This window comes from Pseudomonas sp. NPDC087814, from assembly GCF_044742865.1.
Taxonomy (GTDB): domain Bacteria; phylum Pseudomonadota; class Gammaproteobacteria; order Pseudomonadales; family Pseudomonadaceae; genus Aquipseudomonas.
This window is the reverse complement of record NZ_JBIUVK010000019.1, coordinates 57672-105700: the sequence shown is the minus strand read 5'-3', so window position 1 is coordinate 105700 and position 48029 is coordinate 57672. Positions and strand designations below refer to the sequence as shown.

Sequence of the window (48029 nt, the reverse complement as noted above, 5' to 3'; positions counted from 1 at the left end):
TTAGAGTATTTTCTCTTGAAACTGATCCTTCTGGAAAAAGTCGCCAACCTGGGCTACCTGGGCGACAAAGTGAACGTTTAGGCCGGCTACGGTCGTAACTACCTGCTGCCATACGGCAAAGCCACCGCTGCAACCGCTGCCAACCTGGCTGCGTTTGAAGAGCGTCGTGCCGAGCTGGAAAAAGCAGCAGCAGACAAAAAAGCTTCGGCCGAAACTCGCGCTGCCCAACTGGCAGAGCTGGAAGACACTATCCCTGCCACCGCCGGTGACGAAGGCAAGCTGTTCGGTTCGATCGGCACCCACGACATCGCTGATGCACTGACCGCCTCCGGCGTTGAAGTGCAGAAGAGCGAAGTTCGTCTGCCGAACGGCACCATCCGCAACGTTGGCGAATTCGATGTAGCCGTGCACCTGCACGCTGAAGTCGAAGCAACCGTACGCGTTGTTGTGGTAGCAGCTTAAGCAACACCTAACTGACTGGCACCTCGCGTGCCAGGCAGTTAACATCGGGCACGATCCTGTTCACAGGTCGTGCCTTTTGTTTTTCTGTAGCCCCAGATTCTCCAACTATTCCAAGTGGCCATGAACGATATCTCCGCTCCTGAGCAATATGACCTGCAAACCGCTGCCCTGAAGGTGCCGCCGCATTCCATCGAGGCCGAACAGGCCGTGCTCGGTGGCTTGATGCTGGACAACAACGCCTGGGAACGCGTGCTGGATCAAGTCTCGGACGGCGATTTCTACCGTCATGACCACCGCCTGATCTTCCGTGCCATTGCCAAGCTGGCCGACCAGAACTCACCGATCGACGTGGTGACCCTGGCCGAGCAGTTGGACAAGGAAGGCCAGACGTCCCAAGTGGGCGGCCTGGGTTACCTGGGCGAGCTGGCGAAAAACACGCCATCGGTCGCCAACATCAAGGCCTATGCGCAGATCGTCCGTGCGCGGGCCACGTTGCGCCAGTTGATCGGCATCGCCACCGAGATCGCCGACAGCGCGTTCAACCCGGAAGGCCGCACTGCCGAAGAGATTCTCGACGAAGCCGAACGGCAGATCTTCCAGATCGCCGAGGCCCGGCCTAAAACCGGCGGCCCGGTCAGCGTCAACGACTTGCTGACCAAGGCCATCGACCGTATCGACACCTTGTTCAACACCGACAACGCCATCACCGGCCTGTCCACCGGCTACACCGACCTCGACGGCATGACCAGCGGCCTGCAGCCAGCCGACTTGATCATCGTCGCCGGCCGTCCGTCCATGGGTAAAACCACCTTCGCCATGAACCTGGTGGAAAACGCCGTGTTGCGCAGCGACAAGGCCGTACTGGTTTACTCCCTGGAGATGCCAGGCGAATCGCTGATCATGCGTATGTTGTCGTCCCTGGGCCGCATCGACCAGACCAAGGTGCGTGCCGGCCGCCTGGAAGACGACGACTGGCCGCGGCTGACCTCGGCGGTCAACCTGCTCAACGATCGCAAGCTGTTTATCGATGACACCGCGGGCATCAGTCCGTCGGAAATGCGCGCGCGTACCCGACGCCTGGTGCGTGAGCACGGCGATATTGCCCTGATCATGATCGACTACCTGCAGTTGATGCAGATCCCGGGTTCCAGCGGCGACAGCCGGACCAACGAGATTTCCGAGATTTCCCGCTCGTTGAAAGCCCTGGCCAAGGAATTCAACTGCCCGGTGGTTGCCCTGTCGCAGCTCAACCGGTCCCTGGAGCAACGCCCGAACAAACGCCCGATCAACTCCGACTTGCGGGAATCCGGAGCGATCGAGCAGGATGCTGACGTGATCATGTTCGTATACCGGGACGAGGTGTATCACCCGGAGACCGAGCATAAAGGCATCGCTGAAATCATTATCGGTAAACAGCGTAACGGGCCAATCGGCACCACGCGCCTGGCCTTCATCGGTAAATACACCCGCTTCGAGAACCTGGCGCCGGGCAGCTATAACTTCGAAGACGAGTAAAAGCGCTGCCCGCCAATTCCGACTGCAAAGGTCGGAATTGGTCAAATTTTGTGCTATATTCCGCGCCCGCGATTTTTCATCTCAACACCGGTCACCGTCATGCAAACAGCCAAGCCGTTATTTGACTATCCCAAGTACTGGGCCGAATGTTTCGGTCCTGCGCCATTCCTGCCGATGAGCAGGGAGGAGATGGATCAGCTTGGCTGGGATTCATGCGACATCATCATCGTCACCGGTGACGCGTACGTGGACCATCCGTCGTTCGGCATGGCAATCATCGGCCGGCTGCTGGAGTCCCAGGGCTTTCGCGTCGGGATCATTGCCCAGCCCAACTGGCAGTCCAAAGACGACTTCATGAAGCTCGGCGAGCCGAACCTGTTCTTCGGCGTCGCGGCCGGCAACATGGACTCGATGATCAACCGCTACACCGCCGACAAGAAAATCCGCTCCGATGACGCCTACACCCCAGGCGGCATGGCCGGCAAACGTCCGGACCGCGCGAGCCTGGTCTACAGCCAGCGCTGCAAGGAAGCCTACAAGCACGTGCCGATCGTGCTCGGCGGCATCGAAGCCTCCCTGCGCCGCATCGCCCACTACGACTACTGGCAGGACCGTGTACGCAACTCGATCCTGATCGACGCCTGTGCCGATATCCTGCTGTACGGCAACGCCGAGCGGGCCATCGTCGAAGTCGCCCAGCGCCTGTCGTGGGGCCACAAGATCGAAGACATCACCGACGTGCGCGGCACTGCGTTCATTCGCCGTGACACGCCTGAAGGCTGGTACGAGGTGGACTCCACCCGTATCGACCGTCCGGGCAAGATCGACAAGATCATCAACCCGTACGTGAATACCCAGGACACCCAGGCCTGCGCCATCGAGCAGGAAAAGGGCCCGGTGGAAGACCCGGAAGAGGCCAAGGTGGTACAGATCCTGGCCAGCCCACGCATGACCCGTGACAAGACCGTGATCCGTCTGCCGTCCGTGGAAAAAGTCCGTGGCGACTCGGTGCTGTATGCCCACGCCAACCGCGTGCTCCACCTGGAAACCAACCCGGGCAACGCCCGCGCGCTGGTACAGAAGCACGGCGAAGTGGATGTGTGGTTCAACCCGCCGCCCATTCCCATGACTACCGAAGAAATGGACTACGTGTTCGGCATGCCTTACGCCCGTGTTCCACACCCGGCGTACGGCAAGGAAAAGATCCCGGCCTACGACATGATCCGCTTCTCGGTGAACATCATGCGTGGCTGCTTCGGCGGCTGCACCTTCTGCTCGATCACCGAGCACGAAGGCCGGATCATCCAGAACCGTTCCGAAGAGTCGATCATTCGCGAAATCGAAGAGATCCGCGACAAGGTGCCAGGCTTCACCGGCGTCATTTCCGACCTCGGCGGCCCGACCGCGAACATGTACCGCATTGCCTGCAAGAGCCCGGAAATCGAATCCGCGTGCCGCAAGCCATCCTGCGTGTTCCCGGGCATCTGCCCGAACCTGAACACCGACCACTCGTCGTTGATCCAGCTGTACCGCAGCGCCCGTGCGTTGCCGGGTGTGAAGAAGATCCTGATCGCTTCCGGCCTGCGCTACGACCTCGCGGTCGAGTCGCCGGAGTATGTGAAGGAGCTGGTGACCCACCACGTCGGTGGTTACCTGAAGATCGCCCCGGAACACACCGAGGAAGGTCCGCTCAACCAGATGATGAAACCGGGCATCGGCAGCTATGACAAGTTCAAGCGCATGTTCGAGAAGTACACCAAGGAAGCGGGCAAGGAGCAGTACCTGATTCCTTACTTCATCGCCGCCCACCCGGGCACCACCGATGAAGACATGATGAACCTGGCCCTGTGGCTCAAGGGCAACGGCTTCCGCGCCGACCAGGTGCAGGCGTTCTACCCGTCGCCAATGGCCACCGCCACGGCGATGTACCACTCGGGCAAGAACCCGCTGCGCAAGGTCACCTACAAGAGCGACGCGGTGACCATCGTCAAGAGCGAAGAACAGCGCCGCCTGCACAAGGCCTTCCTGCGCTACCACGACCCGAAGGGCTGGCCGATGCTGCGTGAAGCATTGACTCGCATGGGCCGTGCAGACCTGATCGGGCCGGGCAAGGAGCAACTGATCCCGTTGCACCAACCGTCCACCGACAGCTACCAGAGCGCTCGTCGCAAAAACTCGACGCCGGCTGGCAGCCACAAGGTTGCGAAGGAAACCACCACCAGGATCCTCACCCAGCACACTGGCTTGCCGCCGCGAGGCAGTGATGGCAGCAACCCGTGGGACAAGCGCGAGCAAGCCAAGGCCGCGGCCATGGCGCGTAACAAGCAGGCCGCCAAGGAACGCACCGACGCCGCCAAGGGCAAAGGCAAGAAGCCAGCCCGCAAGCCGGTCGTGCCGCGTTGATCGCAGCCTGAAACGCAAAAACGCCAGCCTCGTGCTGGCGTTTTGCTTTCTAGCGGGTGGGTAGCCTGTTTGTTAAGGTGGCGCCCATTCGAGCGCCATCGCAGGCAAGCCAGCTCCCACATGTGACCGGGTTTCAGCATGAGAATGCGGTCGAATGTGGGAGCGGGCTTGCTCGCGAAAGCGCCAGTTCAGACACCACCCATTTCAAGGAAGAACACCCCCATGAGCAGCCCCCTGCTTGGCATCGGCATGGACTCCAACCGCTCCCAGTTCATGGCCCGCCAGCGCATCGAAAGCCAGATCAACCTGCCACGCCTGTTTGCCGCCATCGACGCCGACCCCGGCATTGTGGGGGCGGGTGTGGTGTATATCGATGCTGACTTCAACGTCGTCACCCTGCGCGAATTCCAACCCATCTGCAGCATTGCGCCCAAACGCGTGATCCTGCGGGAAGCGCAGCGGTACATAGCGCCGGCGCAGTTCGCCCAGCAGGTGCAAGACAATCCCCGTGAATCGCGGCTGGTGGGTGAAGCGATCAACACCACGCTGTCGTGTGCCGGTGCAGTCATCGGCTGGGTAGTGGTGCTCAGCGGCTCTGTCGCGATACCGTTTTCGGCGGGTGCCAGTACGGTGGTCGCAGCCCTCGGCTACACCGCTGCGGCAGCCAGTACCGTTCAGTGTTTTGCCGGTGGCTACCGGACCGTCAACGAAATAAGAAATCCGTCGCGCAACGACGAGCTCGACGGCGAGGAATGGTATCAATACACGATGATCGCGTTGGACGCCGCATCGTTGGTCGGAGTCGGTGCATCGTCACTCACCACCCTCAAGCTGGTCCGGCTGAATAGGGCGACCACCGGCAAAAGTGTTCGGGAGGTACTGAAAGGCTTGAATCGACAAGAGCGCGCCAAACTGACCAAGGAGTTGCTGAGCATTAACGACCCTCGCTTGAGCTCGAAGATGCTCAAGTTGCGACAGTTGTCAGGTGAGCTGCCCAAGCGCTTCACGCCCACACAGGTCAAGCACGCAACGGTCACGCAAATACAGGATGCGTTGGGCGCCTCGATTGGCTTCACGGGCAGTGCGCTCTCCGGGAATGTCCGAACCATTGCCGTAGGTCTATACGAGGAGATTGAGCAATGAACCAAGCACCGAGCATTCGTGCCTTTCTATCCCGGTACTTTCCGGTTTTCATGGGGGCGATATTTGCAGCGGTATTTTCCCTGGTCTTCGCGGTGCCTTTGTTTTTTGACAGCTATTTCCGGGACCTTCCCCTGGCGGATAACGCCAAGTACTCCTTTCTCGGCGGAATCGCTCTGACGTTGGTCATCGTGCACTGCAACTTCATGATCGCCCGCGGACGCCCGCAATGGGTGTGGCCGCTGGTGGTGTTGCTGGGGCTTTGTCTTGTGTGTGTGCTGCCCACGATCGAGTACCGACCGCATCCATTTATTTATGGCATGAGCGTGCTGTTGCCGTTGCTGGCGCTGCTGGTGCTTAACAGCAAGCGCCACCGCGAAATGCGCCAGAAACTGGTCGAAGTTCGCCACCTGCGTGAAGCCGTGATCGCCAGGCACAAAGCCCGTTGACTGGGTAGATTCACCACCCACCCTCACACTCCCGCCACAAATATGTGCAACCCTCGCACCACGACGGCAGCCATCGCGCCGTTTTGGTGCTGTACTGCACCGGGTCCCACGATAAAGCGCAATGACCACTGCTCTGGCATAAGTCTTGCGCGCTTTGTTTCCATGCCCTGGCTCGCAGGAGGCCGCCGTGTCGATTCATGTCGCGTTGCACCACGTTACGCATTACCGCTACGACCGCGCGGTCGAACTCGGCCCACAGATTGTTCGTCTGCGTCCGGCGGCCCATAGCCGCACGCGGATTCTTTCCTACGCGCTGAAGGTGCTGCCGGAACAGCACTTCATCAATTGGCAACAAGATCCCCAGGGCAATTACCTGGCGCGTCTGGTGTTCCCGGAAAAAACTGACGAGCTGCGCATCGAAGTCGACCTGGTCGCGGAGATGGCGGTATTCAATCCGTTCGATTTCTTTCTGGAACCCTACGCCGAAAAAATCCCTTTCAGCTACGCCGCCGATGAGCAGCGCGAGCTGGCGCCGTACCTCGAAACATTGCCGCTGACCCCGAGATTCGCCGCGTATCTGGCGGGTATCGACCGCACGCCGTTGCCGGCGGTGGATTTCCTGGTGGGCCTGAATCAGCGCCTGGCTGCCGATATCGGCTACCTGATCCGCATGGAACCGGGGGTACAAACTCCGGAATTCACCCTGGAAAACGCCTCCGGTTCCTGCCGGGATTCGGCGTGGTTGCTGGTGCAACTGCTGCGTAATCTCGGTTTGGCGGCGCGATTTGTGTCGGGCTACCTGATCCAGCTGACCGCCGACGTCAAAGCCCTCGATGGCCCGTCCGGCACCGAGGTGGATTTCACCGACCTGCACGCCTGGTGCGAAGTGTATTTGCCCGGCGCCGGCTGGATCGGCCTCGATGCCACCTCCGGTTTGTTCGCCGGTGAAGGTCATATCCCGTTGGCCTGTAGTCCTGATCCTTCTTCCGCAGCGCCCATCAGTGGCCTGGTGGAACCCTGCGAGTGCGAATTTACCCACGAGATGTCCGTGGAGCGGATTTGGGAAGCCCCCAGGGTTACCAAGCCCTACACCGAAGAGCAGTGGCTGGCGATCCAGGCCCTGGGCCGGCAGATCGACGGTGACCTGCACAAGGACGACGTACGCCTGACCATGGGCGGCGAACCCACCTTCGTCTCCATCGACGACCCCGACGGCGCCGAATGGAACACCGCCGCCCTGGGCCCGGACAAACGCTGGCTGTCCGCCGAGCTGTTCCAGCGCATGCGCAAGCACTACGCGCCCAAGGGCCTGGTGCACTTTGGCCAGGGCAAGTGGTACCCCGGCGAGCAACTGCCGCGCTGGTCCCTCAACTGCTACTGGCGCCGTGACGGCGTGCCGATCTGGCACAACAGCGCGCTGATCGCCGATGAGCAGCAAAGCTACGGCGCCGATGGCATGATGGCCGGGCGTTTTCTGGCCAGCGTTGCCGAGCGCCTGAAACTGCCCGCGCAGTTTGTATTCCCGGCCTACGAAGACAATTTCTATTACCTGTGGCGCGAAGGCGCCTTGCCGCAAAACGTCAGCGCCGAAGATCCGCGCCTGGAGGACAAGCTTGAGCGCGAGCGCCTGCGCAAGGTCTTCAGCCAGGGCCTGGATAAAGTCATCGGCCAGGTGCTGCCGCTGGCGCGCACGGCGGCCAATGACCGCTGGCAGAGCGGGCGCTGGTACCTGCGGGACAACCATTGCCGCCTGGTGCCGGGCGATTCACCGTTGGGTTATCGCCTGCCACTGGCCTCGCAACCGTGGGTAACGGCGGCGGACTATCCGTTCGTGCACCCCACCGATCCCAATCAGGACCTGGCAGACCTGCCGACCACCTCACAACTGCAAAGCCATGGCGAGGCAGCTGCCAGCCAAGACCGTATCCCGAAGATCGACGAGTCTGCCGACTGGCTGACCCGCACCGCCCTGTGCGCCGAGGCACGGGACGGCCGCCTGTACCTGTTCATGCCGCCGCTGGAACGGGTCGAGGATTACCTGGAACTGGTGGCCGCCATCGAAGCCACCGCCGAAGAACTGCATTGCCCGGTGTTGCTGGAAGGTTATGAGCCGCCGAGCGACCCACGCCTGAGCAACTTCCGGGTGACGCCGGATCCGGGTGTGATCGAGGTCAACGTGCAGCCGTCCGCCACCTGGGACGAGTTGGTGGAACGCACCGAGTTTCTCTACGAAGAAGCCCGGCAAACCCGCCTCACCACAGAAAAATTCATGATCGACGGGCGCCACACCGGCACCGGCGGCGGTAACCACTTTGTGCTCGGTGGCGCTACGCCCAAGGATTCGCCGTTCCTGCGGCGTCCCGATCTGCTGCGCAGCCTGATCAGCTATTGGCATAACCATCCGTCATTGTCCTACCTGTTTTCCGGCCTGTTCATCGGCCCGACTTCCCAGGCACCACGGGTCGACGAAGCGCGCAACGATGCGCTGTATGAGCTGGAAATCGCCTTCGCGCAGATGCCCGAAGCGGGCGAAGAATGCCCGCCATGGTTGGTGGACCGCCTGCTGCGCAACCTGCTGATCGACGTCACTGGCAATACCCACCGCGCCGAGTTCTGCATCGACAAGCTCTACTCGCCGGACGGTGCCACCGGCCGCCTGGGCCTGCTGGAATTGCGTGCCTTTGAAATGCCGCCCCACGCCCGCATGAGCCTGACCCAGCAGTTGCTGCTGCGGGCACTGGTCGCGCGGTTCTGGCGTGAACCCTATGCGCCGCCGAAGCTGGCGCGCTGGGGCACAGAGCTGCATGACCGCTTCCTGCTGCCGCACTTTATCGAGCAGGATTTTGCCGACGTGATCGTCGAGCTGAACGCTGCCGGTTATCCGCTGCGGGCCGAATGGTTTGCCGCGCACCTGGAGTTCCGTTTTCCCAAGGTCGGTGACTACGCCGTCAGCGGCATCGAACTGGAATTGCGCCAGGCCCTTGAGCCCTGGCATGTGCTGGGCGAAGAGGGTGCGGTGGGCGGTACGGTGCGTTACGTGGATTCGTCCCTGGAGCGCCTGCAGGTCAAGTTGAGTGGCCTGCCGCCCCAGCGTTACCTGCTGACCTGCAATGGCATCCCGGTGCCGCTGCAACCCACCGGGCGTGTCGGCGAGTTTGTGGCTGGCGTGCGTTATCGCGCCTGGCAACCGGCCAACTGCCTGCAGCCAACGATCCCGGTGCATGCGCCACTGGTGTTCGATCTTTTGGACACATGGATGCAGCGCTCGCTGGGCGGTTGCCAGTACCATGTCGCCCACCCGGGCGGGCGCAATTACGACAGCCTGCCGGTGAATGCCAATGAAGCTGAAAGCCGGCGGATGGCGCGGTTTTTCCGCTTGGGACACAGCCCCGGGAAACTGCCGGTGCCGAGTGTGGTGATCAATGATGAATTGCCGATGACCCTGGATTTGCGGCGCTTCCCCAATAAGAATGACTAAATGCGATTCAAAATGTGGGAGCGGGCTTGCTCGCGAATACGGTGTATCAGAAACACATTAAGTGACTGACACTCCGCTTTCGCGAGCAAGCCCGCTCCCACACAAGCCCGCTCCCACAGTTGGATCGCGTGGTTTGTGAGTTAATTCGACTTCCCTTGCCTCTGCCGAGCGTTCCATGCCCGACTTGCTCGACCGTTACCCGCTGACCGCGGGCACTTATCACGAACTGCTGGACGACAGCGGCGCGGTTCGCGCCCATTGGCAGCGGCTGCTCGATCACTTGCAACGCAGCACCCCGGCGCAACTGGCCCAGCGCCAAGCCTTGCTGACTCGGCAGATCCAGGAAAACGGCGTGACCTACAACGTCTACGCCGACCCCAAGGGCGCCGATCGTCCCTGGGAGCTGGACCTGCTGCCCCACGTGCTGGCCGCCGATGAATGGAAGCAACTTGCCGCCGGCATCGCCCAGCGTGCGCGCCTGCTGAATGCAGTACTGGCCGACCTCTACGGCCCGCAACGCCTGATCGCCGAAGGCTTGCTGCCGGCAGAACTGGTGTTCGGCCATAACAATTTCCTGTGGCCGTGCCAGGGCATCCAGCCGCCCGACGGCGCGTTCCTGCACCTGTACGCCGTGGACCTGGCGCGTACGCCGGATGGCCGCTGGTGGGTCACCGCCGACCGGACCCAGGCCCCGTCCGGCGCCGGTTATGCTTTGGAAAACCGCACCATCGTGTCCCGCGCCTTCCCGGACCTGTACCGCGACTTGCAGGTGCAGCACCTCACCGGGTTCTTCCGCACCCTGCAGGAAACCCTGGCCCGCCAGGCGCCGAGCGACGACCAGCCACCGCTGATCGTGCTGCTGACCCCGGGCCGTTTCAACGAAAGCTATTTCGAGCATCTGTACCTCGCCCGCCAGCTTGGCTACCCGCTGGTGGAAGGCGGCGACCTGACCGTGCGCGACGCCACGGTGTACCTCAAGACCCTCAGCGGCCTGCGCCGGGTGCACGCGATCATGCGCCGCCTGGACGACGACTTCTGCGACCCGCTGGAACTGCGCACCGACTCGGCCCTCGGCGTGCCCGGCCTGCTGGATGCCGTGCGCCAGGGCAATGTGCTGGTGGCCAACGCCCTGGGCAGTGGCGTGCTGGAATCCCCTGGCCTGTTGGGATTTCTGCCGAAGATCAATCAATTCCTGTTTGGCGAAGAGCTGATCCTGCCGTCCATCGCCACCTGGTGGTGCGGTGAGCCGCCGGTGCTGGCCGAAGCCCTGGAGAAACTGCCGGAGCTGCTGATCAAGCCGGCGTTTCCGTCGCAAAGCTTTACCCCGGTATTTGGCCGCGACTTGAACGACGAACAACGCGAGGCCCTGGCTGAGCGCATGCGCGCGCGGCCTTACGCCTATGTCGCCCAGGAACTTGCGCAGTTGTCCCAGGCGCCGGTCTGGCACACCGTTGACGATCACCTTCAGCACCGCGCCATCGGCATGCGTGTGTACGCCGTAGCCAGCGCCGACGGTTATCGGGTACTGCCCGGTGGCCTGACCCGTGTGGCCGCCGATGCCGATGCCGAAGTGGTGTCGATGCAGCGCGGCGGTGCGAGCAAGGACACCTGGGTGCTCGGCGAACGCGCCCACGGCACCGAGCAATGGCGCGCCCAGCGGGCCATCGGCGCCCATGACCTGGTGCGACGTGATCCGTACCTGCCGTCGCGGGTGGTGGAAAACCTGTTCTGGTTTGGCCGTTATTGCGAGCGCTGTGATGACAGTGCGCGCTGGTTGCGGATCGTCCTTGCCCGCTATGTCGACGGAGACGACCCGCTGGCGCTGCAGGCGGCGGTTGAACTGGGTGAGAACCTGCGACTGTTGCCGGAGGAGGGCGAGTTGCCTGAGCGGCTTCAGGCGGCGTTGCTCGGTGATGACTGGCCCTCGAGCCTGCGGGCCAACTTGCAGCGCTTGCAGTGGGCGGCGTCCCAGGTGCGCGGCAAGTTGTCCCGGGAAAACTGGCAGGCGCTGGTGGAGTTGCAGCGCGAAGCCCTGGAGCTGGAAAGCGAAGAGCCGGACTTCGGCGAACTGCTGGATTTCCTCAACCGCCTGGTGATGTCCCTGGCCGCGCTGTCGGGCTTTGCCCTTGACGACATGACCCGCGACGAAGGCTGGCGCTTCCTGATGATGGGCCGACGCATCGAGCGCCTGCAGTTTCTCAGCAGCAGCCTGGCCGCCTTCCTGCGCGGCGTGGCGGTGTTCGATCAGGCCGGGCTGGAGTGGTTGCTGGAACTGGGCAACAGCAGCATCACCTATCGTTCGCGCTACCTTGCGGTGCCGCAGCTGATTCCGGTTCTGGACCTGTTGCTGCTGGATGAGCAAAACCCCCACGCAGTGCTGTTCCAGCTGAAACTGGTGAGCCGCACCTTGCGTCGCTTGAATGACGATTTCAGCGTGCCCCGGGAAACCGGGTTGGCGCCGTTGGTGGAGCGCCTGGCGCGCTTTGACCTGGGCTGCCTGGAGAATCCGCTGTTCGGCGAGTCCAGTGTGCGTGCCGCGCTGGATGGCCTGGCCGACCTGCTGCAAGCGGTGGCCGATGAAAGTGGGCAAGTCTCCGACCGCCTGGCCTTGCGCCATTTTGCCCATGTGGACGATGTCAGCCAGCAAACGGTGTCTGTGTGATGAGTGCCCGCTACCAGATTTTCCACGATACCCATTATCACTACGACAGCCCGGTGTCCCTGGCCCAGCAACTGGCGCACCTGTGGCCGCGGCCTTGCGCCTGGCAGCGCTGCAGCTCGCAGCAACTGGAGATCAGCCCCGAGCCGACCTCGCGCCGGGATGAACTGGATGTGTTCGGCAACCCGATCACCCGGCTGGCATTCGAGCGGCCCCATGATGAACTGCTGGTGAACGCCGGGCTGACAGTGGAGGTGTTGGCGCGGCCGCTGCTGGATTTCAGCCTGTCGCCGGCCTGGGACCAGACCCGCAACGGCCTGACCTACAGCAGCCAGCCGCTGTCGGCCGAAGTGATCGAGGCGTGCCGCTATCGGTTCGAATCGCCCTATGTGCATTTGAAGAAAAGCTTCGTCGAGTTCTCCGAAGACTGTTTCCCGGCCGGTCGTCCGTTGCTGTTGGGTGTGCAGGCGCTGATGCAGAAGATCTTCAGCGAATTTACTTTCGATGCCGAAGCCACCCAGGTCGCCACGCCGTTGGTGGAAGTGCTGGAGCGCCGGCGCGGCGTGTGCCAGGACTTCGCCCACCTGATGCTCGCGTGCCTGCGTTCCCGGGGCCTGGCGGCGCGGTATATCAGTGGTTACCTGCTGACCCAGCCACCGCCCGGCCAACCACGGTTGATCGGCGCGGATGCGTCCCACGCGTGGGTGTCGGTGTTTTGCCCGGTGTCGGGTTGGGTGGATTTTGACCCGACCAACAATGTGCAGCCGGCACTGGAACACATCACCCTGGCCTGGGGCCGGGACTTTTCCGATGTTTCGCCGTTGCGGGGGGTGATTCTGGGGGGAGGGAGCCATGACCCGGAAGTGCGGGTGACGGTGATGCCGCTGGAGTAATGCACATATCTCAAATCGGGACGCGGAGCGCCCCAGGATGCATTCCCACGCGGAGCGTGGGAACGATCACCTATTCAGCGTCTTTCGGTGCTTCGGTTTCGTCTGTAGCCACTGTACCTTCAGCATCCGGGTTCAGTGCACCGGCTTCTTCGTCGGCTGCAATTTTCTTGCGCTGCAGCTTTTCCTCTTTCTTCTGCTCTTTGGCCAAGTCTCTCTGACGTTTGGCGAAGGAGTAATTAGGTTTTGCCATGGGCGATCCTCTGGGGTCGAAGGTGAGGTTGAGCGGCGCGTATTCTGCCTTTAATCGCGTCCCAAGGGTTAATCGGGTTTTTGGTCCACCCATTTGGGCAGGACCAGCGGTTGCCAGGCATCCAGTACGTCAAGCAGCTCAGCCGGCGATTCGCTCATTTGCAGCATGGCACGATGCGGTGCCCGGACGAAGCCTTCGCCGACGATATGATCAAGAAAATCGGTCAACTTGCGGTAAAAGCCGTTCACTTCGAGCAACCCCAGCGGTTTGCCGTGGTAGCCGAGCTGGCCCCAGGTCCAGACTTCGAACAGTTCTTCCAGGGTGCCCAGGCCGCCCGGCAGCGCAATAAAGGCGTCGCTCAGTTCGGCCATGCGTGCCTTGCGGGCGTGCATGCCGTCGACCACTTCCAGGCGGGTCAGGCCTTTGTGGCCGATTTCGAGGTTTTTCAGGCTTTCGGGAATAATTCCGATCACCTCGCCGCCGGCTTCCAGCGCCGCATCGGCGACGATACCCATCAGGCCCACGGCGCCGCCGCCGTACACCAGGGTCAGCTTGCGCTCGGCCAGCGCGCGCCCGAGGGCCACGGCTGCTTCACGGTAGGCCGGGTTGGTGCCGCTGCTGGCACCGCAAAACACACAGACAGACTTCAAGGACATACCTGACTCCACTCAGTTGTGGCTAAAGAGTAAAGGCTGGCTTGCGTCTCTCAAAGGATTAAACCTCGCGTTGAGGTGTTTCGCAGGTGCCGCTGGCACCACAGGCATAGGCGGCAAGCAGGCTGCGGAACAGGCTATTGAGGTGCATGGCTGGGACTCCGGAAGGGTGATGGACCGATCATAGGCCGGCACCCGCACTTTGGCCGGTAGATTGTGTCGATGAGTCTGATAGCCTAAAGTTGTATACAATCTGTTGATACAGATCATATGAAGTCCTGCCTGACTCAGGCACCCTTGTCGCAATATGCGTTTTTTAAACCCTGCCCTGGAGATTCACATGTTTGCCAAACTCGTTGCTGTTTCCCTGCTGACTCTGGCTAGCGGCCAGTTGCTTGCTGCAGAGTGCAAGGTCACTGTCGACTCCACTGACCAGATGTCCTTCAACACCAAGGCCATCGAAATCGACAAGAGCTGCAAGACGTTCACCGTTGAGTTGACCCACTCCGGCAGCTTGCCGAAAAACGTCATGGGCCATAACTGGGTGCTGAGTTCCGCCGCCGACATGCCTGGCATCGCCAGCGACGGCATGGCTGCCGGCATCGACAAGAACTACCTGAAAGACGGTGACACCCGCATCATCGCCCACACCAAGATCATCGGTGCCGGCGAGAAAGACTCCGTGACCTTCGATGTGTCGAAGCTGGCGGCAGGCACTGACTACGCGTTCTTCTGCTCGTTCCCAGGCCACATCTCGATGATGAAAGGCACTGTGACCCTGAAGTAAGCAATCTTCAGGCAAAAAAAAGCGCCCTTCGGGGCGCTTTTTTTGCCTGTAGGCAGGCTGCTCTTGTGGCGAGGGAGCTTGCTCCCGCTGGGCTGCGGAGCAGCCCCAATAAGCTCACCGCGTAGCATCAGAAAAAGCAGTAAGCAGGTTTCAGGGGCCGCTTCGCGCCCCAGCGGGAGCAAGCTCCCTCGCCACAGCAAGCTCTTTCACCACAGCAAGCTCTGTTTCACCACAGCAAGCTCCTTCACCACAACAAGCCCTTTTGCCAGAATGAGCTGCTACGTCAGATCAGGGTGCAAACGGCATCACTCGCTTGTGCTCGGTCTTGCGATAGGTGTCGCAGATGATCTTGAAGGCTTCCTCGCGCACCGGCTCGCCGTGCAGGAACGCGTCGATCTCGGCATAGGTCACGCCATGGGACGCTTCGTCCGGCTTGCCCGGCGACAGGTCTTCCAGGTCGGCCGTCGGGATCTTCTCTACCAGCGATTCCGGAGCACCAAAGTGCCGGGCAATCGCGCGCACCTGGTTCTTCACCAGCCCGCTCAGCGGCGCCAGGTCGCAGGCGCCATCACCGAACTTGGTGAAAAAGCCCATCACCGCTTCCGCCGCATGGTCGGTACCGATCACCAAACCACCGGCCGCGCCGGCGATGGTGTACTGCGCCACCATGCGCATGCGCGCCTTGGTGTTGCCCAGCACGAAGTCCCGGGAGACTGCGGCCTTGCCTTCAAACGCCGCCACTTCATTGGCCAGGGATTTCACCGCCGGGCCGATGTTCACTGTGTGGCGTTCGTCGGGTTCGATAAAGTCCACGGACGCCTGGGCGTCGTGTTCGTCGAACTGGGTTTCGTAGGGCAGGCGCACCGCGATAAAGCGGTACGCATCGTCACCCTTGGCAGCCCGCAACTCTTGCATTGCACGCTGGGCCAGCAGGCCGGCGGTCAGGGAGTCGACGCCGCCGCTGATGCCCAGCACCAACGTCTTGAGGCCTGAATTGAGCAGGCAATCCTGGATAAAGGTAACGCGCCGGGCGACCTCCGCCTCAAGGGCGGCCTGGTCCTTGAACGGTGGTTGGACCTTGAGCTGTTCAGCAATCTCGCGCTGTACGGCTTGCATGATTCACTCCTTGCTGGGTAGGGCAGGTACTTTGAAAACGTGGCGCAAATAGGCGACAAAGTTCGGATCGGTGCAGTGGGTCTTGCCCGCTTCATCGGAAATCTTCGCGACGGGCTGGCCATTACAGGCAGTCATTTTAAGCACGATGCTCATCGGTTCCACACCTGGAATATCACAGGTCAGGTTGGTGCCGATGCCGAAGCTCACATTGATCCGACCACGCAGCGCGCGGAAAATCTCCAGCGCCTTGGGCAGCGACAGGCTGTCGGAGAACACCAGGGTCTTGCTCATGGGCTCGATCCCCAGCTTGTGGTAGTGGGCGATCGCCTTTTCGGCCCATTGCACCGGGTCACCGGAGTCGTGGCGCAGGCCGTCGAAGAGCTTGGCGAAGTACAGGTCGAAATCGCTGAGAAACGCATCGGTGGTGATGCAATCGGTCAGGGCGATGCCCAGCAGGCCACGGTACTCGCGCACCCAGCAGTCGAGGGCGGCGATCTGGCTGTCGATCAGGCGCGGGCCGAGTTGCTGGTGGGCCATGATCCATTCGTGGGCCATGGTGCCCAGCGGCTTCATGTTCAGCTCGCGGGCCAGGTGCACGTTGCTGGTGCCGACAAAACGCCCGGGGAAGTCGTGCTTGAGCACGTTCACCACTTCTTCCTGCACGCGGTAGGAGAAGCGTCGACGCGTGCCAAAATCCGCGACCTGCAGTTCGGACAGTTCTTCGACGCTGGCGTTGGCCGTCAGCCAGTCGAACTTGCGATACAGCTGCTCGCGGGCCTGTTCGAGGATCACGCTCTGGTAGCGATAGCGGTTACGCACTTCGCTGACGATGGCCAGCATCGGCACTTCAAACAGGATCACGTGCAGCCATGGCCCGCGCAGGCGGATAAACAGCTCGCCGTTTTCGATACCGGTGTGCACGTAGCGCAGGTTGAAGCGAAACAGCCCGAGGAAACGCAGGAAATCCGGCTTCATGAAGCTGATGCGTTCCAGGAAGCCCAGTTGGTCGGGGCTCAGGCTCAGCTCGGCGAGGCGCTCGATCTGGTAGCGGATCTCCGCCAGGTACGGGCGCAGGTCTTCACTGTTGCGGCAACGAAACTCCCATTCAACTTCCACGTTCGGGTAGTTGTGCAGCACCGCCTGCATCATGGTCAGCTTGTAGAAGTCGGTGTCGAGCAGGTTCTGCACGATGCGATCGGCAAACACACTCTCGCTCATAACGGGAATCTCCAGACGGGTCGGCGATGGGCGCCGACCTTTACGCACAATTAAGGAATGGCGCTAGTGGCGCATAGACCCGTGCTGTTTTGCCAGTGATTTTTTTGGGGATGACTACTGGCGCCATCGCAGGCAAGCCAGCTCCCACAGGTGAATGCATTCCAAAATGTGGGAGCTGGCTTGCCTGCGATAGCGGTATTGCAGGCAAAAAAGGTCAATCAGACTCAACCTGCTCCATCATCCACTTCACAAAATCCCGCACCTTGGGCACTTCCGCCGAGTGCTCGGGGTAGGCCAGGTAATAGGCATCCTGGCTCGGCATCGCATGCTGCCAGGGGATCACCAGCTTGCCTTCGGCGAGCTCTTCTTCCACCAGAAACCTGGGCAGCAGCGCCACACCGCAGCCAACCTGTGCGGCGCGGATGCACATATAAAAGGTCTCGAAGCGCGGCCCATGGTAGCTGTGCTCGGTGTGATGACCCTGGGCGGCGAACCAGTCATGCCAGCCTTGCGGGCGCGAGGCGTTTTGCAGCAACACCAGTTCGCTCAGTTGCGTGGGATCGGTAAATGCTTGGGCGGGCAGGCTGTCGGGTGAGCACACGGGCACCAGTTCTTCGCTGAACAGCTTGAGGCTCTCGGTGCCGGGCCGTGAGCCCTGGCCAAAGTAGAAGGCCAGGTCGGCCTTGCCTTGCAGCAGCTCGTCGGGCTCCTGTTCGTTGCACAGGTCCAGGTGAATCTGCGGATGGCGCAGTCGCCAGCCCTTGAGGCGCGGCACCAGCCAGCGGGCGCCGAAGGTGTAGGGCGTGGACACCCGCAGCACTTCAGTCTCGCCGCCGTAGGAGCGCAGGTAATGGGTGGACATCTCCACCTGGGTGAGGATCTTGCGCACTTCCACCAGGTACAGATCGCCCGCCGGGGTCATCTGCAAGCGGCGGCGCACCCGGCGAAACAGCAGGTGCTGCAACAGTTCTTCCAGCTGCGCGACCTGTTTGCTGACAGCGCTCTGGGTGAGGTTCAGCTCTTCGGCGGCGCGGGTAAAACTCAGGTGGCGGGTGACCGCTTCGAAGCACTGCAGGGCGGTGATCGAGGGCAAATGTCTTTTATTCAGCACGGCACGCCTCTTTTTGTTCTTAGCATGAATAAACGGAATGATATCTCGCCTAATCGTCGTTTGTTGGCAAGTCTTGGGCCAGCTACAAATAAGGTCTGGATCGCCGCGACCGCTGGCGGCGCAAATTTCTGTTTGTAGATTGAAGGAGTGACCCATGGTTGCCGCATTGCTTGATCGTCTCGGGGTAAACCCGGCGCTGTACCAGTCGGGTAAACAACCCGTGCATTCGCCCATTGATGGCAGCCGGATTGCCAGTGTGCACTGGGAAGGCGCCGCCGAGGTGGAGCAGCAGGTCAGTCGCGCCGAGCATGCATTCGAGGCCTGGCGCAAGGTGCCGGCCCCGCGTCGTGGTGAGCTGGTGCGCCAGTTCGGCGACGTGTTGCGCGAGTACAAGGCCGACCTCGGCGAGCTGGTGTCGTGGGAAGCCGGCAAGATCACCCAGGAAGGTTTGGGTGAAGTGCAGGAAATGATCGACATCTGCGACTTCGCCGTCGGCCTGTCGCGCCAGTTGTACGGCTTGACCATCGCCTCCGAGCGTCCGGGCCACCACATGCGTGAAACCTGGCACCCGCTGGGCGTGGTTGGCGTGATCAGCGCCTTCAACTTCCCGGTCGCCGTATGGGCGTGGAACACCGCGCTGGCGCTGGTGTGCGGCAACGCAGTGATCTGGAAACCGTCGGAAAAAACCCCGCTTACCGCCCTGGCCTGCCAGGCACTGTTCGAGCGCGTACTGAAGAACTTCAGCGATGCGCCGCCGTACCTCAGCCAGGTGATCATCGGTGGCCGCGATGCCGGCGCCGCACTGGTGGATGACCCGCGTGTTGCGCTGATCAGCGCCACCGGCAGCACCCGCATGGGCCGCGAAGTAGCGCCGAAAGTCGCTGCACGTTTTGCCCGCAGCATTCTCGAACTGGGCGGCAACAACGCGATGATCCTCGGCCCAAGCGCCGACCTGGACATGGCCGTGCGCGCGATTCTGTTCAGCGCAGTCGGTACCGCCGGCCAGCGCTGCACCAGCCTGCGTCGGCTGATCGCCCATGAGTCGGTGAAGGAGGAAATCGTCACCCGCCTCAAGGCTGCGTATTCCAAAGTGCGCATCGGCCATCCGCTGGAAGGCAACCTGATCGGCCCGCTGATCGACAAGCACAGCTTCGAAAACATGCAGGACGCCCTGGAGCAGGCCTTGAGCGAAGGCGGCCGGGTGTTTGGCGGCAAGCGCCAGTTGGAAGACACGTTCCCCAACGCTTACTACGTGTCGCCGGCCATCGTGGAAATGCCGGAGCAGAGTGATGTGGTGTGCACCGAGACGTTCGCGCCGATTCTGTATGTGGTCGGCTATACCGATTTCGCTGAAGCGCTGCGCCTGAACAATGCGGTGCCACAAGGCCTGTCTTCGTGCATCTTTACCACTGACGTGCGCGAGGCCGAGCAGTTCATGTCGGCGGTAGGCAGTGACTGCGGGATCGCCAACGTCAACATCGGCCCGAGCGGCGCGGAGATTGGTGGCGCGTTTGGCGGTGAGAAAGAGACCGGTGGCGGGCGTGAGTCGGGCTCGGATGCATGGCGCGGGTACATGCGTCGCCAGACCAACACCGTGAACTACTCGCTGGAACTGCCGCTGGCCCAGGGTATTACCTTCGACTGATACCTCAAGTCGGAGTGAGGTCAATGTGGGAGCGGGCTTGCTCGCGAAAGCGGTGTGTCAGTCAACGAATGCTTATCTGATCCACCGCTTTCGCGAGCAAGCCCGCTCCCACATTTGACCGTATTTACAATTCGGAAAAGTGGTTTGTTAGGTCTCATCGGAGTCTGGCAATGGCATTACGCGAAGCATGTTTGTGGGAACAACTCACTCCTGGCCGGCCGGATCGTGCCGCGCTCAAGGGCGAGGTAAAAGTGGATGTGTGCGTGATCGGCGCCGGCATCACCGGTTTGTCGGCAGCCATACACTTGCTGGAACAAGGAAAAAGTGTCGCCGTACTCGAGGCCCATCGCACCGGCCACGGTGGTTCGGGGCGCAACGTAGGGCTGGTCAATGCAGGGATGTGGATTCCCCCGGACGAGATCGAAGCCGGTTTTGGTACCGCGGTGGGCAGCCAGCTCAACCGCATGCTCGGCGCGGCACCGTCCCTGGTGTTCAGCCTGATCGACAAATACAACATCGACTGCCAACTGCGTCGCGAGGGCACCTTGCACATGGCGCACAACGCCCGTGGCGAGGCGGATTTGCGCAGTCGTGAGGAACAATGGAAGCGTCGCGGTGCACCGGTGGAGCTGTTGACCGGCGCTGCATGCGAACAAGCCACCGGTACCAAAAAGATTGCTGCCGCCTTGCTCGACCGGCGGGCCGGCACCTTGAACCCGATGGCCTACACCAGTGGTTTGGCCAATGCCGCCGTCGGGCTCGGCGGACAGTTGTTCGATCACTCCCCAGTCACCCAACTGGAACGCCAGGGCCAGCACTGGTCTGTGCAGACTGCCCAGGGCTCCGTACACGCCGAACAAGTGGTAATCGCCTCCAACGCCTACACCGAAGGCGAGTGGACCGAGCTGCGCCGCAACTTTTTCCCCGGTTATTACTATCAGGTGGCGTCGGCCCCTCTGACCGACGACGCCGCCCAACAAATCCTTCCGGGCGGGCAAGGCTCCTGGGACACTCGCCAGGTACTCAGCAGCATCCGCCGCGACGCCGAAGGCCGCCTGCTGCTCGGCAGCCTGGGCAACGGCAACCAGAAACCTGCGTGGTTCCTCAAGGCCTGGGCCGATAGGGTGCAACAGCACTACTTCCCGTACCTCAAACCGGTGCAGTGGGAGTGCACCTGGACCGGCTGCATCGCGTTCACCCCGGACCACTTGATGCGCCTGTTCGAGCCGGCGCCCGGGTTGGTGGCGGTCACCGGTTACAACGGGCGCGGGGTGACGACCGGCAGTGTCGTGGGCAAAGCCTTCGCGGATTATCTGTGTCACCAGGATCCACAGGCACTGCCGATCCCCTTTGCGCCGATGCAGCCGTTGGCCGGTGTGGGCCTGCGCAGCTGTTTGTACGAGGCGGGATTCTCGCTGTATCACGCGGGCCAATGCCTGCGGATCGTGATCTGATCAACGAAATACCCCTCAGAAGCCTGCATTTTCTTAGCCGGCTACTAATCTGTATTGGTGCGAGTCGTAGCAGTAACGCACTGTAAATGTGCACTTCCGTTACGCACGCTGTTACATGTTTAAGGGTGGCCGTTTAGTGGCCGGGTTGCAGTGCTTGATTGGTCGGGTTGCACTTTATGGGTCCAATGGTTGCACCTGGTTGAGATAGACGGTTGCACGTCCAATCAAAAGGCGCCCAAAAACCTGCAATAACAATGACACCGTGTCTTTTTGAATAATAAAAACGTAATGGCACGACGCTTGCTCTGGGCTTTCTCCGAAAGTTTTTGAAGTGAAGCTGCAGTGCCAATTCAACAAAAACCTCGGAGCACCACTCATGTCCCAGACGTTTTACAAGAAAGGTTTTCTAGCCCTCGCCGTTGCTGCGGCGCTGGGTGTTTCTGCGTTTGCTCAAGCTGATGTGAAGATTGGCGTAGCGGGGCCGATGACCGGCGCCAACGCGGCATTTGGTGAGCAGTACATGAAAGGTGCCCAGGCGGCAGCCGATGTCATCAACAAGGCCGGCGGCATCAACGGCGAGCAGATCAAGCTGGTGGCCGGCGATGACGCCTGCGAACCCAAGCAGGCCGTGGCCGTGGCCAACCGCTTGGTTGACCAGGACAAAGTGATTGGCGTGGTCGGGCACTTCTGCTCGTCGAACACTATCCCGGCCTCCGAGGTGTATGCCGATGCGGGCGTGATCATGATCACCCCGGGCTCCACCAACCCGCAGGTTACCGAGCGTGGCCTGTCGGCCGTGTTCCGCATGTGTGGTCGTGACGATCAACAAGGCATCGTGGCCGGCGACTACATCGTCGACGTGCTCAAGGGCAAGAAAGTTGCCGTTATCAACGACAAGGACACCTACGGCAAAGGCCTGGCCGACGCCACTGCGGCGCAGTTGACCAAGCGCGGTGTGAAGCCGGTGCTGGAAGAAGGCCTGACCCGTGGCGAGAAAGATTTCAGCGCCTTGGTTACCAAGATCCGCTCCACCGGTGCTGACGTCGTGTACTTCGGCGGCCTGCACCCGGAAGCCGGCCCACTGGTTCGGCAGATTCGTGAAGCCGGCCTGAAAGACGTCAAGTTCATGTCCGATGACGGCGTGGTGACCGACGAACTGGTGGCCACCGCCGGTGGTGCACAGTACGTGGATGGCGTGTACATGACCTTCGGCGCCGACCCACGCCTGCTGCCAGACAGCAAGACCGTGGTGGAAGAGTTCCGCAAAAATGGCACCGAGCCTGAAGGCTACACCCTGTACGCCTACGCCTCGATCCAGGCCCTGGCCGCCGGTTTCAATGGCGCCAAGTCCGACAAGGGCGAAGACGCAGCCAAATGGCTGAAATCCCACCCGGTCAAAACCGTCATGGGCGAGAAGAACTGGGACGCCAAGGGCGACCTGAAAATCTCCGACTATGTGGTTTACCAGTGGGACAAGGACGGCAAGTATCACCAGCTGGAAAAGCAGAAGTAATAGTTAGCGCGATGGGTTAGACGCCACTTGACCCTGTGGGAACCGGGCTTTTGTGGGGGCTGGCTTGCCTGCGATAGCGTCACCTCGGGTTGACTGACATTCCGAGGTGTCGCTATCGCGGGCAAGCCCGGCGCCCACACACGCCAGCTCCCACACGGGGACTTGGTTGCCAGCCCCTTTTGTGTCTGTCTTTTCCTCCTAGAAGATCCGCACACCCACAGGTGTGCAGGCTCTCACTGCGTGAGATTGCGTTATGGATGGTATTTTCCTGCAGCAACTGGTCAATGGGCTGACCCTCGGGTCGGTCTATGGCTTGATCGCCATCGGCTACACAATGGTCTATGGCATCATTGGCATGATCAACTTCGCCCATGGCGAGGTTTATATGATTTCCGCTTACCTCGCGGCGATCAGTCTGGCACTGCTGGCTTACTTCGGCATCGAATCCTTCCCGCTGCTCATCCTTGGCACCCTGATCTTCACCGTCGTCGTCACCGGCGTCTACGGCTGGGTCATCGAGCGTGTCGCCTACAAACCGCTGCGCAACTCCACCCGACTGGCACCGCTGATCAGCGCCATCGGTATTTCGCTGATCCTGCAGAACTACGCGCAGATCGCCCAGGGCGCCAAGCAACAAGGCATCCCGACGCTGCTGGCCGGCGCCTGGAGAGTCGATATCGGCACCGGCTTCGTGCAATTGACCTACACCAAGGTGTTCATCCTGGTGGCCGCGTTCGTCGGCATGGGCCTGCTGACCTACATCATCAAGTACACCAAGCTCGGCCGCATGTGCCGCGCTACCCAGCAAGACCGCAAGATGGCGTCGATCCTCGGTATCAACACCGACCGGGTCATCTCCTACGTATTCGTGATTGGTGCCGCCATGGCCGCGCTGGCCGGTGTGCTGATCACCCTGAACTACGGCACGTTCGACTTCTATGCCGGCTTCATCATCGGCATCAAGGCATTTACCGCAGCGGTACTCGGCGGCATCGGCTCCCTGCCTGGGGCCATGCTGGGCGGGATCATCCTGGGTATTTCCGAGTCGCTGTTCTCGGGGTTGATCAACTCTGACTACAAAGACGTGTTCAGTTTCTCCCTGCTGGTGGTGATCCTGATTTTCCGTCCCCAGGGCCTGCTCGGTCGCCCACTCGTGGCGAAGGTATAACTATGTCTGCTGCCTACTCTATCGATATCAAGAAAAGTGTCGTCGATGCGGTACTCGCCGGGCTGATTTCGCTGATCGTGTTCGGTCCGATCGTCGGCGTGGTCCTCGACGGCTACAGCTTCAACCTGCAACCGGCGCGTGTCGGCATCCTGGTGGCCATCGTGATGGTCGGCCGGTTCGCCATGAGCCTGTTCCTGCAAACCCCAAGGGGCCTGCGGATTCTGCAAGGGTTTGAAAGCACCGGCTCCGGTGTGCATGTGCTCAAGCCGGACTACAAGTCGCGCCTGCGCTGGATCATCCCGGCGTTGATCGTGATTGCTATCGTGTTCCCGTTCTTTGCCAACAAATACCTGCTGACCGTGGTGATCCTCGGGTTGATCTACGTGTTGCTGGGCCTTGGCCTGAACATCGTGGTCGGCCTGGCCGGGCTGCTCGACCTGGGTTACGTGGCGTTCTACGCCATCGGCGCCTATGGCCTGGCGCTGGGTTACCAGTACCTCGGCCTGGGCTTCTGGTCGGTGCTGCCGCTGGCGGCGATTTGTGCGGCGCTGGCGGGGTGCATACTCGGGTTTCCGGTGCTGCGAATGCACGGCGATTACCTGGCGATCGTGACCCTGGGCTTCGGTGAAATCATCCGCCTGGTGCTGAATAACTGGCTGTCGTTTACCGGTGGCCCGAACGGCATGCCGGTGCCGTCGCCAACGTTTTTCGGCCTGGAGTTCGTGCGCAAGGCGAAGGATGGCGGGGTGCCGTTCCACGAGTTCTTCGGCATCGACTACAACCCCAACATCAAATTCCTGTTCATCTACATCGTGCTGTTCCTGGTAGTGCTGCTGGTGCTGTACATCAAGCACCGCCTGACCCGCATGCCGGTGGGCCGCGCGTGGGAAGCCTTGCGCGAAGACGAAATCGCCTGCCGTTCCATGGGCCTCAACCACGTGCTGGTGAAGCTCTCGGCGTTCACCATCGGCGCGTCCACTGCCGGTCTGGCCGGGGTGTTTTTCGCCAGCTACCAGGGCTTCGTCAACCCGTCGTCGTTCACCTTCTTCGAGTCGGCGCTGATCCTCGCCATCGTGGTATTGGGCGGCATGGGCTCGACCGTCGGCGTGGTGATTGCCGCGTTCGTGCTGACGGTGGCGCCGGAGCTGCTGCGCAGCTTCTCCGAGTACCGCGTGCTGCTCTTCGGCGTGTTGATGGTGGTGATGATGATCTGGCGACCACGAGGCCTGATTCGTATCAGCCGTACCGGTGTTGTCCCGCGTAAAGGAGTGGCGCCATGAGCAAGGAAGTCGTTCTTTCCGTGGAACACCTGATGATGCACTTTGGTGGCATCAAGGCCTTGAGCGACGTAAGTCTCAAGGTCAAGCGCAACTCGATCTTCGCCCTGATCGGTCCCAACGGTGCCGGCAAGACCACCGTGTTCAACTGCCTGACCGGTTTCTACAAAGCCTCCGGCGGCAAGATCGAACTCAATGTGCGCGGCAAGCAGACCAACGTGATCCAACTGCTGGGCGAGCGCTTCAAGGCCACCGACTTTGTCTCGCCGAAAAGCTTCGTCAGCCGGGTGTTCTACAAGATGTTCGGCGGCACTCACCTGGTGAACCGGGCGGGTTTGGCGCGCACCTTCCAAAACATTCGCCTGTTCAAGGAAATGTCGGTGGTGGAGAACCTGCTGGTGGCCCAGCACATGTGGGTCAACCGCAACATGCTCGCGGGCATCCTCAATACCAAGGGCTACCGCAAGGCTGAAAGCGATGCCCTCGACCATGCGTTCTACTGGCTGGAAGTGGTGGACCTGGTGGACTGCGCCAACCGCCTGGCCGGCGAGCTGTCCTACGGCCAGCAGCGCCGCCTGGAAATCGCTCGTGCCATGTGCACCCGGCCGCAGATTATTTGCCTCGACGAACCGGCCGCCGGCCTCAACCCCCAGGAAACCGAAGCCCTCAGCGCGATGATTCGCCTGCTGCGGGACGAGCACGACCTGACGGTGGTGCTGATCGAACACGACATGGGCATGGTGATGAGTATTTCCGACCACATCGTGGTGCTGGACCACGGCAACGTGATTGCCGAGGGCGGGCCGGAAGCGATCCGCAATGATCCGAAGGTGATCGCGGCTTATCTGGGCGCTGACGAAGAGGAGCTGGTATGAGTGAGCCAATCCTCGAACTGAAAGACCTGGACGTGTTCTACGGCCCGATCCAGGCCCTGAAGAAAGTTTCGCTGCACATCAACGAAGGCGAAACCGTGAGCCTGATCGGCTCCAACGGCGCGGGTAAATCCACGCTGCTGATGTCGATCTTTGGCCAGCCACGGGCCGAGTCCGGGCAGATCATCTACCGCGGCGTCGACATTACCCACAAGTCGTCCCACTACATCGCCTCCAACGGCATTGCGCAGTCGCCGGAAGGGCGGCGGGTGTTCCCCGACATGACCGTCGAGGAAAACCTGCTGATGGGCACCATCCCGATTGGCGACAAGTTCGCCACCGAAGACATGCAGCGCATGTTCGAGCTGTTCCCGCGGCTCAAGGAGCGGCGCAACCAGCGGGCGATGACCATGTCCGGTGGTGAACAGCAGATGCTTGCCATCGCCCGCGCACTGATGAGCCGGCCCAAGCTGTTGCTGCTGGACGAGCCAAGCCTGGGGCTGGCGCCGATCGTGGTGAAGCAGATCTTTTCCACGCTGCGGGAGCTGGCGTCTACCGGCATGACCATCTTCCTGGTGGAGCAGAACGCCAACCATGCGTTGCGCTTGTCGGACCGGGCGTACGTGATGGTCAACGGCGAGATTCGCCTTACCGGCACCGGCAAGGAGCTGCTGGTGAATGAGGAGGTGCGTAACGCCTACCTCGGCGGGCATTAAGTCGTTCGCAGGTCCAATGTGGGAGCGGGCTTGTGTGGGAGCGGGCTTGCTCGCGAAGACGGTGGGTCAGTCACATGTGCATTGACTGATACGCCGCTTTCGCGAGCAAGCCCGCTCCCACACAAGCCCGCTCCCACATTTTTTTGCGTCGCCTGCAGGCTTTCCTGAAATTGTGGACAACAAATCCGGGCACCTGCCAAAGCGCGACATATAGCCGCCGCAAATCCCTGTTTTGTCACAGTTTTGACTTGTCCCCAAGCACTGTGGAACCGGCTGTGGGTAACGTGGGAGTAGCTGGCTGGAGGCCTTTGTTTTCGTGGCTTTCAGCGCGGTGGTTGTTTATTGATCAGTGAGTTTTTCGTGACCAACCGAGGGGTTTGTCAACCTGTTTAAAGACACAGGTATATGACCGGAATATGTCACTCCGGCCTGTGGATAAGTCTGTGACTAAACTCTGGAAAGAGTGCCGCAGAGGCCGGAATGACTGGCCTGGAGCCATCGTCCTGGTTGCACCGTTTTGAACCGGGCTACATACGGGCTGCGCAAGGTCAAGCAAAAAACTTTTTGAATCGCGCTGAAAGCCTTGTGTCGCGCGGCTTTCAGCTTTTGTACTTGCCCCCAAAGACTGTGGACGGGGCTGTGGATAAGGTGCGCGCACATGGCTGCACGCCACGGCCTGTATGGCTTTCGGGCGATTGGTTGAATTTCGTACAGCATGAGCGGCATTCACCTGTGTCCACAGCGTGTATCAGTTGCCGCCAGCCCGGCAGCCGGGCATTCTGCTGGCTGATTTTTTACCTCGTAGCCCCGCAAGGAGAACACCATGTCCGATACGCTGTTTATTACTGGCGCGACCTCCGGTTTTGGCGAAGCCTGTGCCCGCCGTTTTGCCGAAGCCGGCTGGAAACTGGTGCTCACCGGCCGCCGCGCAGAGCGCTTGAACGCCCTGTGCGCCGAGCTTTCCAAGCAGACCGAAGTGCTCGGCCTGGTGGTGGACGTGCGTGACCGCAAGGCCATGGAAGAGGCGATCGCCAACCTGCCGCCGTCCTTTGCCACGCTGCGCGGGCTGATCAACAACGCCGGCCTGGCGGTGGGCACCGACCCTGCGCCGAAGTGCAGCCTCGACGATTGGGAAACCATGGTCGACACCAACATCAAGGGCCTGCTGACCACCACCAGCCTGCTGTTGCCGCGCTTGATCGCCCACGGCCGTGGCGCTGGCATCATCAACCTCGGTTCCATTGCCGGCAGCTACCCGTACCCGGGCAGCCACGTGTATGGCGGCACCAAGGCCTTCGTCAAACAGTTCTCGCTGAACCTGCGTTGCGACCTGCAGGGCACCGGCGTGCGCGTGACCAACATCGAGCCGGGCCTGTGTGAGAGTGAGTTCTCGCTGGTGCGCTTTGCCGGTGACCAGGCGCGTTATGACGCGACTTATGCCGGTGCCGAGCCGATCCAGCCGCAGGACATTGCGGATACGATCTTCTGGGTGCTTAACACCCCGGCACACGTGAACATCAACCGCCTGGAGCTGATGCCAGTGAGCCAGACCTGGGCCGGGTTTGCGATTGAGCGTGGCGCCAAGGCCTAAGTCCGTCGAGCTGTTGTGGCGAGGGAGCTTGCTCCCGCTGGGCTGCGAAGCGGCTCTGGCTTTTTTGGGGCGGCTTCGCCGCCAGCGGGAGCAAGCTCCCTCGCCACAGGGTTTTTGTCAGCCTGGAAAATGCGGCAAATCGGCCAAAACAGGACATAAGGTACACTCCACCCCTGAAAACCCCGCCGCGCTGTGCGGTTCAAAGGTTTTGACAGGAGGATATGTGAGTAACCGAGGTGAGCAGTCGCTGCTCAAACAATCGACCATCCTGATGTTCGCCGTGGCGATCGCCGGGATTGTCACGGGGGTGGTGTCGGGCGCCCAATCGATTTTATTCGACGGCTTTTTCTCGCTGATCGCCACCGCCATCAAGGTGCTGATGCTGATCACGGCCAAGCTGATCGCCAAGAAAAGCAACGAACGTTTCCAGTTCGGCTACTGGCACCTGGAACCCATGGTGCTGCTGATCGAGGGCAGCTTTTTGCTGTTGATCGCCATCTACGCGTTTCTCAACGGCGTGTTCGGCATTATCAATGGCGGGCGCGATATCGAGTTGGGCCTGGTGATCATCTATGCGGCGGTATTTACCGTCGTCGAGTTCGCCTATTTTTTCTACGTGCGTTACCGCAATCGCACGCTCAAGTCGTCGCTGATCCAGTTCGACAACATCAGTTGGTTGGTGGACGCGATGCTGTCGGTGGGGCTGCTGGTGAGCTTCCTGGCGGCGCTGTTGCTCAAGTCCCAGGGCTATGGGCAGTGGGCGGTGTATGTCGACCCGTTGATCCTGATCCTGCTGGCGTTGAGCATGCTGGCGCCGGCCTTCAAGATCCTGCGCCCGGCGCTACGCGACGTGTTGGGGATTGTGCCGGACCAGTTGGACGGCAAAGTGCGCGAAGTGATGGAGGCGGCCCAGGCCAGGCATGGTTTCGATGGTTACGTGTCCTACGTGCAGAAGCACGGGCGGGCGCGGTTTATCGAGATTCATGTGGTGCTGCCGGCGGATTACCCGGTGGATAACGTCGCCACCCTGGACGGGCTGCGCGAAGAAATATCCACAGGGTTGGGCAAGCCCGACGCGGCCCGCTGGCTGACGATCAGTTTTACCGGGGACCGCAAATGGATTGCGTAAGGCCCAGGTAGCACGTCGCCAAGTGGTAAGGCGTGGTCGACGGCATGTCCCGCCGGCTCACGTGCCCCTTGGCATCCAGGCACTCATTCCAGCCTTTGTCGTGCAGGAAGCGTTGTTGCAGCGCCAGCAATTGGCGTTGCAGCACGGCTTCACTGTCGGGCCGCAAGGTCAGCGCCCGCAGGTATTCGGCCTGGGCCCAGATGCGCTGGGTGCCGTCGCGCACGCTGCCGTCCAGGGCGAGCATGCCGCTGACCGCACCGGTCAGGTTATCCACACCCTTTTGCTCGGCATAGGTGAACGCTTTGTTCAGCGATGTGTGCAGCGGTGTGCCCCGCAGCAAATCCGAAGATTCCAGCAGGAAGAACCATTCGAACTGATGCCCCGGTTCAAACCAGTTATCCACAGCGCCCAGCGGTTTTTCCATCATCACCCCGTGTTGGCGGTCGATGAAGCGCTTCTGCATGGCGTTGGCCAGGTCCAGCAACGCGTCTTGGGTGACGGCGTCCTCCCGCACGGCCAACGTGGCGAGGAAACCTTCGGCAAGGTGCATCAGCGGGTTTTGCAGAGGGCCAGACTTGAGGGATGACCAGTTACGTTCCAGCACCGCTTCGTACAGGCCGTCGCCGGTGGCGAAGCGTTCGGCGACCACTTCCAGGGCGGCGTCGAGTACCGATTCCACCAGCGATTCACGTACCTTGGCCCAATAGTGGGCGCAGGCGAAGATGATGAAGGCGTGGGTGTAGAGGTCCTTGCGCTTATCCAGCGGCTTGCCGTGGGCGTCGATGCTGTAGAACCAGCCGCCGTGCTCGGCGTCGTGGAAGTGCCGTTGCAGGGAACGGAACAACGCGGCGGCGCGCTCCTCGGCAAAGGCTGCGCCGGGTTCACCGATCAGGCTGGCAAACAGGTACAACTGCCGTGCGCAGGCCATGGCGCGATAGCGTTGCGGGGGCAAAGGCCGATGATCGGCGTCCAGGGCCTCATAGGGCAGCGCCAGGTCGGCATTCCAGCCCGGGCCTTGCCAGAGCGGCACGATCAGGTCGTGGAAGTGCGTCAACACGGCGGTCAATTGAGGCTTGAGGGCGGAGCTTGGAGCGATGGGCATCGGCTGGCGTCGTCACGGCAGGGGTGTTTGCGCGACATGGTATCAGGCTTGGGATCGGTGTTGTCTTTACTGCTGCCTTCGCGAGCAAGCTCGCTCCCACATTCGATCGAGTTCCATTGTTGGAATGCAGTCGACTGTGGGAGCGGGCTTGCTCGCGAAGGGGCCCTCAGGAGCACCGAAAATCAGGCAGCGAGCAACCAAACCCCGGTCGCCGCCGAAGCCGCACCCGCCACCCGCACCAACGGCGCAGCCGCCGCCGGCAGGAAACGCACCACGGCATAACCGGCAGCATGCAAAACCGCCGTCGCACCCACAAACCCTATGGCATACGCCCAAGGGCTGGACATGTCCGGCAGCTCCAAACCATGGGCCACGCCATGGAACAGTGCAAACAGCGCCGTCGCCGCCACCGCCACGAACAACGGCGGCCGCACCGCCAGCGCTACCGCCAGGCCCAGCGCCAGCACCGACGCGGCAATCCCGCTTTCCAGCGCCGGCAGTTCCAGCCCTTCAAAGCCCAGCATCCCGCCGATCAGCATGGTGCCGACAAACGTGCACGGCAGCGCCCAGCGCGCCGAGCCTTTTTGTTGAGCGGCCCACAGGCCCACGGCGACCATTGCCAGCAAGTGGTCGATGCCGCCCAGCGGGTGGCTGATACCGGCCACCAGGCCGTTGTCGCCATGGCCGGGGTGGGCGAAGGCGAGGGCGGGAGTGAGCAGCAAGGCTGCGGCAGCGAGAAGTGTATTGAGGCGCATGGACAGGCTCCTTGTGGGGGTTGATCAGGCTGCGGTCAGCAAGCCCTGGCGTTCGATGAAGGCGACGATTTCTTCCAGGCCGACGCCGGTTTTCTGATTGCTGAAGACGAAAGGTTTACCGCCGCGCATGCGCTGGGTATCGCTGTTCATCAGTTCCAGGGATGCGCCTACCAGCGGCGCCAGATCGATCTTGTTGATCACCAGCAGGTCGGATTTGCAGATTCCCGGCCCGCCTTTGCGCGGCAGCTTGTCGCCGGCCGACACATCGATCACGTAGATGGTCAGGTCCGACAGTTCCGGGCTGAAGGTGGCCGACAGGTTGTCGCCGCCGGATTCCACCAGGATCAGGTCCAGGCCGGGAAAGCGACGGTTGAGTTGGTCTACTGCTTCGAGGTTGATGGAGGCGTCTTCGCGAATCGCGGTGTGGGGGCAGCCGCCGGTTTCCACACCGATGATGCGCTCGGGCGCCAGGGCCTGGTTGCGCACCAGGAAGTCGGCGTCTTCGCGGGTGTAGATATCGTTGGTGACCACCGCCAGGTTGTAGCGATCACGCAGGGCCAGGCACAGGGCCAGGGTCAGGGCGGTCTTGCCGGAGCCGACCGGGCCGCCGATGCCGACGCGCAGGGGTTGGGTGTTCATGTGATTCTCCAAGATAAAGTGCCCTAGGAACGGAACAGGCGGCTGTACTGGCGCTCATGGGCCATGCACGCCAGGGACAGGCCAAACGCGGCGCTGCCGTAGTGATTGGGGTCAAGCTGGCTGGCGTCCTGCTGGGCTTGTTGCAGCAGCGGCAGCAGTTCGCTGGTCAGGCGCTGGGCGGCTTGTTGGCCCAGAGGCAGCGTCTTCATCAGCACCGCCAATTGGTTTTCCAGCCAACTCCACAGCCAGGCGGCCAGGGCGTCATCCGGGCTGATCTGCCAGGCGCGGGCGGCCAGGGCCCAGCCCAGCGCCAGGTGCGGTTCGGAACGCTGTGCCAGGAACTCTCGGGCGGCGTCATCCAGCTCCGGTAAACCGTTCAATAGCTGGTGCAGGGAATAGCCCATCTGCCGGCTTTCCTGATAAAGCTCGCGGGTTTCACGGCTGGCGCGGTGTTCCTCACACAACTGCGCGAGGCGCGACCAGTCCTGTTCGGCCACGGCCTGGCAGTGGGCGAGCAGCAGTGGCGCTTCGAAGCGCGCCAGGTTGAGCAACAGTTGATCGCTGATCCAGCGCCCGGCACTTGCCGGGTCGGTCACGCGGGCTTGCTCTACGGCCATTTCCAGGCCCTGGGAATAGCTGTAGCCACCAATCGGCAGCTGCGGACTGGCCAGACGCAACAGCGCCCAGGCTGGGTTCATAGGCGTACGCCGAACTGGTGCAGCTTGGGCGGGTAGTTGAAGTCTTCGTCGCCATGGCGGGAGTGGTGGTGGCCGCCGCCATAGGCGCCGTGTTCCGGCTGGAAGGGGGCCTCGATGGTCTCGGTCGTCGCGCCCAACTGATCGAGCATGGCCTTGAGCACGTAGTCATCGAGCAGGCGCAGCCAACCGTCACCCACTTGCAGCGCCACGTGGCGGTTGCCCAGGTGATAGGCGGCGCGGGTCAGTTCAAAGGCATTGCCGCAGGTGACGTGCAGCAGTTGTTCAGGCCGGGCGCACACGCGTACGACACGTCCGTCTTCAGCCTGTAGGAATTCGCCATCGTGCAGCGGCGGTTGGCCGCGCTCCAGAAACAGGCCGACGTCTTCTCCGTCGGCACTGAAACAGCGCAGGCGGCTTTTGCTGCGGGCTTCGAAATTCAGCAGCAACTCTGCGGCCCAGACGGGTTGGGGGGCGATTCGGCGGTGGATCACCAGCATCAGAAAGCTTCCAGCTATGAGCGATAAGCAAGCTAGAGCAAGGGTCTTGCCAACCACGCGGGGAGTAGGAATTCCCTGTAGGCAGGCGACTTGTGCCACCTGATGGCGCAGGAAATTATTCCAAAATGTTTCATTTTGGTGCGTGGTTGGATTTATAGCACCGGATCCGGGCGCTCGGCGTTGAATTCCATTGCTTGGTGCATGAATTTTCTTTCATCTTTTTTTGAGTTTTGATTGCTTGGGACTTTTCCTACGCACTTGCAGGATTTGCCGTGCGTTGCGTTACGCGCTGTTTCATTAGGATTCCGCTCCGTATTTAATCTTCAGCGGTTTCCACCATGTACAAGTCATTTTTCTGTTTACTCATTGTCAGTTTGTCGCTCGCCATTTCATCTGCTTCGGCCAACCTTCAGCGTGCCCCGGCATTCGCGCCGCCACCTTCTATCGACAACGTGATCGACCGCGCCCACGAGCTGTTGGGCACGCCCTATAAATTGGGCGGCGCTTCGGTGAAGCAGGGCTTCGATTGCAGCAGCTTCCTGGTGTACCTGTTCAAGACCGAAGCCAACATTCATCTGCCTCGCACCACCTCGGCGATGCACCGCTCAACCGCGGCCACGGTCAAGCGCAATGCGTTGCAACCGGGTGATGCGGTGTTTTTCAGGGGCAATGGGCGCGGCCAGGTCAGCCACGTTGGTCTCTATATAGGAGAGGGCAAGTTCATCCACTCGCCGCGCACGGGGAAAAGCGTGCGCATCGACTCACTGGCCAACAGCTATTGGAACCGGAACTACACCACCGCCAAGCGTTTTCACACCGTGCGCTGAGTTATTCGGTGCTGCCCAGGCCTTGCCAATGCTTGAGGCCGATAAAGATGAAGCGCAGCTGCTGGGTGATCTTGGCTTGTGGCGTGAGGTGCGCAGGCAGCGCTTCGGCGGGCGGGTCGATAATGTCGGGCAGGGTGGCGAACACGCTCTTGACGATCAGGTCGGCCATCACGTGCAGGCCGTCGGCATCCAGGTGCTGGAGCTTGGGCATCAGGGTCAGGTCGGCGGCGAGGTCGCTGGCGATGTCTTCACGCAGGGCACCAATGGCTTGGCGAACGGCGAGGCTGCCACCGTATTGCTCGCGGGCCAGGAACAGGAATTGCGAACGGTTGGCGGCGACCACATCAAGGAAAATCCGCACCGAGGCATCAATGATGCCGCCCATCACGAATTCGTTGTGGCGCACCAGGCGAATCGTCGCGCGAAAGGTCTGGCCGACTTCGCTGACCAATACCAGGCCCAACTGATCCATATCGGCAAAGTGACGGTAGAAACCGGTGGGCACGATGCCGGCGGTCTTGGCCACTTCACGCAGGCTGAGGCTGCCGAACCCACGGCCACACTCCATCAGATGGCGGGCTGCGTCCATCAGGGCGAGTCGGGTCTGTTGCTTCTGTTCGGCGCGGGGCAGCATTGGCAGGCGGGCTTTGTGGACAAGGACAGCGACGCACTCTAGCAAATCAGCTTTGCCAGCGTCGAACTTCAAAAGGGAGAAGGGCGTTGCGGTTCACACAAAGTCAAAGCCCGATCGGCTGATCGGGCTTTTTTCCAGGGCCAGCACGGGCTTAGCTCTGTGCTTGATGCAGTTCTGCCAGACGGTCAGCACCGCCTTCCACTACGCCGTCAGCATAAGCGCGTTTGTTGGCGCGGCTCGAACCATCTTCAACCAGGCCTTTCTGTTCCAGGCGATCACGGCCACCTTCGGCAACAGCGTTGCGTTCCATCAGGCGATCAGCGCCACCTTCAACCAGGCCTTTCTGTTCCAGACGGTCACGGCCACCTTCAGCAACGCCTTCGGTGTAAGCACGTTTGTTGGCTTGTTCCGAACCGTTTTCAGTGATGCTGCCGTTGTAGTCGGTGTTGTTCTTGTCCGAAGCGCCGCTGCGAGCCAGGGTTTGGCTGAAGTGGGAAGCGTCGGCTTTCACTTGTGGGGTTGCCTGTTCAGCAGCTGGCAGGGCAAATGCGCTGGTGGCCAGGAGGGAAAGTGCAAAGCTTGCGAGTATTTGGCGTTTCATGATGGGTTGCTCCTTGGGAGGGCGATAAATTGGGTACAGGGCTAATGCTACTCTTGATAAGTCGATATAAAAGTTCATAAACACAATGGTAATAATCAACAGAATTGATTGTTCCCTGCGAAGGCTCTATCTCGCAGGTCTCAAGCCCGCGCTTTTGCACCGAGGTGGGTATTTTCGACACGAACGTGGGTAACAACGGTGCGTCGTTGATGATTGAAACTGTCTGGTTGGTCAGGAAAGGCGGTTTTTATGAGTAATTCATCAATGGGGTTAAACCCCCGCGCCGTTTGTCAGTCGTAGCCATATAAGCTGTAGTCAAAACGCGCGCCGCAAAGCGCCCGCTCAGTCGTAACCTGGAGTCCTGTGCAATGACGCGCACTCGTAAAATTCTCGCCTGGAGCTGCGCCAGCTTCGTTTTGTTAATCGCCATTGTGGTGTTGGTCCTGGTGTTCTTTGACTGGAACCGGATCAAGCCGCCCCTCAACGCCAAGGTCTCCGAAGAACTGCATCGACCGTTTGCCATCAATGGCAACCTGGCCGTGGTGTGGCAGCGCGAGCCCGATGAAGGCGGCTGGCGCGCCTGGATTCCGTGGCCCCATGTGATTGCCGAAGACCTGACCCTGGGCAATCCCGACTGGTCGAAAGCCCCGCAGATGGTCACCCTCAAGCGCGTGGAGTTGCGTATCTCGCCCCTGGCGTTGCTGGCCCAGCGCGTGGTGATCCCGCGTATCGACCTCACCGAACCGAGTGCGCAGTTGCAGCGCCTGGCCGATGGCCGCGCCAACTGGACCTTCAAGTTCGACCCCAAGGACCCGAATGCCGAACCGTCCAACTGGGTGGTGGACATCGGCGCCATCGGCTTCGACAAAGGCCATGTGACCCTCGACGACCAGACTCTCAAGACCCAGCTCGACGTCGTGATCGACCTGCTCGGCAAGCCGATCCCCTTCGGCGAGATCGTCGGCGATGCCGACGCCAGGAAAGCCCTGGAAAAAGGCTCGGCGCCGCAGGATTACGCGTTCGGCCTCAAGGTCAAGGGCCAATACCACGGCCAGAAACTCGATGGCACCGGCAAGATCGGTGGCCTGCTGGCCTTGCAGGACGCGGCCAAGCCGTTCCCGCTGCAAGCCCAGGCCAGGATCGGCGACACCAGCATCGCGCTGGCCGGCACCCTGACCGACCCGATGAACCTCGGCGCCCTCGACCTGCGCCTCAAGCTCTCCGGCAGCAGCCTGGGCAACCTGTACCCCCTGACCGGCGTGACCCTGCCGGATTCGCCGGCCTATTCCACCGACGGCCACCTGATCGCCAAGTTGCATGAGGCCAGTGGCGCGTCGTTCCAGTATGAAAACTTCAACGGCAAGATCGGCAACAGCGACATCCACGGCAACCTCGGCTACGTCGCCAGCCAGCCGCGGCCCAAGCTCACCGGGGCGCTGGTCTCCAACCAGTTGTTGATGACCGACCTGGCACCGCTGATCGGTGCCGACTCCAACGCCAAGCAAAAAGCCCGTGGCGGCGAAAGCAAGCAGCCGGCGACCAAGGTGCTGCCGGTGGAAGAGTTCCGCACCGAGCGCTGGCGCGACATGGATGCCGACGTCGAATTCACCGGCAAACGCATCGTCCACAGTGCCGAATTGCCGTTCACCGATCTCTACACTCACCTGGTGCTGAACGACGGGCAGTTGAGCCTGGAGCCCCTGCGTTTCGGCGTGGCCGGCGGCAAGCTCGACGCGCAGATTCGTCTCAACGGGCGCACCACGCCGATGGAAGGCCAGGCCAGACTCACCGCGCGCAACTTCAAGCTCAAGCAGTTGTTCCCGACCTTCGAGCCGATGAAAACCAGCTTCGGTGAGCTCAACGGCGACGCGGACATTTCCGGACGCGGCAACTCCGTCGCGGCATTGCTTGGCACGTCGAATGGCGATCTGAAAATGTTGATCAACGACGGCGCCATCAGCCGCGGACTGATGGAAATCGCCGGGCTCAACGTCGGCAACTACGTGGTCGGCCGCCTGTTTGGCGACAAGGAAGTGAAGATCAACTGTGCGGCCGCAGACTTCGGCATCAAGTCGGGCCTGGCGACGACTCGCCTGTTTGTGTTCGATACCGAGAACGCGATCATCTACATCGATGGCACCGCGAACATGGCCAGCGAGCAGCTTGACCTGACCATTACCCCGGAGTCCAAAGGCTTCCGCCTGTTTTCCCTGCGCTCGCCGTTGTACGTCAACGGGCCGTTTATCAAACCGAATGCTGGCGTGAAGGCGGTGCCGCTGATGCTGCGTGGTGCGGGCATGGTTGCCTTGGGTGTGATTGCCGGCCCGGCGGCGGGCTTGCTGGCGCTGGTGGCACCGAGCGGCGATGAGCCGAACCAGTGTGCGCCGCTGCTGCAACAGATGAAGGAAGGCAAGGCACCGAAGACGGTGAAAGGCTAGCTGACAAAACCGTGAACCAAATGTGGGAGCGGGCTTGCTCGCGAAGGCGGTGGATCAGTCAAGAATGTTCCGACTGACCCACCGCCTTCGCGAGCAAGCCCGCTCCCACATGGGTTTTGCGGTGTTAGCTGTGTTAGTTACAGGTCCTTCAGAATATCCGCCATGTCGTCGGCGTGTTCTTCTTCCTGGGCCAGGATGTCTTCGAAGATCCGGCGAGTGGTCGGGTCTTTGTCACCGATGTACTGGATGATTTCGCGATAGCTGTCTACCGCGATGCGCTCGGCCACCAGGTCTTCGTAGACCATCTCCTTCAGCGTATTGCCGGCCACGTACTGCGCGTGGGAATTCTTCGACAGCAAGTCGGGGTTGAACTCCGGCTCGCCACCCAACTGCACGATACGCTCGGCCAACTTGTCGGCGTGTTCGGCTTCCTGGGTGGCGTGCTCGAGGAACTCCTCGGCGGCGACATGCGCCTTGACGCCATTGGCCATGAAGTAGTGGCGCTTGTAGCGCAGCACGCACACCAGCTCGGTGGCCAGCGATTCGTTGAGCAGACGCAGGATTTCCTGGCGGTCGGCGTCATAACCTTCGGTCACGGCACCGTTTTCGACGTTCTTGCGGGCGCGGTCACGTAAAGTGGCTACGTCAGACAAATGTGAGTCAGTCATCTCATTCTCCTGGTACTAATCCGGTTTTGCGCCACGCTCTGCCGGCGTGATCGCTCCAAGTTGTGAGTCCCAGGCAACGCAAAAAGTTTTATCGGATTTTACAGAGCGTGCCCCGACAGCCGCGCTTCCTCCTGCAACCACTCAAAAAACGCCCGGACCGGCGGGTGCCGTTCCCGTCCCGGTACGCACAGGGCGCTGTAGCCGGCGCCGTTGACGCGGACCTGTGGCCGGTAAGGCACCAGCAACCCGCTGGCGACGCTTTCCGAGACCAGGATATTGCTCGCCAGCACCAGGCCCTGGCCGGCGATGGCCGCTTGCAGGGCGTAGTGTTCTTCGTCGTATTCGCGCAGCGGCGAAGTGGATTGCAACCAGTCTTCCCCGGCCTTTTCGCACCAGGCCTGCCAGCCCAGGGCGTACAGCCTGGAGTTGTGCCAGCGCACGCTGATCAGGGTCGGGGTGCGCTCGCGCGCCAGGGCGACTTGTTCGGGGGAGCCATACACGGCGAAACATTCGTCGAACAGGCACAAACCGTAGAGGTTCGTGTAGTCGTCGATGCTGTAGCGGATCACCAGGTCGACGCTGGCATCCTGCTGTAAATCGACCACGGCGCAGTTGGTGTCCAGGCGCAGGCTGATATCCGGATGGGCGGCATAGAAGCGCCCGAGTCGCGGCACCAGCCACAGAGCGGCAAACGCCGGCGTAGTGGAGAGCGTGAGATTGCCGGCGCTGCGTTGCGGGCGCAGGGTGTCGACGCTTTGCGCGACGTCCAGCAAGGCGCCGTGCAGGCTGTGGAACAGGCGCTCGCCGCGTTCCGTCAGGCGCACCTGGCGCGGCAGGCGCTCGAACAGCGGTACGCCGAGCCAGGTTTCCAGGGAGCGAATCTGATGGGACACCGCCGTCGGCGTGACCGACAACTCCTGGGCGGCGGCCTTGAAGCTCAACAGGCGCGAGGCCGATTCAAAGGCGCGCAGGGCGGTCAGGGGCAGCGAAGCAAACATGTGTGGCTCCATGGATGAATTCAGTTCATCCAAAACAACTATTGCTCATTTGTGAGGGTGGCCGCTCGGCTCTAGATTTATGCGCAACAGGGGCAGCCATTCAGGTTGCCTGAGTCTAGCGTGTGAAGGCCTACAGATGAAAAAAATGCTTGCGATCCATTCCAGTCCCCGCGGCGAACGTTCCCACTCCCGGCGCCTTGCCGAGGTGTTCCTGGCCGCCTGGCACACCGCCAATCCCGACGCGCAGCTGACCCGCCGCGAAGTGGGCCGGGCGTCTATCCCCCACGTCAGCGAAGCGTTCATTGCCGCCAGCTTCCACCCGGAGCCGCAGGCGATGCCGTTGTCCATGCACGCCGATTTGCAACTGAGCAATGAGCTGGTAGCCGAACTCGTCGAGCACGAACTGCTGGTGATTTCCGTACCGATGTACAACTTCGGGATTCCCAGCGGCCTCAAGGCCTGGATCGACCAGATCGTGCGCATGGGCCATACCGTGGACATCACCCAGGACAGCCAGGGTATCGCCCAGTACCAGCCGTTATTGTTGGGCAAAAAGGCCTTGATCATCACCAGTCGCGGCGGCAGCGGCTTTGGCCCGGGCGGGGAAAACGAGGCGATGAACCACGCCGATCCGCACCTGCGGACCGCGTTGGGGTTCATCGGCATTGAAGACGTCACGGTGATCGCCGCAGAAGGCGAAGAGTCCGACCCGAGCGTTTTCCGCCGTTCCTGCGATGCAGTCGAGGGGCAACTGCGCGACCTGGCCGGGAGCTTCTGAAGTGTCGTGGCTTTTCCTGCTGATCGCCGCCGGCTTTGAGGTGACCTTCGCCATGGGCATGAAGTACGCCGATGGTTTCACCCGGCTGTGGCCGTCGCTGGTCACCGTCGTCGCGGCCGTGGGCGGGATCTACTTCCTGACCCTGGCCATGCGTGAGTTGCCGGTGAGCGTGGCCTACCCGATCTGGACCGCCATTGGCTCACTGGGCACGGTGTTTCTCGGGTTCGCGTTGCTGGGGGAGAGCCTGACGCTGATCAAGCTGGTGTCGGTGGGCTTGATCGTCGCCGGAGTGGTGGGGCTCAAGTAGCTTCCTGCGCGCTGACATTGCTGCGAACCGGCGTCGTCCAGCGCTCCGACAAAATCACCCCGCCCAGGGTCAGCAAGCCGCCCACCAGGTGATACATCGCCAGTTGCTCCTTCAACACCACTGCGGCAATCAACGCGGTGATCAGCGGCAGCAGGTTGAAAAACAGCGTGGTGCGGCTTGGGCCGAGGGTCTTCACCGAATGCATCCAGGCCAGCGGCGCGAGCATCGAGGCCAGCAGGCAGGCGTACAGCACCAGCGGGATATTCGACCAGCCAAGGCCGGCCTTGTCGGAGAGCAGGAACAGCGGAAACAACACCACCACCGCCACCAGCACCTGCAGGTACAGCAACACCAGTGGCGGCAAGCGCAGCTGCCATTTTTTCAGCAGGGTGCTGTAGACCGCGTAGGCGAGGGTGGCCACCAGCATCATCGCGTCACCCATATTCAGCCCGTGTTGCAGGAGGGTGCTGAGACTACCGGCGGAAACCACCACTACCACGCCGGCAAACGACAGCACGGCACCGGTCAGGGCGCCGAAGGTCAGGCGCTGGCCAAGGCTGATGATTGCGGCGGTGAGAGCCATCAGTGGCATCAGCGAGAGGATAATGCCCATGTTGGTGGCCGAGGTCAGGTTCGCGGCGTAATACGCCAGGCTCTGGTACACCGCCATGCCCAGCACGCCGAGGATGAAGATCTTACCCAGGTTGGGACGAATCAGCGGCCAGTTGGCGATGACGGGTTTGAGCATGAACGGGGTAAACAGCAGGCCGGCCAGCAGCCAGCGGTAAAAACCGATCTCGGCAGGGAAAATCGTCCCCACCGCGAGTTTGTTGACCACGGTATTGCCGGCCCAGATAAAAATGGCCAGTAACGGATAAGCGTATTGCATCGAAAAGAACCAGTTGCGTCTATGAGCGGTGATTATCCTTTGTCTGGATCGAAGCCTATACTTCGATCCAGCCATCCGACCTTTGTATCCAGACAACATGCTCAAGAAGTACATCAACCTTCCCGATTTTGACCAGTTGCCGGCCCCGGTGTATTTCCGTTATTCGGAATTCGAGGCTGACACCCATGCCAGTGCGCACCAGCATGCCTGGGGTTCCCTGGACTACTCGGCCCGTGGCGTGATGCGCTTTGAAGTGGCCGGCAGTCGCTTTATGTCGCCGCCGCAATATGCGGTATGGATCCCACCCAACACCCAGCACAGTTCCTACAACGCCCAGGCGATCGTCTACCGCTCCGTATATCTGGCGCCCGCCTTGTGCGAGCAATTGCCGGCGCAGCCGTGCACCCTGACCATCAGCGATATCCTCAAGGCGATCCTCAGTGATTTCGCCGAGCGTGACGTCAACATTCCCGAGAACGAAGCCGACGTGCGCCTGGCCCAGGTGCTGGTAGACCAGCTCAGGCAGGCCCCGGTGCACGATTGTTTCCTGCCGTATGCCAGCCATCCCGGGTTGCTCAGTGTGCTGGAGGGCATGCAGGCCGACCCTGGCGATAACCGCGCGCTGGCCCAGTGGGCGCAGCAGGTGCATGTCAGTGAGCGCACCCTGGCGCGGCAATTTGTGCGTGAGCTGGGGATGAGCTTCGGCGAATGGCGCCAACGCCTGCGGTTCCTGGCGTCGATCGAAGCGCTGGACAGCGCGCGCAGCGTCCAGGAAGTCGCGTTTGACCTGGGCTACAGCACGGCCTCGGCGTTTATCGCGATGTTCCAGCGCCAGGCCGGCTGCACGCCGGAGCAGTATCGCCGGACCCATATACGCGGCAGGAAGGTGTAACAGGGTTTGACTACACTGCTGGGGAGGCCGTGCCCCTCGGCACGGTAACAGGGAGAAAACTCCATGAAGATGCTGCGTATTCCGCTGTTGATGATGGGCCTGCTGCTGTGTTCCCAAGGCTTTGCCGCGACTGCCGCACAGACGGCTCAGCAACAAAAAATGACCACCTGCAACGCCGAAGCCAAGACCAGTGGCAAGACCGGTGATGATCGCAAGGCGTTCATGAGCAACTGCCTCAAGGCGGCCCCGGCGGCCAACGACGCCAAGACCCTGACCCCACAGCAACAGAAGATGAAAGATTGCAACGCCACCGCGAAAACCCAGGCGCTGACCGGCGATGCGCGTAAAACCTTTATGAGCACCTGCCTGAAGAAATAATGATGCAGAACTCTGTGGGCGCTGGCTTGCCCAAGATTGCGACCTGACAGTCGATGCCTATGTTTGGCTGACCCACCGCCATCGCAGGCAAGCCAGCTCCCACATTGGACCGTGTTTAGACTTCTCGCTTGATTCACCCAAGGCTGGCAGACTGCCCATCCTTTAACGCCGTTCGTTTTGAGGCTGTATGCCAACGTTTTCTCAGCGTCACGTGTTGTTGTTGGTCAGTTGCGTGCTGATTTTTGGCGGGCTGCTGCTGGTTTTGCCGTTGAAGTTGCTGCCGAGCCTGCTGGCCGGGCTGCTGGTGTATGAGCTGGTCAACATGCTCACCCCGCAGTTGCAGCGGTTGATCGAAGGCCGGCGTGCGCGCTGGTTGGCGGTAGCCTTGCTGGGGACCTTGATCGTCAGCATTCTGACCCTGATCTTTGCCGGGGCCATCAGTTTCCTGCTGCACGAAGCGGAAAACCCGGGGGCCTCCCTCGATAAGTTCATGGGCGTGGTCGACCGTGCCCGCGGCCAGTTGCCGCCGTTCCTCGACGCCTACCTGCCGGCCAGCGCCGCCGAGTTCCGCGTGGCCATCGGCGAATGGCTGAGCAAACACCTCAGCGAACTGCAACTGGTGGGCAAAGACGCCGCGCACATGTTCGTGACCTTGCTGATCGGCATGGTGCTGGGGGCGATCATCGCCCTGCAACGGGTGCCGGACCTGACCAAGCGCAAACCCCTGGCGGCCGCGCTGTTTGATCGCCTGCACCTGCTGGTCCAGGCCTTTCGCAACATCGTTTTCGCGCAGATCAAGATCGCCGCGCTGAACACCGCGTTCACCGCGATCTTCCTCGCGGTGGTGCTGCCGTTGTGCGGGATCCACCTGCCGTTGACCAAGACGTTGATCGTGCTGACGTTCCTGCTGGGCCTGCTGCCGGTGATCGGCAACCTGATGTCCAACACCCTGATCACCATCGTGGCCTTGTCGCTGTCGATCTGGGTGGCGGTGGCGGCGTTGGGCTACCTGATCGTGATCCACAAGGTCGAGTACTTCCTCAACGCGCGGATCGTCGGCGGGCAGATCAGTGCCAAGTCGTGGGAATTGTTGCTGGCGATGCTGGTGTTCGAAGCCGCGTTCGGCCTGCCGGGGGTGGTGGCGGGGCCGATTTATTATGCGTACTTGAAGAGTGAGTTGAAGCTGGCGGGGATGGTTTAGGCATTGATGTTGCCTGAACTGGCCCCTTCGCGAGCAAGCCCGCTCCCACATTTGACCGAGTTCCAACTTTGGAATGCAGCCGAATGTGGGAGCGGGCTTGCTCGCGAAGGGCGCGCCACGGTTTCAGCTAAAACTCAGTAGCCGTAGCGCTTGCTGGCCTCAATCGCCAGACCACTGCCAATACTGCCAAAGATGTTCCCTTCCACGTGCTGCGCATTCGGCAGCATCGCCGAGATGCTGTGGCGCAGCGCCGGAATCCCGCTGGAACCCCCGGTAAAGAACACCGTGTCCACCTGGGCCACGTCCACCGAGGCGTCGTTGAGCAGTTGCGTCACCGCATTGCGCACCCGCTCCAGCAAGCCATCGATGGCCGACTCGAACAGCGCCCGGCTCAATTCCACGCTCAACCCCGGCTCGACCCGGTCCAGCAACACATGGCGGCTGTCCTGCCGGGTCAACTGGATCTTGGTTTCTTCCACTTCCATCGCCAACCAGTGCCCGGCGCGCTGCTCGATCAGGTTGAACAGGCGGTCGATGCCACCCGTGTCCTCGATGTCGTAGCGCATGCTGCCCAGCGCCAGCTTGGATTTCTGCGAGTACACCGAGTTGATGGTGTGCCAGGTCGCCAGGTTCATGTGATGGCTGGTGGGCATATAGGCGCCGCTCTTCATGCGGCTGCCGTAGCCGAACAGCGGCATCATGCCGGCCAGCGAGAGCTGCTTGTCGAAGTCGGTACCGCCGATGTGCACACCGCCGGTGGCGAGGATGTCGTCGTGGCGGTTGTCGATCTGGCGGCGCTCGGGCGACAGGCGCACCAGGGAGAAGTCGGAGGTACCCCCGCCGATGTCGACAATCAGCACCAGCTCTTCTTTCTCGATGGTGGACTCGTAGTCGAAGGCCGCGGCAATCGGTTCGTACTGGAACGAGATGTCCTTGAAGCCGATCTTGCGGGCCACGTCCACCAGGGTGTTCTCGGCTTCCTGGTCGGCCATCGGGTCGTCGTCGACGAAAAATACCGGACGGCCCAGCACCACTTCGTCGAACTCACGCCCGGCGGTGGTCTCGGCGCGGCTCTTGAGTTGGCCGATAAACAGCGCCAGCAGGTCGGTGAACGGCATGGCCGTGCCCAATACACTGGTGTCGTGCTTGATCAGCTTGGAACCCAGCAGGCTCTTGAGCGAGCGCATCAGCCGGCCTTCGTAGTTTTCCAGGTACTCGTGCAGGGCCAGGCGACCGTACACCGGGCGGCGCTCTTCGAAGTTGAAGAACACCACCGACGGCAGCGTGATCTTGTCGTCCTCCAGCGCGATAAGCGTTTCCATGCCGGGACGAATCCAGCCGACGGTGGAGTTGGACGTGCCGAAGTCGATACCGCAGGCACGGGCTGGGGATGGGTTTTTCATGTCAATCGGGTTCCGGTTGAAAAACGGCCGCGCAGTGTATGCCACCCGCGTGCAGATGCGTAGGCCGACTATCCGCTAAATACAACGCACTTGTTACCTTGAAAGCCCGGCCTTTGCCCCCAAATCCTCCCCATACGGTTGGTGGCTGCAGGATTCTGCCCGCAGCGCCGATAAACTTCTGACGCACCCTTCGGTCACAAGATTGAGATCGGTCAATCCAGACGCCGCAAACAGGCGCATGCTGTGACGCTGGCAGTGCGATATCGATAATGGATGGTGATGCCCCCGATGGACTTCAAAGACTATTACAAGATTCTCGGTGTAGAACCCACCGCTGACGACAAGGCGATCAAGGCCGCCTATCGCAAGCTGGCGCGCAAATATCACCCGGACGTGAGCAAGGAAAAGGACGCCGAAGCCAAGTTCAAGGACGCGTCCGAAGCCTATGAAGCGTTGAAAAGTGCCGACAAGCGCGCCGAATACGACGATCTGCGCAAGTACGGCCAGCATGGCCAGCCGTTCCAGGGCCCGCCAGGCTGGCAGAGCCGTGGTGGCTATGGCGGCGGTGGCCAGGACACCGGCGACTTCTCGGACTTCTTCAGCTCGATCTTCGGTTCGCGCGGCAATGGTTTTGGTGGTGCCCAAGGCCGCAGTGCCGGGCGTCGAGGGCAAGATGTGGAAATGGAACTGCCGGTCTTCCTCGAAGAGACCCTGTCCAACGAGTCCAAGCAGGTCAACTTCCAGGTGCCGCAATACAACGCGGCCGGCCAGCACGTCAGCAACACCACCAAGAGCCTGAACGTGAAGATCCCGGCCGGTGTGGCCGACGGCGAGCGCATCCGCCTCAAGGGCCAGGGCGCGCCTGGGATTGGCGGTGGTGCCAATGGTGATCTGTACTTGATCATCAAGTTCGCGCCACACCCTAAATTCGATGTGGAAGGTGAGAACCTGATCATCACCCTGCCACTGGCCCCGTGGGAGCTGGCGTTGGGCACGGAAGTGGCGGTGCCGACCCTCACCGGCAAGATCAACCTCAAGGTGCCGGCCGGCAGCCAGAACGGCCAGCGCATGCGCGCCAAGGGCCATGGCTTGTTGAACAAGGCCGGGCAGCGCGGTTACCTGTTTGTGCAACTCAAGGCGGTGATGCCGAAAAACACCGACGACGAGGTCAAGGCGTTGTGGCAGGAACTGGCACAAAAAGCCGCCTTCGATCCAAGAGAATCATGGAGTAGCTAACGATGAGCAGTCCCCGTTTGGTTCAAGTGAACATGGCAGAATTCTGTGAGGCCACCGACCTGTCGGTGGCCTACGTGATCGAAATCGTCGAGCACGGCATCGTTGAACCGGTGGGGACCAGTCCCGAGTCCTGGCGCTTCACCGATTACGAACTGGCCTTGGCCAAGCGCGCCTCGGCGCTGCAAAAGGACCTGGAGCTGGAATGGGAAGGCGTCGCCCTGGCGCTCGACCTGCTGGAGGAAGTCCAGCAACTGCGGGCCGAGAACCAGATGCTCAAGCAACGGCTGGGGCGGTTGGTGCAAACGCCCTGAATCCATCAGGTGATGCTGCAGCGCGCCTTGCACGGCACCCAGTCGCGCAGGGTCAGCGAGCGAATCAGTTGCGCCTCGTCCACGGCCAGTTGCAGTTGCACATTTTCAGCCTGGGTTGCGTATGCCTCATCACTGAGGGCGCCCGCATCGTGTTCCTCGGATAACGCATTCAAGCGCACGTCATGGGGCTCCCTCAGGACTCTGAACTCATCGTCATAATGGTTGCGAATAAAGGCCTGCCAGAATTCGCGGCCCAGCAGCGACTGTACGAGCTTCTTGGAGTTGTCCAGTTTTTCTATTGTGATGGCGGCATTATTCAGGATCTGCGGCGCTACCTGTCCCGTTGCGAGGTAGCGGGCATCGTTGGGCTGACCGGGCAGGCCGAGGCGGCGGGCCAGGCCCATGCGATAGGCCAGGCGAATTTCAATATCTTCCAGTTTTTCCAGGGCGGCGACTTTTTGTTCAGGGGTCATGGTCGACGTGCGAATCATGCCTTCTCGAACCCGAATGTCTGCGCTGGCTAATTTTTCCACCTCGTCCAGGCGAAAAAGACCTTTGGCCAACGTGTAGAGTGCCGGTCCCGCCTCGCCATCGGCGGCATAGCGCGTGGCTTGCCACGTCAGCACCTTGGTCTCCATGTCACTGAACACCAGGGCCGACCGATCGCCGCAGCGCGGGTCACCCGCCAGGTTGAACAGCTCTTCACGCAAGCCATCGTCCCGGGCCGCATCGAGCAATTGCCACAGGCGCGATTGCAGGTCGGTATAGCGGCTGCGGTACTCCGCCGATTCTTTGAGGTTGTCGAGGATGTCGAGGAAGATCTGCGAACCGGGTTTCTCGGCAATCGACTCCCACAGGCTGCGTCGTACGTCGATTTCCTCGGGTGACAGACCATCCATCCAGTGCTGGTATGCCGGCTCCGGTGTGTCGTCCACGATCTGTTCTTGAGGCGCGTGAACCTCGACTGTAGCGGGCTGTGGCGCCCGATAACGCATCGCGCCGGGCTGCCGGCCCGCTGCTGCCTCGCGGTGGAGCAAGGTTGCATTGCTCCAATACTCGACCAACTGCCTGCGGGCTTCGGTGCTCAGCGGGTTGCCGTCGATAAAGGTGACGTTGTTGACGTAGATGAATGCCTCGGCCTCCTCGGGCAGCGGGTTGACCAGGGACTCGGGCAACTGCGTGATGCGGTTCTGCGCCAGGTTAACGATGTCCAACGCCTGATGTGGCCCCAAGCCCTGCGGCCACTCGGTGATCCCCGTGTTTTTCAAATTCACCCTA

Annotated in this window: 43 protein-coding genes and 1 pseudogene (1 of these 44 only partly in view); 27 read left to right on the top strand and 17 right to left on the bottom strand. The window is 61.3% G+C overall.

Translation table 11 applies throughout. The annotated features are described in order from the left end of the window. Positions 1-15 precede the first annotated feature (15 nt). The 8 genes and pseudogenes from rplI (at position 16) to ACIOMR_RS16715 (ending at position 12999) form a co-directional block, all read left to right on the top strand. Positions 16-462: pseudogene (gene rplI, locus ACIOMR_RS16750) on the top strand (50S ribosomal protein L9). A gap of 120 nt (positions 463-582) precedes the next feature. Then, on the top strand, positions 583-1977 hold the full coding sequence (gene dnaB, locus ACIOMR_RS16745) for a replicative DNA helicase (protein WP_003217484.1): 1395 nt from the start codon (positions 583-585) through the stop codon (positions 1975-1977). 99 nt (positions 1978-2076) lie between these two features. Then, positions 2077-4380 (top strand): YgiQ family radical SAM protein, encoded by a 2304-nt coding sequence (locus ACIOMR_RS16740; protein ID WP_008439091.1) that lies wholly within the window; start codon positions 2077-2079, stop codon positions 4378-4380. A 222-nt stretch (positions 4381-4602) separates the two neighbouring features. Continuing rightward, on the top strand, positions 4603-5523 hold the full coding sequence (locus tag ACIOMR_RS16735) for an NAD synthetase (RefSeq protein WP_102604267.1): 921 nt from the start codon (positions 4603-4605) through the stop codon (positions 5521-5523). Further along, positions 5520-5969: a hypothetical protein gene (locus ACIOMR_RS16730; RefSeq protein ID WP_134325642.1), complete on the top strand. Its 450-nt coding sequence runs from the start codon at positions 5520-5522 to the stop codon at positions 5967-5969. Before ACIOMR_RS16735 ends, ACIOMR_RS16730 begins: the two co-directional genes overlap by 4 nt. Before the next feature lie 187 nt (positions 5970-6156). Beyond that, positions 6157-9447 carry a DUF2126 domain-containing protein gene (locus ACIOMR_RS16725; RefSeq protein WP_401195293.1) on the top strand — a complete coding sequence of 1097 codons (3291 nt, stop codon included), beginning with the start codon at positions 6157-6159 and terminating at the stop codon, positions 9445-9447. Between the two features lie 175 nt (positions 9448-9622). Continuing rightward, positions 9623-12109, top strand: a complete 2487-nt coding sequence (locus ACIOMR_RS16720) for a circularly permuted type 2 ATP-grasp protein (protein ID WP_177039706.1) — start codon at positions 9623-9625, stop codon at positions 12107-12109. Further along, positions 12109-12999 (top strand): transglutaminase family protein, encoded by an 891-nt coding sequence (locus ACIOMR_RS16715; RefSeq protein WP_003217471.1) that lies wholly within the window; start codon positions 12109-12111, stop codon positions 12997-12999. Before ACIOMR_RS16720 ends, ACIOMR_RS16715 begins: the two co-directional genes overlap by 1 nt. A gap of 70 nt (positions 13000-13069) precedes the next feature. On the opposite strand, the gene ACIOMR_RS16710 is transcribed toward ACIOMR_RS16715, so the two are convergent. Continuing rightward, positions 13070-13249 carry a hypothetical protein gene (locus tag ACIOMR_RS16710; protein WP_003217470.1) on the bottom strand — a complete coding sequence of 60 codons (180 nt, stop codon included), beginning with the start codon at positions 13247-13249 and terminating at the stop codon, positions 13070-13072. 68 nt (positions 13250-13317) lie between these two features. Next, positions 13318-13905 carry a TIGR00730 family Rossman fold protein gene (locus ACIOMR_RS16705; protein WP_003217468.1) on the bottom strand — a complete coding sequence of 196 codons (588 nt, stop codon included), beginning with the start codon at positions 13903-13905 and terminating at the stop codon, positions 13318-13320. A 337-nt stretch (positions 13906-14242) separates the two neighbouring features. Between ACIOMR_RS16705 and azu the strand changes: the two genes are divergently transcribed. Beyond that, positions 14243-14689, top strand: a complete 447-nt coding sequence (azu, locus tag ACIOMR_RS16700; protein WP_008439083.1) for an azurin — start codon at positions 14243-14245, stop codon at positions 14687-14689. Positions 14690-14977: 288 nt separating this feature from the next. On the opposite strand, the gene nadE is transcribed toward azu, so the two are convergent. From nadE to ACIOMR_RS16685, 3 genes are all read right to left on the bottom strand, one after another. Beyond that, positions 14978-15805 carry an ammonia-dependent NAD(+) synthetase gene (gene nadE / locus ACIOMR_RS16695; protein ID WP_003217462.1) on the bottom strand — a complete coding sequence of 276 codons (828 nt, stop codon included), beginning with the start codon at positions 15803-15805 and terminating at the stop codon, positions 14978-14980. A 3-nt stretch (positions 15806-15808) separates the two neighbouring features. Further along, on the bottom strand, positions 15809-17023 hold the full coding sequence (gene pncB / locus ACIOMR_RS16690; protein ID WP_003217456.1) for a nicotinate phosphoribosyltransferase: 1215 nt from the start codon (positions 17021-17023) through the stop codon (positions 15809-15811). A gap of 214 nt (positions 17024-17237) precedes the next feature. After that, positions 17238-18134 carry a LysR family transcriptional regulator gene (locus ACIOMR_RS16685; protein ID WP_003217454.1) on the bottom strand — a complete coding sequence of 299 codons (897 nt, stop codon included), beginning with the start codon at positions 18132-18134 and terminating at the stop codon, positions 17238-17240. A gap of 154 nt (positions 18135-18288) precedes the next feature. Here ACIOMR_RS16685 and ACIOMR_RS16680 point away from each other — a divergent pair, with 154 nt between their 5' ends. From ACIOMR_RS16680 to ACIOMR_RS16640, 9 genes are all read left to right on the top strand, one after another. Continuing rightward, positions 18289-19779 (top strand): aldehyde dehydrogenase family protein, encoded by a 1491-nt coding sequence (locus ACIOMR_RS16680; protein ID WP_003217452.1) that lies wholly within the window; start codon positions 18289-18291, stop codon positions 19777-19779. Between the two features lie 170 nt (positions 19780-19949). Beyond that, complete coding sequence (locus tag ACIOMR_RS16675) at positions 19950-21233, top strand: NAD(P)/FAD-dependent oxidoreductase (protein WP_401195285.1); 1284 nt, start codon at positions 19950-19952, stop codon at positions 21231-21233. 376 nt (positions 21234-21609) lie between these two features. Continuing rightward, positions 21610-22746, top strand: a complete 1137-nt coding sequence (locus ACIOMR_RS16670; RefSeq protein WP_003217449.1) for a branched-chain amino acid ABC transporter substrate-binding protein — start codon at positions 21610-21612, stop codon at positions 22744-22746. Between the two features lie 253 nt (positions 22747-22999). Beyond that, positions 23000-23914, top strand: a complete 915-nt coding sequence (locus tag ACIOMR_RS16665) for an ABC transporter permease subunit (RefSeq protein WP_003217447.1) — start codon at positions 23000-23002, stop codon at positions 23912-23914. A gap of 2 nt (positions 23915-23916) precedes the next feature. Beyond that, complete coding sequence (gene livM, locus ACIOMR_RS16660; protein ID WP_003217445.1) at positions 23917-25194, top strand: high-affinity branched-chain amino acid ABC transporter permease LivM; 1278 nt, start codon at positions 23917-23919, stop codon at positions 25192-25194. After that, complete coding sequence (locus ACIOMR_RS16655; RefSeq protein ID WP_003217442.1) at positions 25191-26066, top strand: ABC transporter ATP-binding protein; 876 nt, start codon at positions 25191-25193, stop codon at positions 26064-26066. The genes livM and ACIOMR_RS16655 overlap by 4 nt, the downstream gene beginning before the upstream one ends. Further along, on the top strand, positions 26063-26779 hold the full coding sequence (locus ACIOMR_RS16650; RefSeq protein WP_003217439.1) for an ABC transporter ATP-binding protein: 717 nt from the start codon (positions 26063-26065) through the stop codon (positions 26777-26779). Before ACIOMR_RS16655 ends, ACIOMR_RS16650 begins: the two co-directional genes overlap by 4 nt. A gap of 823 nt (positions 26780-27602) precedes the next feature. Further along, entirely contained in the window at positions 27603-28370 is a 768-nt protein-coding gene (locus ACIOMR_RS16645; RefSeq protein WP_008439080.1) for an SDR family oxidoreductase, read from the top strand. Positions 28371-28593: 223 nt separating this feature from the next. Beyond that, positions 28594-29499: a cation diffusion facilitator family transporter gene (locus ACIOMR_RS16640; RefSeq protein ID WP_401195279.1), complete on the top strand. Its 906-nt coding sequence runs from the start codon at positions 28594-28596 to the stop codon at positions 29497-29499. Here ACIOMR_RS16640 and ACIOMR_RS16635 read toward each other — a convergent pair. From ACIOMR_RS16635 to ureE, 5 genes are all read right to left on the bottom strand, one after another. Further along, a complete protein-coding gene (locus ACIOMR_RS16635; RefSeq protein WP_008439078.1) occupies positions 29471-30601 on the bottom strand; it encodes an AGE family epimerase/isomerase in 1131 nt (376 codons plus the stop codon). The genes ACIOMR_RS16640 and ACIOMR_RS16635 overlap by 29 nt on opposite strands. A gap of 182 nt (positions 30602-30783) precedes the next feature. Then, positions 30784-31356, bottom strand: coding sequence for a HupE/UreJ family protein (locus ACIOMR_RS16630; RefSeq protein WP_087692463.1), 573 nt, complete (start codon positions 31354-31356; stop codon positions 30784-30786). Between the two features lie 24 nt (positions 31357-31380). Beyond that, positions 31381-31995, bottom strand: a complete 615-nt coding sequence (gene ureG / locus ACIOMR_RS16625) for an urease accessory protein UreG (protein ID WP_003217431.1) — start codon at positions 31993-31995, stop codon at positions 31381-31383. A 23-nt stretch (positions 31996-32018) separates the two neighbouring features. Next, positions 32019-32693, bottom strand: coding sequence for an urease accessory protein UreF (locus tag ACIOMR_RS16620; protein ID WP_401195275.1), 675 nt, complete (start codon positions 32691-32693; stop codon positions 32019-32021). Then, a complete protein-coding gene (gene ureE / locus ACIOMR_RS16615; protein ID WP_008439076.1) occupies positions 32690-33190 on the bottom strand; it encodes an urease accessory protein UreE in 501 nt (166 codons plus the stop codon). Before ureE ends, ACIOMR_RS16620 begins: the two co-directional genes overlap by 4 nt. A 338-nt stretch (positions 33191-33528) precedes the next feature. On the opposite strand from ureE, the gene ACIOMR_RS16610 reads away from it, so the two are divergent. Continuing rightward, entirely contained in the window at positions 33529-34017 is a 489-nt protein-coding gene (locus ACIOMR_RS16610; RefSeq protein ID WP_087692460.1) for a C40 family peptidase, read from the top strand. Between the two features lies 1 nt (position 34018). On the opposite strand, the gene ACIOMR_RS16605 is transcribed toward ACIOMR_RS16610, so the two are convergent. After that, positions 34019-34651, bottom strand: coding sequence for a TetR family transcriptional regulator (locus tag ACIOMR_RS16605; protein ID WP_003217423.1), 633 nt, complete (start codon positions 34649-34651; stop codon positions 34019-34021). 151 nt (positions 34652-34802) lie between these two features. Continuing rightward, positions 34803-35252 carry a hypothetical protein gene (locus ACIOMR_RS16600; protein ID WP_003217421.1) on the bottom strand — a complete coding sequence of 150 codons (450 nt, stop codon included), beginning with the start codon at positions 35250-35252 and terminating at the stop codon, positions 34803-34805. A 368-nt stretch (positions 35253-35620) separates the two neighbouring features. On the opposite strand from ACIOMR_RS16600, the gene ACIOMR_RS16595 reads away from it, so the two are divergent. Beyond that, a complete protein-coding gene (locus ACIOMR_RS16595) occupies positions 35621-37690 on the top strand; it encodes an AsmA family protein (RefSeq protein ID WP_003217419.1) in 2070 nt (689 codons plus the stop codon). A 137-nt stretch (positions 37691-37827) separates the two neighbouring features. Here the strand turns inward: ACIOMR_RS16595 and ACIOMR_RS16590 are convergent, their stop codons facing one another. Next, entirely contained in the window at positions 37828-38358 is a 531-nt protein-coding gene (locus ACIOMR_RS16590; RefSeq protein WP_003217418.1) for a bacterioferritin, read from the bottom strand. Between the two features lie 98 nt (positions 38359-38456). Further along, positions 38457-39368 (bottom strand): LysR substrate-binding domain-containing protein, encoded by a 912-nt coding sequence (locus ACIOMR_RS16585; RefSeq protein WP_102367992.1) that lies wholly within the window; start codon positions 39366-39368, stop codon positions 38457-38459. Positions 39369-39492: 124 nt separating this feature from the next. On the opposite strand from ACIOMR_RS16585, the gene ACIOMR_RS16580 reads away from it, so the two are divergent. Beyond that, complete coding sequence (locus ACIOMR_RS16580) at positions 39493-40134, top strand: FMN-dependent NADH-azoreductase (RefSeq protein ID WP_087693121.1); 642 nt, start codon at positions 39493-39495, stop codon at positions 40132-40134. Position 40135: 1 nt separating this feature from the next. Continuing rightward, entirely contained in the window at positions 40136-40441 is a 306-nt protein-coding gene (locus ACIOMR_RS16575; protein ID WP_003217412.1) for a multidrug efflux SMR transporter, read from the top strand. On the opposite strand, the gene ACIOMR_RS16570 is transcribed toward ACIOMR_RS16575, so the two are convergent. Then, positions 40434-41330, bottom strand: coding sequence for a DMT family transporter (locus ACIOMR_RS16570; protein ID WP_401195267.1), 897 nt, complete (start codon positions 41328-41330; stop codon positions 40434-40436). The two genes, ACIOMR_RS16575 and ACIOMR_RS16570, sit on opposite strands and share 8 nt — an antisense overlap. Positions 41331-41427: 97 nt before the next feature. Between ACIOMR_RS16570 and ACIOMR_RS16565 the strand changes: the two genes are divergently transcribed. The 3 genes from ACIOMR_RS16565 (at position 41428) to ACIOMR_RS16555 (ending at position 43801) form a co-directional block, all read left to right on the top strand. Further along, the gene (locus tag ACIOMR_RS16565; protein WP_003217407.1) at positions 41428-42222 is read left to right on the top strand and encodes a helix-turn-helix transcriptional regulator; all 795 of its coding nucleotides are present in this window, start codon (positions 41428-41430) and stop codon (positions 42220-42222) included. Between the two features lie 63 nt (positions 42223-42285). Next, entirely contained in the window at positions 42286-42600 is a 315-nt protein-coding gene (locus ACIOMR_RS16560) for a PsiF family protein (RefSeq protein WP_003217404.1), read from the top strand. 187 nt (positions 42601-42787) lie between these two features. Beyond that, positions 42788-43801 carry an AI-2E family transporter gene (locus ACIOMR_RS16555; protein ID WP_003217402.1) on the top strand — a complete coding sequence of 338 codons (1014 nt, stop codon included), beginning with the start codon at positions 42788-42790 and terminating at the stop codon, positions 43799-43801. Positions 43802-43935: 134 nt separating this feature from the next. Here the strand turns inward: ACIOMR_RS16555 and ACIOMR_RS16550 are convergent, their stop codons facing one another. Then, a complete protein-coding gene (locus tag ACIOMR_RS16550; RefSeq protein WP_003217400.1) occupies positions 43936-45204 on the bottom strand; it encodes an Hsp70 family protein in 1269 nt (422 codons plus the stop codon). Positions 45205-45492: 288 nt separating this feature from the next. Between ACIOMR_RS16550 and ACIOMR_RS16545 the strand changes: the two genes are divergently transcribed. After that, on the top strand, positions 45493-46440 hold the full coding sequence (locus tag ACIOMR_RS16545; protein WP_008439071.1) for a DnaJ C-terminal domain-containing protein: 948 nt from the start codon (positions 45493-45495) through the stop codon (positions 46438-46440). A 2-nt stretch (positions 46441-46442) separates the two neighbouring features. Continuing rightward, entirely contained in the window at positions 46443-46751 is a 309-nt protein-coding gene (locus ACIOMR_RS16540) for a chaperone modulator CbpM (RefSeq protein ID WP_003217397.1), read from the top strand. A gap of 5 nt (positions 46752-46756) precedes the next feature. Here ACIOMR_RS16540 and ACIOMR_RS16535 read toward each other — a convergent pair whose 3' ends face one another. Further along, on the bottom strand, positions 46757-48029 hold the 3' end of the coding sequence (locus tag ACIOMR_RS16535; RefSeq protein WP_401195261.1) for an NEL-type E3 ubiquitin ligase domain-containing protein. The gene runs 4643 nt beyond the window's last position; 1273 of the gene's 5916 nt are visible here — the last part of the coding sequence; the start codon falls outside the window, past its right edge — the gene reads right to left on this strand; it ends in the stop codon at positions 46757-46759.

Coding starts and splice junctions, on each gene's coding strand:
- dnaB (WP_003217484.1), top strand. CDS start 583: ATGAACGATATCTCCGCTCCTGAGCAATATGACCTGCAAACCGCTGCC.
- ACIOMR_RS16740 (WP_008439091.1), top strand. CDS start 2,077: ATGCAAACAGCCAAGCCGTTATTTGACTATCCCAAGTACTGGGCCGAA.
- ACIOMR_RS16735 (WP_102604267.1), top strand. CDS start 4,603: ATGAGCAGCCCCCTGCTTGGCATCGGCATGGACTCCAACCGCTCCCAG.
- ACIOMR_RS16730 (WP_134325642.1), top strand. CDS start 5,520: ATGAACCAAGCACCGAGCATTCGTGCCTTTCTATCCCGGTACTTTCCG.
- ACIOMR_RS16720 (WP_177039706.1), top strand. CDS start 9,623: ATGCCCGACTTGCTCGACCGTTACCCGCTGACCGCGGGCACTTATCAC.
- ACIOMR_RS16715 (WP_003217471.1), top strand. CDS start 12,109: ATGAGTGCCCGCTACCAGATTTTCCACGATACCCATTATCACTACGAC.
- ACIOMR_RS16710 (WP_003217470.1), bottom strand. CDS start 13,249: ATGGCAAAACCTAATTACTCCTTCGCCAAACGTCAGAGAGACTTGGCC.
- ACIOMR_RS16705 (WP_003217468.1), bottom strand. CDS start 13,905: ATGTCCTTGAAGTCTGTCTGTGTGTTTTGCGGTGCCAGCAGCGGCACC.
- azu (WP_008439083.1), top strand. CDS start 14,243: ATGTTTGCCAAACTCGTTGCTGTTTCCCTGCTGACTCTGGCTAGCGGC.
- nadE (WP_003217462.1), bottom strand. CDS start 15,805: ATGCAAGCCGTACAGCGCGAGATTGCTGAACAGCTCAAGGTCCAACCA.
- pncB (WP_003217456.1), bottom strand. CDS start 17,023: ATGAGCGAGAGTGTGTTTGCCGATCGCATCGTGCAGAACCTGCTCGAC.
- ACIOMR_RS16680 (WP_003217452.1), top strand. CDS start 18,289: ATGGTTGCCGCATTGCTTGATCGTCTCGGGGTAAACCCGGCGCTGTAC.
- ACIOMR_RS16675 (WP_401195285.1), top strand. CDS start 19,950: ATGGCATTACGCGAAGCATGTTTGTGGGAACAACTCACTCCTGGCCGG.
- ACIOMR_RS16670 (WP_003217449.1), top strand. CDS start 21,610: ATGTCCCAGACGTTTTACAAGAAAGGTTTTCTAGCCCTCGCCGTTGCT.
- ACIOMR_RS16665 (WP_003217447.1), top strand. CDS start 23,000: ATGGATGGTATTTTCCTGCAGCAACTGGTCAATGGGCTGACCCTCGGG.
- livM (WP_003217445.1), top strand. CDS start 23,917: ATGTCTGCTGCCTACTCTATCGATATCAAGAAAAGTGTCGTCGATGCG.
- ACIOMR_RS16655 (WP_003217442.1), top strand. CDS start 25,191: ATGAGCAAGGAAGTCGTTCTTTCCGTGGAACACCTGATGATGCACTTT.
- ACIOMR_RS16650 (WP_003217439.1), top strand. CDS start 26,063: ATGAGTGAGCCAATCCTCGAACTGAAAGACCTGGACGTGTTCTACGGC.
- ACIOMR_RS16645 (WP_008439080.1), top strand. CDS start 27,603: ATGTCCGATACGCTGTTTATTACTGGCGCGACCTCCGGTTTTGGCGAA.
- ACIOMR_RS16635 (WP_008439078.1), bottom strand. CDS start 30,601: ATGCCCATCGCTCCAAGCTCCGCCCTCAAGCCTCAATTGACCGCCGTG.
- ACIOMR_RS16630 (WP_087692463.1), bottom strand. CDS start 31,356: ATGCGCCTCAATACACTTCTCGCTGCCGCAGCCTTGCTGCTCACTCCC.
- ureG (WP_003217431.1), bottom strand. CDS start 31,995: ATGAACACCCAACCCCTGCGCGTCGGCATCGGCGGCCCGGTCGGCTCC.
- ACIOMR_RS16620 (WP_401195275.1), bottom strand. CDS start 32,693: ATGAACCCAGCCTGGGCGCTGTTGCGTCTGGCCAGTCCGCAGCTGCCG.
- ureE (WP_008439076.1), bottom strand. CDS start 33,190: ATGCTGGTGATCCACCGCCGAATCGCCCCCCAACCCGTCTGGGCCGCA.
- ACIOMR_RS16610 (WP_087692460.1), top strand. CDS start 33,529: ATGTACAAGTCATTTTTCTGTTTACTCATTGTCAGTTTGTCGCTCGCC.
- ACIOMR_RS16605 (WP_003217423.1), bottom strand. CDS start 34,651: ATGCTGCCCCGCGCCGAACAGAAGCAACAGACCCGACTCGCCCTGATG.
- ACIOMR_RS16600 (WP_003217421.1), bottom strand. CDS start 35,252: ATGAAACGCCAAATACTCGCAAGCTTTGCACTTTCCCTCCTGGCCACC.
- ACIOMR_RS16595 (WP_003217419.1), top strand. CDS start 35,621: ATGACGCGCACTCGTAAAATTCTCGCCTGGAGCTGCGCCAGCTTCGTT.
- ACIOMR_RS16590 (WP_003217418.1), bottom strand. CDS start 38,358: ATGACTGACTCACATTTGTCTGACGTAGCCACTTTACGTGACCGCGCC.
- ACIOMR_RS16585 (WP_102367992.1), bottom strand. CDS start 39,368: ATGGAGCCACACATGTTTGCTTCGCTGCCCCTGACCGCCCTGCGCGCC.
- ACIOMR_RS16580 (WP_087693121.1), top strand. CDS start 39,493: ATGAAAAAAATGCTTGCGATCCATTCCAGTCCCCGCGGCGAACGTTCC.
- ACIOMR_RS16570 (WP_401195267.1), bottom strand. CDS start 41,330: ATGCAATACGCTTATCCGTTACTGGCCATTTTTATCTGGGCCGGCAAT.
- ACIOMR_RS16565 (WP_003217407.1), top strand. CDS start 41,428: ATGCTCAAGAAGTACATCAACCTTCCCGATTTTGACCAGTTGCCGGCC.
- ACIOMR_RS16560 (WP_003217404.1), top strand. CDS start 42,286: ATGAAGATGCTGCGTATTCCGCTGTTGATGATGGGCCTGCTGCTGTGT.
- ACIOMR_RS16555 (WP_003217402.1), top strand. CDS start 42,788: ATGCCAACGTTTTCTCAGCGTCACGTGTTGTTGTTGGTCAGTTGCGTG.
- ACIOMR_RS16550 (WP_003217400.1), bottom strand. CDS start 45,204: ATGAAAAACCCATCCCCAGCCCGTGCCTGCGGTATCGACTTCGGCACG.
- ACIOMR_RS16545 (WP_008439071.1), top strand. CDS start 45,493: ATGGACTTCAAAGACTATTACAAGATTCTCGGTGTAGAACCCACCGCT.
- ACIOMR_RS16540 (WP_003217397.1), top strand. CDS start 46,443: ATGAGCAGTCCCCGTTTGGTTCAAGTGAACATGGCAGAATTCTGTGAG.